This window comes from Atopobium sp. oral taxon 810 str. F0209 (genome assembly GCF_000466405.1).
Taxonomy (GTDB): domain Bacteria; phylum Actinomycetota; class Coriobacteriia; order Coriobacteriales; family Atopobiaceae; genus Olegusella.
Genome location: NZ_KE952967.1, coordinates 1 through 42,193, shown reverse-complemented (window position 1 = coordinate 42,193; position 42,193 = coordinate 1). Strand labels below are relative to the sequence as shown.

The window sequence follows — 42,193 nt, the reverse complement described above, 5'->3', positions numbered from 1 at the left end:
GTTTATTTTGCTTGTAACTCGTTGCCATTAAGAGCGATTTCAAACCCTGCCCAAAGCATTAGCATACGCCCAACCTCAGCGCATTCAGCAAGATTTAGCCCGCGATTTTCCAGCAGGTCAGCGATTTCTACTAGCGCATCTCCTACTTTTTCGCGGTCGAAGATTTCTTTTTCATTGGGTAGCTTAGATCTGATTTCCTCAGCGATTTCCGCCACCGTCTGATTTTGATTTTCGTCCATTACTGCTCCAATCTCACAAGAGCTAGCTGGTCTGATTTTACCCACACAATATCAAAGTGTAGGTCAGCCCAGCCAAACGCTGCATCTGCTTTTCGATATGCCCTATCACGTGTCTTGTAACCCATTTTCAGAGTCACCATTTCCCATGTGATGCCTTCCATCCAGTGCTGCTGTACGACTTGCTCACACTCGTATGAGTGATGCTTGGCGATTTCGTCTAGTAGATCCGTTTTGGAGCAGTGCCGTTTTGACTGGTAATCCAACGTCGCCTTATTCTGCATCTCTTACGATGGGAAAAGCTCATTCTTACCTTGATTCTGCTTTACGTCGAAAAGGCGGGATGAGCGCAACCGTGCTAGCTGATATCGCTAGTGTGTGTGGCTACCGTCTCATTCTTGAGAGTGAGGACGGGGGCGATCGCATCGAGATAGACCCGCGTGATTAGCATGGTCTGCTATAGTGAGCATCACGACCCTAGATAGACGCATTGGGCTGTTAACCAGCGTCTATCTAGGGTTTCCGCTATTTAGCGGGGATGGTAATAGTTACCCTTACCCGCCTACCATCCGCCAGGATGATTACATAGCGGAGCGTGATGCTCTGCAAGTCCACGGGCTTACCTCCTTTCTGGTTGTGGTTGATGTGGCTATTCGGTTGTCAAGGTGCCCTGTGCTTGGTATTGCCTTGCACAACCACAGTTTTGCACAATGCACAAGCACGCAGTTTTGGAGCAGTGCCGTTTTGACTGGTAATCCAACTGCCGCTGCTACAAGCTCTACTGTGAATGGGTTTTGGAGCAGTGCCGTTTTGACTGGTAATCCAACGCACGGTCGGGAATGCTCATGATTTGAGCTTTGGTAAGTGGTGTAGCATTGCCTTTTTTCGGCGCATTACCCGCGAGCTTTGCCTGTACTGCTGCAGCAACAGCAGCCTCAAACGTTTCGGCAAACGAATCAACGCGAGCCTTAGTTGTTTCTGCGTCATCAGCAACAAGCATCTGCACAAGCTCATCAGGAAGATCGATGTTCCTCTGCGAGAGCTGCTTGCGAGACTCAGAGACCATGTCAGAGATTGCGTTGCTACGCTCAAGTTCGTCCAGGTGTTTCTGGAGCTGATCGCGCTCATACTCAGCTTTCTGAGTAGCGTTCATCTCAGCAAGTTTCTGTGCTTCTGCAACTTTCTCATCTTGCTGTTTTTGCCACTTAGCAAACTTACGCTCAATGATCTTGTCTACATCAGCATCGGTGTACTTAAGGTCGCTCTTAGGCTCTTGTTTATGCTCCTGCTTGGTCTGCTCGTCCATTGTGTATCCCTTCTAATCCAGCTGTTTAAGGTCAGCCGCTAACCTCCCCGTAGCTTTTTAAGACATCAACGCTTGGTCTAAGAAAAAAGCCGCTCTCCCGAACGGCTTAGTCTTCAAACATGTCAAGAATCGCTTGTATTGCTTCCTCATTGGGAAGCCCTCTGCAACGGAATATTTCTTGTTCCCCATCATCGACGGCAATCGTTGGAAGGTAATCAACGCTTCTGCTCTGTGCTGCGCAAGGGTGCCAATCAACATCAACGAGGTTATAAGGTATAGCCTCATCATCCAGAAGCGGCACGAGTGTTTGCAGCGTCCCCTTGCACGGGCCACATCAACTAGCGTGCCAGATGGTCAGCTTCATGTGCCTTCTTTCGGCATGAAAAAAGCCACCCTGAAGAGTGGCTTAATTTACACTGAGCAAATGATTATTCATTGCTCCCATTGTTACTCCTAGAAGGTTTAGGGGTATGCTTCATAGCAATGTCGTAGGCATGTTTTGACATACCCATATAAGGCTTCTCAGGGTCAAATGTCCAATTGCGATCATCAGCACCCCAGATGATGGAATCGGGAAGCCGCATATCTGAATTTGCTAAATCTTTACTATCTTGAACCATTTTGACCCCCTATTCTTCTTATCACGCAGCCACTTATGAGCAATCATATTAGCTTCTTCTGATTGAACCGTAAGTGCCTTAGCCTTTTCCTGTAATTTATTCCATCTTTTTGTTAACCCGTCAGAACTAATAGAATAGATTGTATATACGCTACCGTCATGACCTACAACCACTGATACGCCAACGTTCTCGTTTATTACAGCCGAAAGAACATCAGCCACCGATGGATATGAGCTGCCTGGGTGGTTATGAAGAAAAGCAACAAAACCTTTATGCTGAAGATTTTTTCTTGATCTTCACTATTAAAGGTAACCTCAAACTTCCTTGGCTTATATTTCATAGTGTCTGCCACGTGTTCACCAGTGCAGATATCAATTGCCATCATACGTTCAAATGGTGTCCCGTCTGTATCATTGAGAATTTCCCCTGTCCACTTGTACAGGCTTTCCCGCACGTCTTTTGGCAAGTCAAGACTTTCGAACTGGTCATGATATGCCTTTGAGTTCACCAGCTCATAGTTAACACTGAAGGCAGTATCATCGCCCTTTTTAGCCTTAACAAGTGGTTCGTTTTCGTGTACTTGTTTTGGAGCAGTGTCGTTTTGACTGGTAATCCAACAAGGATGGTAGAGAACTCTAATAAGGTCCTTATGCCAGTAGGAATTGAGGAGGCTGCTTTGTGAGATATTATAAAGGGTGTAACGCTCCTTTATATATTCGTGAGATTTCTGGCAACCTCTTTAGATACGACTGGCTACAAAAAAGTGGCTTGAAGATCCAGATCTAGCTGATATGTGGGTAGGCGAGCGTTGGGTTGATGAAATAACCGAGCAGGAGGCTTTAGATGGCATTGCAGCAAGAGAAAATCGCGCAGCAAATAGCAACTAAAGCGCACGCTGGGCAGGTAGATAAAGCAGGTAAGCCCTATATTGAACACCCTGCTTATGTTGCTGCTCATGTGAGTGGTGATAACGCTAAGGCAGTTGCATGGTTGCATGATACACTCGAAGATACTGATATCACGTCTGATGACCTTTATGCTGCAGGCCTTTGTACAGATGTGGTAGATGCTGTTATGGTTCTTACTCATCAGAAAGGTGTGCCATATTTTGAATATATCGAACGAGTTGCTACTAACAAACTCGCAACCATGGTTAAGATCGCTGACTTAAAACACAATATGAAACTTGAGCAACTTTCCGAGATTTCGCATAAGGACCTAGAGCGAGTTGACAAGTATAAAACTGCGTTAGATTTCTTGCTATCAGGCATTTCAAATTGATTTAAGTAAGAGTGCACAGATCCTTGGAAATTCTTGGGACTCTAGAACGACTTGTGTTTTGGAATAGTGCTATTTTGACTGGTAATCCAACAGGACATCAACAGTCTTCAAACATGTCAAGAAGCCCTCGATTGTTGAGGTTCCGTCGGCGACTATCATCGTCGTGCACGGGCACGGCGATCCCAACGACGAGAACGGTGAATACAAACAATCCATGCCTCCGCTCTACGGCATTGCTTACGCGGTAAAGATATCCAAGAAAGACGACCATCGCATGGAAAGCTACTTTGACTTTGTGACGTCGCTGCTTGAGGGCTTTGATGGCAGCCCAGAGTGAACGATGCAGACTATGCTCGCAAGGGTACGTTCGAATTTCTCTCTGCCATCCGCATGTCTGATTTTGTGACCGAAGATGAGTTCGCCTAGGCGAAGGCTGAGGTAACCTGGAAGAAGAAGGGCGACTTCGAGAAGGTCGAACTTGTCCGCACCGATGAGAGAACGTACGTGCAGTGCATACACCTTGGCTTGTACGATGACGAACGCGAGATCGCGGCAAATATACACGAGTTCGCCGAGTCGCAGGGATACTCCACTTCGGCAACGAGCTTCGCCACCATGAGATCTGCCTGGGCGACCCGCTGAAGACCATTCCCAAGAAACTTAAGATCATCATTCCAGCAGGCGAAACGAGGAATGATTGCCGGCACTTGTCCTTAGTGTAAATTGGCGGGAAATGCGAAGTAACTATTTCCGGGGAATTGAATCAACCCCTGATTCGCGATTAATTCGGACAAGATGGCACGAGGTAATACAAGATGGCATGCAACGATACGCAATGCGCAAGTGCAGCTATTGAGTGGGAATAAGACCTTGAGATGCACTGCAACACATAGCGCTTCAATGCGTCTTAGTGTGCCGAGCATGGCGTACTTCTTATGGGTGAAAGTCCCTAGCACACCCGGCAGCGGGAAGTGCATAGCCAAGAGCAAGGGTGTCCACCGTGAGGTGGAATCTGAAGGAAGCAGGAGGCAAACCTTTGGCCTGACGAACAGAAATCGCATGAGGCGTATGTGGGTGGGTGAGGCTGCTACACAAGTCAAAGCCCAAAAGCTGCACGGAAACTCACAGCGTAGATGCGGCAGGTAGATGAAGGGAAAGAAGTACGTCTTACCTCGGGAGGCCTCATAGACGTAGAAGGTAATGAATTTTATCTTTACGGCGTAAAGCTTGCTATGAGGAGTCAGCAGAAGCCATAGTAGTGGGCGCCCGTGCGCACGCGAAGGACCGAACCGTAATGGAGGGAGCACTCATAGAAACCGTGGGCACGGTAAACGACAGACAACTAAACCTGTTTACAGGTGAAGGCTACCCGGAGATGGTAGGGACGGAATTCCGAGAGTATCCGGGAGCGTCGGCATGTGCACCGAACAAAGGAAAAAGCGACCTCAACGCCAGACAAGATTGTATGGAAGGGAATGTACGCCTGCTCGAATGCATATGTGACCGTGACAATATGCGACAGGCATACGTGAAAGTCGTGCGCATGTCGGCGCGGGTGGGATGCAGGTGTCAGAGCTCAACGCCTGGCCGAACGAGAACTACGACGCATTCGTCTTAAAGCTTGTGCGGGGCAAGTATAGACCCCAGCCGGTGCGGAGGGCCGAGATTCCCAAGGACAACGGGAAGGTGAGGCTTCTAGGAATTCCAACCGTGGTGGACAGGATGGTGCAACAGGTGGTGGTGCAGGTTCTCACCCCGGTGTTCGAGCCACCCTTCAGCGACTCCAGTTTCGGATTTAGGCTAGGTAGATCAGCACACGGTGCCGATCATGCGCATCAAGGAGTTAGCAGACGCGGGCAACGAGTGGGTGTGCTCAATAGACCTTGAGCGTTTCTTTGATACCGTGAACCAATCCAAGCTGGTACAGGTGCTGCCTGACGTCGTAAAAGACGGTCGCGTAGTGTCGTTAGTTCACCGTTTCCTCAAAGCGAAAGATATGGTGGAAGGAGCCGTGCAGAGAGCCGAGGAGGGAACAGCACAAGGGGGTCCACTATCACCTTTGCTTGCAAACATCTTGCTTAATAAGCTAGACCGCGAGCTTGAGCGGCGTGGTCACCACTTTGTGCGCTACACCGATAACCTCATCGTCCTTAAGAAGAGCCGAAAGGCCGCCGAGAGGGCGATGGAGTTGCTCACTAAGTTCATTGAAGGAAAGCTCTTCTTTAAGGTGAACCGTAAGAAATCCTACGTGACCCATATAAGCGCACACGACCTGGAGGTGAAATACCTCAGCTACGGGTTCTACCGCTCGAAAGATGAGCTGTACTTCCGCGTTCACCGCACGTCGAAAGCCAAGCCTGAGGCCAAAGTATGCGAGATAACGGCGTGCTCAAATGGTTGGTCGCTTACCTACAGGCGACAACGCCTCACGTGGATGGTAAACGGCTGGGTGGGCTACTTCCGCCTTGCGGACATGTCTGCACTGCTCAAGGAAATGAACGCATAGCTTCGCAAGCGTATCCGCTGTGTGTACTGGAAGGGTTGGAAGAGGGTGCGCACCAAGTTCGGGGCGCTTGTGAAGCTGAGAGTGTCGTGGCAGAAGGCCTACGAGTGAGCCAACTCCCGCAAGTCCTACTGGCGGGTAGCAGGTAGCTGGATTCTGGCAACGTCGCTTTGCAACGCTAAGTTCGCGGAGCTAGAATGGGTCACCTTTGTCGAAAGATATAATCTTGTCAGGTGTTAAGTTACAGAACCGCCGTGTACCGAACGGTAGGCACGGTGGTGTGGGAGGACGGCGTGTCGATTAACGGCGCACCTTCTACCCGATGGCACGTCACAAAGTGGGGCAATGAAAAGTATCAGTCCAACTGTACACCTCGAATCAGCAGCCTTCCCTCAAGCAGAAGCTTGTGCATGAGGTTCTTTCCGTGATCCTGGTTGTCCATCGTCTTGCCATATGCAACCAACAGGTCATTGACCTTGTTGGTGATGTCAGTCCGCCAACATTCGTTGTTCGCCTCGGCACCTTCCTTCGCACTGTAGGGATAGTAGAAGACGAGGACAGTTTTGCTCTCGTAGAGGTCAACACCATCGAATATTGACTGAAAGTATGAGTAATCCGCCTTGCCAAGCGAGTGGCCGTAAAACTTGATGACATCGGTGGCGTTTTGCAGGTTGGAACTGTTGGCAGTGTTAATTAGCTTGTCGGTGCGGGATCCGCCTATCTGCATCAGGCGGTATGTCTTGGTAAACGAGACCGCATCGGGGTTGTCCATGCAGTCTTTCCCGTCGATGCCAAAGATGATTTGACCTCCAAGCTTGCCGTGTATGTTGACAAAAGCGCCGTCCTCACCACCGTCGAAGTAACTCTTCATTTGCTCGGTGTAGTTGAAGCTGAGCACGGATGTCGAGGTCTCGTAGTCATCACCAGTCTTCTTGCCGTCTCTCTCGAGCATCTCATACAGCCGTTTGCACCTACCGACATATCCATCATTGCTGGCAATCTCCTCGGCAAGGTATTTAGCAAAAGCCTGCTCTAGCCGCAAAAGATCGACCCTTAGAAGGGTCATGAACTTGTCCCGGCTGTAACCATCCGAGGTAACCGAGCGGTCTACCGTCCAAACATAGCGGGCTAGGTTCCCTAGCATGTGGTTCTCGTCATCTTGTTCGCTCTTCAAACGCCCGTTTACGAGGGTGTATGTCCCGTCCATGAAGGGCTGAACCTTGACGTGTTCGACAGCTTTTGAAAAAGGTGAATCCTTGTCCTTGCTGGCACTTGCAGAAAGTACCCACCTCTCAACGGCCCCCTCGATGTCGCACCAGGGGGAGTCGATGTTTGCTTCGAGTATGAAGTCCCATAGCGTTAGGTCGGATTCCTCGACAAGCTTGGACCAGGTTTCGGCCTTATAGTCAGTTACTAGCTCAATCCGATCGAATCGAGGTTTGAAGAAGTCACCGAACTTGGATCGCAACCCGCATTGCAGGTCGAACCCGTTGCCGATAATGATGAGCTGCTGCCAATACGTAGTGTATCCTGCCACTTGATAGTTCAAATCAGGTATGGAGTAATCAGGTATTGAGTATTTTGCCGCAGCAAGCTTCGGTGTTATCGAGTCAATATCAAGCCCCTTGATCTTGGCGTCATCGAGGATGGAGGAAAAGCGCTTACCGATGTCTCCATAGGTGCCGCTGATTGCCTCGCTTGCGGCTTTGAGAGCTCCGGTGTTGAAAGAGCTTGCAATCCCACTCATGTTGTTTGTGGCCTTTGCAAAGGCACCAGAATTGATGGCTGCCTGCAGCCCGCTGGATATGAGGGTTTTCGGTGCACCAGAGTCCAAAGCTGACTTGACTCCACCCATATCGATAGTGCCAACAGTTTTGATTAAATTGACATCAGCATCTTTACTTTGCCCGTCAATGCGTATAGTTTTGCTGGGAACCTCGTTATTGGAAATTTCGCTACTGGGTGTTTCTGGAACCAAAAACGTCCTACCTTTCAGTATTCGTCAGAGTATTTTTGGGAGACGTTGCTCGATACTCTGCGAGCATGGCTCGTAGGATTTTAGCCTGTTTAAGTTTATTGGCGTATACATGGACAGCACGATCACTTAGATCTACAAAATCCGACTGATCAATATAAGGTTGCTCGGTCTCATCTACTCGCTTCAAGAAATCCTGCTCCCGTGTCCTAAGATAATCTTCGAACGCTCTTCTTTCATATTCATCAAGAAAGACAAGCACGCATTCCATGAAAAGGTCGTGTGCCAACGTTTCATCGCTAAGTGGTCCATCCGAGTAAAAGAATCGATGTAAAACCCATCTAAGTGAAGTCATATCGAAGTAACGATATACCAAGTCTCTATCTCGATGGGGTCTATCGTTCCAATCAAAATATGCCTTATCAGGCACAGGTGTAATGTAACGCATTCCATCCAAACCCGCTAGCTGGAAGCGTTCGATTGTTGTCCCATCATATTGCAAATCGCAATTACCCCAATTCGGTCGTGAATCCGCTTGGTTGCATAGATAGAACTCATACCCGCTGTTATTACTGTCAATTTCATACTTCAGTGAGTATTGTGGCTCGTTTTCATAGTACTTTTCGACAAGCCAATCGCCGTTGTTTGGCCGGTCTTTCCAGCCAGCAACATCGTTGAGCAACACCTGGATTCGCTTGCCTGGCTCAAGATCTAGCCTGAAATGGCGCTTCCAAACCCTAGCCGCCTCGTCAAACTTGGCAGCATCATTAATGGGTGTATTCGCATCATTGCGGCGAAGGTATATGGCATATGGACGTATATTTTGTCCGTACTTTTGCTCTAGCATATACGGCAGATGTTCTCGGTTTATCTCAATGACAACAACATCAACAGCGACACCATCAAGTGTGATATTCTCAACATACGCGTTTGGCCACATCCCTCCGTACCATTTTTTATGGGACAGGAAGTATGTAAGCGTATTTGTATCCCGCCTGTTGGCGTCCTTGCTCACATCTACGGCTATATGGTTCTGGTTCTCATCCACGCCTATTATGAGGTAGCTTGTGTCTTGCTCGATGTTATTGGCAAGACAAATAATGTCGTAAAGAAGCTCTGCTTTGTCAGAATGCCATTCACGCTTGAAGTCCCAGTAATTGCCTTCCTTATGGGTAGAACGCAATTTCTCGACAATAGGCGTTATCTCGGATACGTTTTTCATCATCTACGTCAATCCTATCTGTGTATGCCCTAGGCGAGTAATCCAAGTGCAGGCGACCATTGCAGGATAGAACGTCTATCGCTCCGACCGGCATGCCTTACACCAGGACTGCTCCCGCACAGAGCCACCGGGCTTCATGGCACGCAAGCCAAACTCAGAAAGAGGCTTCCTCTTCCCACAGTGCGGGCAAGTCCGGTAAAGCGTCCCTTTCTCGTAGCCGTCGTGTTTGATTGACGCTTTCTTGCTACCGAACATCTCATCCTCCTGACAATAGGGTATGGTCCAGTGCCATTGTCGCAGATACCGCCACGTGACACGTAAATGCCCGCCAGATGACAGAACTTCGCCAGATCGTGCCGAATCGTGCCGAATTGGTTTTGTTGCTGATTATCAGCGCAAAGTTGCCGCAAAATCCCATGCGCAACTGGTAGAATTGAGACTCATGATTTTTCGCGAGAACAGGTAGTACATGCGCACGACCGAAATCCCCTCACCTCTCATCAAGTGGGCAGGCGGCAAGCGCCAGCTCCTTGACCGCATTGATGACCGCCTCCCAGACAAGTATGGTCACTACTATGAGCCGTTCCTCGGTGGCGGGGCCCTCTTCTTTCACCTGCAGCCAAGAGAGGCCACCATCAACGACCTCAACCGCGCCCTGATCAACCTCTACGAGCGGGTACGCGACGAGCACGACGTCTATGTGAAGGTGCTCTCCGACATCGATGGGTCGATGCCTTCGGACAAGTCGGAGGCAAAGGCATACTATTACGCCATGCGCGACCGCTACAACGTGCTGCTGACCTCCAGCTCCTACACAACCGAGACTGCTGCGCTCATGGTGTTTATCAACAAGCACTGCTTCAATGGCCTCTATCGTGTGAATGCCAAAGGTGCCTTCAACGTGCCGTACAACAACTCCGTTCGAGCCTCCTTCGACCCGGTTAACACAAAGGCGGTGTCAGAAGCGTTGGGCTATGCAAATCTGACATGTGGGGACTTTGAGGCTGCCGTGTCAGGCGCGAAAGCTGGCGACTTCGTGTTCCTCGACTCTCCCTACGTTCTCCTCAACGAAACGACCTTCGAGGCGTACACCAAGGAAGGCTTCCTAGAGGAAGACCACCGCAGGCTCGCTGCGCTCTATCGCGACCTCGACTCGAGGGGCTGCCTGGTTATGCTCACCAACCATGATACGCCGCTCATTCGGGAGCTGTACGAGGGTTACCGCATTGATGTTGTGGACGTCGCCCGTGCCATCAACTCCAAGGCCTCGAAGCGCCATGGCACCGAGGTCATCGTCACGAACTATCTGGATTAGCCATGCAGGCATACTACGAAGACGAAAGCTCCAAGCTCGTTCTGGGCGACGTGTTTGACGTTCTGGCGGAAATTCCCGACAGCTCGTTTGACATGGTGTTTGCCGACCCACCCTACTTCCTTTCGAACGACGGCATCTCCTGCTCGGGTGGCAAGCAGGTCAGCGTGAACAAAGGTGAGTGGGATCGCGGCATGGGCGTCAATGGCAAGCACGAGTTTAACCGACGCTGGATACGCGAGTGCTACCGCGTCCTCACACTCGACGGCACCATCTGGATAAGTGGGAACTTCCACAACATCTACTCCTGTGGCATGGCATTGGAGCAGGAGGGCTTCCGCATTCTCAATAACATCACCTGGCGAAAGCTCAACCCGCCTCCAAACCTCGCCTGCCGCAGCTTCACGCACTCCACAGAGACCGTGCTCTGGGCAAGGAAGGACGACAAGAGGGCCAAACACTACTTCGATTACACGCTCATGAAGGAGATTAACGGTGGCAAGCAGATGAAGGACGTCTGGGAGGGAACGCTCACGCCTAGGTCCGAGAAGGCGTGTGGCAAGCACCCTACTCAGAAGCCGCTCTACCTGCTCGAACGAATTATTCAGGCTTCGACACGGGAAGGTGCGACGGTGCTCGATCCCTTCGTGGGGAGTGGCACAACCTGCGTCGCCGCAAAACGGCTCGCACGCAAATCCACAGGTATAGATGCATTGGAAGAGTATCTACAAATTGCCGCAGAGCGGCTGAGAAGGGAAGAGGTGCCACTATGACTCGCAACACCAGAGACTTCGACACTTGGCTAGGCCAGTTCAAACCCGTCATTGCCAGCTACGACTACTATGTTGACTTCGACAAGGCCATCGCGAACACAGAGAAGTGGCGCTCTGAGCTTCACCTAATGAACTCGCTTCTAGGTTCCAAAAGCATCGAGTCCGACTTCCTTGCGCTTGTGAAAAAGTATCCGGATGTGCTCAACGTGGTGCCCACGCTCATCGCGGTGCGGGCGACTGAGGTCCCCATCTACGAGGTCGGCATGCTCACAAAGTTCCAGTTTGGAGGCAAGAAGAAATCCAACAGGCCGCAGGATTATGCCGACTTCATGCGCTCTACTGGCCTATTCGAGCTGATGGAGAGCCACTACATTACCAATCTTCTTGACTATGTGATGGGCGTTGAGGTCGGTCTCGACTCTAACGGGCGCAAGAACCGTGGTGGGCACCTCATGGAGAACTTGGTGGAGGGCTACCTTCGCACGGCAGGACTGGCCTGTCGCAACAGTGAGGGAAGAAAGATAATCGACGGTAACCCGCAAGAGGTCGGCGTCTACTACAAGGAACTATATACCAGCACCATGCAAAGCTTCTGGGGCATCGACCTATCGGAAATCACCAACAGTGGCACCGTAGAGAAGAGGTTCGACTTCGTTGTGCGCACGGCCAAGGGATTGTTTGGCATCGAGACCAACTTCTACTCTGGTGGCGGCTCTAAGCTCAACGAGACGTCCCGCTCCTACAAGGAGATGGCCCAGGAGTCCGAGCGTATTCCCGGCTTCCAGTTTGTCTGGGTGACGGACGGCGGTGGCTGGAAGAGTGCACGTAACAACCTCCGCGAGACATTCGAAATCATGGATACAATTTACAACCTCAACGAACTTGAGGAAGGCACGTTCAAGAGGCTTTTTGTCCAATAATGACTTCAAACCCGCCCATCGGGGCAAAGGGTATCGATGGGTGGTGGGCAATAACATCCAAATCATCGTATTGTGGATGCAGTTGTGCATACATATCCAATAGCTGAAAGGTAGAGCTTGGCAAAATCAAAGTACGTAGACTCAAATAAGATTGAAAAAAACCGCTGTTCTGGCGGTAATGAGCTTGATTCGGCCATGTGAGACCATAGACTACAAATGGACTGGACGCGGTGCTTGCACTCCCGAATCTAAATATTAGTCAGCAGCTGGAATAGCTATCAAAGGAGGGATTGTCTTGAAGTCAGATTATGACAAGCTGCTGAAAACCATGGTGAGCAAAATCAAGGAAATGGGCATTGGGTCACAAACTTCGACAGCATGTCTCGCGCGGAGGTGCGGCTGCAACTGTGAATCAGTTGACATGTTCGCGTTGCATGACTCTCTATGTAGAGAGTGTGCGTGGCATGGCCTTAGACTTGACCAGTCGGTGCATACAAACATGGATGTAGGTCTCCCGTATTACTTTTTTACTATCAAATCGCTTCACGACACTAGTAGTTCAGCGGTTCCCTTGTATGGGCGGAGTATTCAGGAGCTTAAGCTAGAATGGCGCTGCATGGTTGGGACAATGGTCCGTTCCTATTGTTTCCAAAAACGCGATGACGGCGACTACGATGTTACGGTCAATCTTGTCATGGAGCCATTTTGTGCTACAGGTACTCTAAGTAGGAATGATGCCAAGTCTTTTGATATTTCTATCCAGAGAATTGGTGTTTTGGGTTGGCGCCGGCCACAATACCAGTTTGAACGTGACTACCTCATCACAGATTTAGAAGATTGGAATCTCACAGTAACGCGCGAAGGCTATTACCGCCGCTTTTTTCTTGATGGCTACGGGCAATATCCCGAGAACTTCGAAAAGCTCAGGAGTCTTGTAGAGAGAGTCGGAGAGAAAATCGGAGTGCCAAGGGCATACACGATATGAAGTTAAGGGACGCAATATAGTTGATTGAGCCCTAGCGTTTGTAGACCTCTCTTCTGTGTGCTATCTCGAACGTATAAACAATAAGTTCATTGTCGTGTATCTCGCAGAGTGCTCTATAGGTTCCAATATGATAACGCCATGCTCCAGCGTAGTTCCCAACTAATGCCTTGCCATGTAAACGTAGGTTTTCGCAACCTTCAATTTTTTTCTAGCCATGCAAGAATAATCTGAACATCACGTTTATTATCTAGTTTTGAAAGCTGCTTTAGGGCTTTGCGTGAGATTTTCAATTCATAGCTATTCATAGGCCAAGCATATCCCTTGCCTCATCAATGCTCTAACTCACAGGATGAGCCTCATACTCTAGTTTTGCTGCTTTAAATGTATCTATGTCTATTTGATCTTCAATCATCTCAAGTGTGGCCTTGCGCATAAGTTGGCTGGCGGTGGTACCAAAAACACGCGTATATGAGTTAATTAAAGCTTTTTCATCGCTGTTCAAGCGTACTGTCATTGTAGCATCCATGAAATTACCTCCTTATCTGCTATGTTACGTTGTAGCACAGCAGGCGCACATAAGAGTAGAGGTAAATTGCTAGCGTCGGTTGGCTTCCAAGCTTCTGAAACCGTCATTTACCTTTTCCTATTCCATATAAGTGTGACTGCTATTGTCGTTACAAAGACGGTCATAAAAAGGATGCTTCCGTACGCATTTAGTCCTTCATAAGATTATGGTGGGGGAGTCAGGAACTCCTTATTCAAGGAACGAAATAAAATAGCGTAGAGCAATTTGCGAATAGCGCAACGGTGGGCACAAATAGTTGGGCCAAATGTGGTCTCAGATGCCCACGCAGATTGGACAAGAGGGTACTAGAACCTCAACCTCTCACGCATGCCCTCTGGTGGGAACGAGACGAAGTGACGGGGGCAGCGCACTTCGGCTCGTAATCCCGCTGTCCGCTCTCTGCCGGAGTGTCCGGAGTCCTGCGGTACGTCGCCATGGGCATCGACGGTAGCCTAAGCATGTCGGATACGACCATATGGGCGGTCGGAGGACGGCGTGCTCAGTACTGACGCAGGACCTCATCGAGAGTGGCACCGTCGATGTTGCCGCCGGAGATGACGAGTGCCACGCGAGATCCTCCCACCTGCTCGCGGTGGTCGCGCACGGCGGCCACCGTCATGCAGGATGCGACCTCTGCCACCAGCTTCTCCTCACGCGCCATGAACGCGCACGCGGACGCCGCCTCATCCTCTGTCACGACGATCAGCTCGTCCATCACGTCGCGCAAGCGCATGTAGGCGAGAGCACCCACGCCGCCTACGGTCGCGTCGCAGCGGGTGGGACCGATGGGGTACTCGTCATAGAACCTCCCATCGCGCCAGCTGGCCCACATGGCCGGACAGGCCTCGGTCTGCACGCCCACGATGCAGATATTCGGGCGCTGTGTCTTGGCCCACACGGCGATTCCCGTGGAGAGCCCGCCACCGCCAACGGGCACTACGATGCAGTCTGCCGCCGGCAGTTGGGCGAGGAGTTCCACGGCGACTGTACCCTGGCCAGCGTAGATGAGCGGGTCGTCGTAGTAGGCGTCCACGTAGGTGAGACCATACTCCTCAATGTGGCGCATGCCCAGCTTGTGGGCTTCATCGTAATCCTTACCCATCGGCAGACAGGTGCCGCCGAAGTAACGAATCTTGTCCTGCTTGGATTGGGGACATGTCTCAGGCACGATCACGGTGGCGGATATGCCCAGCATCGAGCCTGCGTAGGCGACCGAGCTGCCGTGGTTGCCGCTGCTTACAGTGCCCACGCCTCGAGCCCTCTCTTCGTCCGTCAGCGTGAGCATCTTGTTGAGCGCCCCGCGGATCTTGAAGCTCTTTGCGCGCTGCATGCTCTCCAGCTTGAAGAAGTACTCGCGGCCGTCGTCAATTCCCGAGAGCGGCCCTCCCAAGTAATAGCTCTGAACCACGGGTGTGGGCGCGAGATGATCTTTCAGGCGTGTGTAGGCTGCGTCCACGTCGGCGGCGGAAAAGTCGGGCACCTCTACGGTCTCTCTGGTCATGGCTTCGTTCCTTTCTGCTGCGGTTGTTCTTTTTGTCTCTTGGATACTAGATGCTGGCAGTGACGCCCAGATTGCAGCTGTGAGCCAACTCGAGCGCCTTCTTTGCACAGGCGATGTCGAGCAGAGCCATCCCTGTCGCGTCGAACACGGTAATCTGCTCGTCGTTCGTGCGACCTTCCTTGGATCCACACAGAAGCTGGCCGATCTCGCCTGCGATGTGGTCGGCGGTGAAGACTCCCTGCTCGATGCCGACTTCTATCTCCCCAGCCTCGATACAGTGCGCGGTGTCGTCCACAAAAAGCAGGGCGTCGGCAACAATGAGCGGGTCGACCTCCACCTTGCCCTCCATGTCCGCGCCGATGCAAGAGAGGTGCGTGCCAGGGCAAACCCACTCGCGCCTGATCATGGGCTTGCGGGACATGGTGGCCGTGATGATGATGTCTGCCTTGGCGCAGGCATCCTTAAGTTCCCCTTCGCTGGTGATGGCGACAAGTCCCACTCCCGAGGCGTTCACGCCGAGGGCAGCGAGCTCGTCGCCCAGCGCCCCCACCTTGGCGCGGGTGGTGGCTGGTCTGTGCGGGTTGGCGACGAACACGCGCTCTATCTGCGGCATCAGCGTGAGTGTTGCGGCGATTTGGTACGCGCATTGATTGCCTGTCCCGACCATGAGGAGGGCGCGCGAGTCAGGGCGTGCGAGCGCCTGCGCTCCTATGGCGCCAGCAGCACCTGTCCGGATGCCCGTGATGTAGGTGCCGTCCACGACGCCCAGCGGGGCACCCGTCACGTCGTCGTACACGCAGATGAGTCCCACCAGCGCTGGCAGCCCCTTGGCGGGGTTATCCCCGTACCAGCCAACGGTTTTGTGGCCGAAGGCATGGCTGCCCTTGAGCCAGCCGCTCTTGATGTCGAGGTCTGCCTTTCCCTCTTCGAACACGTTGAAGATGGTTGGCCAGGTTTCGGTCTGTGCGAGCGCGCGCTGACGGTACACCTCCTTGTTGGAGGCTATGACGCTGTCCATGTCAAGCAGGCTGGCGACGTCATCTCTGCTCAAGATCCTGAAGTCGAACATTGCACTCTCCAATCCTTCCCGGAAAACGAAAAGGGCACCGAAGCCGCGTCTCTCAGCCGCATGCGCGACTGCCCTAACAAGACGTTGGCTTCGGTGCCCTTGCTCGGAGTACCGGGGTCTCCGAGGACACAACTATTCGGTTGGCCGTACTATAGCACATCGCTTCGGAATCTTCGTCTCTCCTTGACATTTTTGCTCGGTGAGCAGGGTTCGCCATCGAAGTCGGCTTGGGAACGGGGATACCCGACGTGCGATGCCGGGGGACAAAGCGCGCATCGGTCACTGCTCATCGTCTTTGAGATTGCACATCTAGTGGCATTGTCACCGACAAGAACAGCGAGTCTTAAACTTTACCGCAATCTATATGAGTCAATTGCATGTGCTGTGGTAATACTGTTGCGTTATGTGAATAGATTTGCTTTACGTATTATATAAACCTTGTTATGCACCTTTGAATGGAGTCACGATTCTATTCTAGATCGGATTCGTCTTTTCCCTATTAATAAGGAAGGAACGGAAGGAACGACCAAACGATGGGCATGCCGGAAACAAAAAGTGAGGTCCTTTGGTACATTGAAAAGGCCACACGTAATCTAAATCCTGAAAGTACCGATGTCTTTACGACAAATAGGATTGCCGGACAATGCCACATTAGTCGCAATCTTGCGAGTCAGTATCTCAACGAGCTTGTACGTGATCGACTGGTAGTTAAAATTAACTCTCGTCCCGTTTTATATTTACATCGACGTGGTCTTGAACGTTATCTTCAGGCATCTATCAAATATATGGAATATAGTTCAATGCAAGAGTTGCTAGAAGAGTCTGGTGTTCCTGAGCGTCATGACTTTGAGAAGGCGATTGGTCGAGATCTTTCACTTAGCGTATGCATTGAACAGCTTCGAAGTGCCATCAGCTATCCTCCTAGTGGTCTTCCTGCTTTGCTTGTGGGAGCTCATGGCACTGGCAAGGCGTTTTTAGCACGTCTTACCTATGAGTATGGAATTAATAGTGGAATTCTTCCGCGTAGTGCGCGTTTTGTGGTAGTGGATTGTTCACGGTATGACGATAATGACTCCACAATAATGGCTGATATTTTTGGTACGTCGGAACGAATGGGAGCCGTACAACAAGCCGCGGGTGGCGTGGTGTACATTGAGCGCGTAGACCACCTTTCGCAAGCGGTAAACGAGCAACTACTTGGTTATATGACAGAGGATCGTATAGTTGTTCAGTCTAAGGTTGGCAGTGTGCCTCCCACACGTTTCATTTTGGGAAGCTCGCGTTCGCTAAGCAATAAAATTCTTTCAGCAATTTCACATCTCGTACCTGTCATCGTGTCGCTTCCTTCTTATGCAGAGCGAGGAGAATGCGAACGTATGGCTCTTGTTATGCATTATTTGCGTATCGAAGGCCAACGAATTGCGGCGGATATTGCTATTAGTAGGGGTGCTCTTCGTGCGCTCACGGCTGCAAACTTTGACGAGAATATTAATGGCTTGAGAACAACTGTAACCAGTTGTTGTGCAGAGGCATATCTCAACCGTGATGCAGACAATCTGGTGATACACGTATATAATTTGCCAACCAATATCTTGACCGCCAATACGTCTCTTCCAGATGATGACCAGTTGGTTTCTGACAACAACCTTGCATCACTTGATCCTGCCGAACAATCGATGCAGTTCTTTCAACAAATGGTTGATTCCTATGACGATTTTAAAGCGGGCACCATTACGTTTGATGAATTGACGATTGCTTGTATTGAGGAGCTTCATGCTAGCCAAGATCTTCGTAACTTTGATGACGTAATCGTGAACCCTCGAATAGCCTCTTACGAACGTATTCTTACCCCAGTTATCGAGCAGGTCAATGAGGAGTATGGAATTGAATTGAGTCGCAAGGTTACACGATTGCTTTCGCAGGCTCTGGTAATGCAGTTGTGGGGTGGGGACCTGTTGACGCTGTGGCGCCGAAAATATCATGATGAGTTGTGTGATTTAGCATCCATATTTACACGTGACTCTCAGATTGCGACTGTTGTCATAGCTCAAATTTCAGCCCGGGTACGAACTATTTTGGGGACTGAACTTGACGAACTTACCAAAGTAATGCTTGAAATTGAGGTCATCGAAGCAATTGGCACCAATCCAACAAAGAGGGATTCTTTAGGTGTAGTTATTTGTCATGGGTATGCTACGGCGACAAGTATTGCCGATGCAGCAAACAGGATTCTGCATAAACGGGTCTTTGAAGCTATTGATATGACGTATGACCAAGAAATCAAAGACATTATTACACCTCTTTCACGTCTTTTAGAACGCTTTTCTTTTTGCGACCGCGTGGTGATTTTGGTGGATATGGGGTCTCTCGAGCAGGTAAGTGCTGCTATAACGCGTGACTTTAGGGGCAGCATGTACGTATTTAACAACGTCTCGACTAGCTTGGCACTTGGAGTTGGTAATGCGTTGTCATCAGATAGGGACTTTCAAGAGTTCTTAGATCAAAGTCTTGAGCTTTGTTGGCCAACATATCATGTAATCTGCTCATCCGAAAAGGATGATGTGATTGCATTTTGTTCTGAAGCTGGCAGCCGTGCTGCCGATAATATTAGGAAACTTGTCCAAGATAGTCTCCCTGAAGAGCTACCTGTAAATTTGATTACGTGCGACTATGATGAGCTTGTACGTAGCGGAGACCAAGCAGCAGTATTTAACGCTCATCGTGTGCATGCGCTAGTCGGCACTATGAATCCAGGGATTTTACAAGTACCCTTTATCCCCTTAGAAGACATTCTGTATTCTGGGTCATCTGAAGATTTAGATCGTGTTTTATCTAAAGTATTGAGTTCTAAAGAAATGGACGATTTTCACTCTCGTCTATTGCGAAATCTTACATTACGAAGTGCTGCAGAATCAATTACGATACTTAATCCAGAGATGCTCTACCTTGAAGCTGACCATGCGATGAGAGAGCTCTCAAGATTGTCAGGTATCATGATTGATGACCGCAGAAGAATTGCGGTATATGTGCATCTGTGTGGCCTTATCGAACGTTTAGTTACTAAGAGTTTTGTGAACACCTATCCTGACGAGAAAAGCTTTGAGCAAAAAAATCACGAGTTTATCGATTGGTTCTATACCGCTTTCCACGATATGTGTCGTCGCTATAAAGTGGAGATCCCTGTATCTGAGATTGCTTATGTACACCACATGCTTACGCTAGACACTCTTGAGCATGGCGATGTGACTTGTGAGTTGGAAGTTACTCTCGAAGATGAGTAGATATACATAAAATAGAAAAAGCGACAAATCTGTTAGCGTTTTCATAGTGTCGAACTCCTGTGTCGATTTTAGCAAGTAATTCTTTCATAAGTTCATTTCCAAGTGTCGACAGAACGTTGCTTGTGGCGCAATCACTTTTTGTGAAGCTTCCGCAGGTAACAGATCTGTACCCTGGTCTTAAATTTGAACGGCACCTTACGTGCACGGCGCCAGCGAATGAGGTCTGTCCAAGCTGTATAGATAGGTCGACAGAAAGGAGTCGAGACATGAGCATTGTGGCTGGAAGAATCGATTATCGCCTTTTGCATGGCATTGTCCAAGGTTTTTGGTGTCCCACTTATGCCACGCAGAGAACCATGATTATCGATGACGCAACTGCAAACGATCCGGTGCGTAAGACCGCTATGAAGATGTCCAAGCCTTCTGGTCAGGCTCTCTCAATCATTACACACGAGGTGGCGTACAACAATTTCAAAAATGGAAAGTATGACGATCATACGGTTTTTGTAATTGCGCGTGACCCTCAGACCTTTCTGGATTTAGTTGAACAAGGTCAAAAGATTCCTGTTCTCACGCTTGGTTTAACTGAACTTCCTCCCGAAGGGACGCCTGGCTATAAGGCAGGTAGAAGAGCATTTATCCGTGAGGAGGAAGTCCCAATTTATAAAAAAATTGTCGAGGCAGGTGTCAAAGTTGAAGTTCGTTATATGACAACCGACAAGTCAGTACCTATCTCTGAATATATTTCGATATAAGGAAGGGCGGTAATCATGGAAGTAAATGTTTTTCAATTTATCCTGATTGTGTTCTTAGCTGGCTTCCGTGCTATGGACCAGTACTCCACACAGCTGTTCCCATTCCAACATGCTCTTATGTGCTGGCTGGTGGGTATTGTCCTCGGAGATCCCAATACTGGACTCATTGTAGGAGGTACTATCCAGCTGATGTCAATGGGCGCAGCAGGTCTTGGTGGATCTTCTGCTCCTGATTACGGCATGGCTGGCATGGTAGCAACTGTGCTCGCCTGTATTACAGGAAGTAGTGACGTATCAGTAGGTCTTGCTGTGGGCGTTGCCGTAGCGATGCTATATGTTCAGCTTGATGTTATTTTTAAGATTTACAATTCTTGGGTGTTCTCCGTCATCCGTAAACATGCGATTGCGGGTGAATACAACAAGATGCTCCGCTCTTTCTTCCTTTCTCACATTTATCTATTCTTGCAAGGTGCTCTGCCTATGGCAATTGTGCTTGCCTTTGGTCAAGCCGCTATTGATTCTGTGCTTGCAATTATGCCAGCTTGGTTTACAGGTGGCCTTACTATCGCCGCGGGTATTTTGCCTGTTACCGGTTTCGCGATGCTCCTTACCTTTATGCCCGTCAATAAGTTCTATGCATTTCTAATCGCTGGCTATGTTTTGGCCGCCTATCTAAATCTCGGTGTACTTCCCATTGCTCTGCTCGGTGCTGTCGTAGCTATTGAGTATTTCCGCCTTAAGTCCGATAAGAGCTTTATTGCTGCTGATGTCGTTCAGAATGGGGGTGAGCTCGAAGATGAGTAATTTCTTCAAGCCCGCAGATTTTAAAGATTTCGATGAAGCTCCAGTCCCACAGCCGCTTCCCGACGGATCATATGAGCCTGTTTTGACTAAAGACGATCTAAAGATTTGCAGTCGCCGCATGTGGCTTATGGATACTGTATCTTACGCATATGCCACACAGAATGCACCTTGTGCTGCGTTTGCTGCATATTATGCGCTTCGCAAGATTTATGGTGGTGACAAAGAGGCATTTCATACTGCCATGCTCAATCAACTTGACTGTGTCTTTAACGCCACTCCTCCTGTGTCAGGTCTTTTGCTTGGCGCTGGGCTAGCTATAGAGGACAAAGGGCACTTAGCTGGTATGGAAGCCGAGAACGACTTAAAAGTCGGATTAATGGGTCCGCTCTCCGGTATAGGTGACGTATTTATCTGGATTCTTCCAATGACAATCTTGGGTTCCATTGCGGGTTATATGGCTATGGAGGGCAACCCTGTTGGCATCTTATTGTGGATGGCTCTTTGGATGGCAATTCTTGCTTGGCGTTGGCAAAATTACGCGCAGGGCTATGCTGCGGGCGCTCAGCTCATTACTGGTCTTGCTGATAGGATCTCCATACTTACCGATGCGGCGTCCATTCTTGGTCTCACAGTTGTAGGCTCACTGATTTTCTCCGCAGTAAAAATTTCAACACCACTTGCATTTCATTTCGGTGAAATTTCGCTAGGCGTGCAGGAAGGTGTATTAGACGCGATTTTCCCCAATCTCCTAGGCGTTATCACTGCGTTTGTTGTTTACCGCCTTATCAAAAAGGGTGTTAAGCTCAACTGGATTATTCTCGGTATCATTGTTGTAAGTTGTATTTGCTCTGCGTTTGGCATCTTAGCTTAGTTGCCCCTTTTTATATGCGGCTGGCTGAAGTGCTGCTGGCCGCATATGTTTGTTTACGGAAGGAAAAACATGAGACAAATCGTGTTGGCTTCGCATCACGGTTTTGCTCAGGGGCTTGCCGATACGCTTGAGTTCTTGGGCAACAAAAATATTCCGCATGTCATTTGTGCTTATATGGACGACATGCCACTTACCGATACAGTTGAAAATCTTTTTGCTAGTTTCAACCCCTCAGATGAAGTTTTAATCCTTACGGACATTATGCAGGGAAGTGTTAACCAGGCATTTGTTCCTTATGTAGGAGAACATGTTTTTCTAGTTGCCGGGGTTAATGTTGCGCTAGCGCTTGAGCTGTGTCTTACCGATGAACCCCTAAGTAATGAGTTGATTCAACAGGAGATTAATACTTGTTTGCAGTCAATACAGCTGATAAACACTCTGATTGTTGAGGAAGGGGAAGATGACGAGTGATTATTTCAGACGTTATTGATCACGTTAAAGCATTCTGTGGTGGACTCAATTATGAGACTGGTGAAAAAATTAATGATGCCACCACCCGTGATAAGGTCTTATATGGTGGCACAAATCAGGAATGTACTGGTATCGTAACGTGCATTTGGCCTACTGCTGATGTTATTCGGAATGCGCAAAATCTTGGTGCTAATCTCATCATTTCGCATGAGGCATTGTTTTGGAATCATGGTGATCATCAAGATATTATTGCTGGAAATACGACTTACCTTAGCAAGAAAAATCTACTTGATAAATGGGGTGGTGTAGTGTGGCGCTGTCACGACTATATCCACTCGAAAGTTCCTATTGATAGTAACGATAGCTTGGTTGATGGAATTTTTTATGGCTTTGCCGCCAAACTTGGATGGCTCGAGTATCGCATAGGTGATACATCAATGCCTATGGAGTTTGAGATTCCAGAGATGAGTGGGCGTGAGCTTGCTACGTTGCTAGTACAGAAGCTTGGACTTAATGGTACACGCATCACAGGTGATGCTGATGCGTGCATAAGGCGTGTTCATATACCAATGCACATTTTTGGCACACCTAATGATACAAACGAAATTAACTATGTAGATGCACACAGCATTGATGCACTGATAACAATGGAATTTGTTGATTTTACGACCTGTGAGTATATTCGTGATGCGGGAATGCTTGGACAGGGTAAGTGTGCCATTACTGTGGGTCATTTTAACCTTGAGGAACCTGGCATGGAATATATGGTTACTTGGTTACCCACGGCGCTTGGGACTAGCGATATACCAGTGACCTTTGTGGGCATGACAGATACTTATGAATATGTTACAAGGGAGGGCATCCATGCTTGATATGACGCCTCGCCCCATTAAAAGCGAACTAAAGAGCCGTGTCCTTTTTCCCGAGGACGAAAAACCATCACGTTGGTCTTTCCTTAAGGTATTGCGTGAGTTCAGCTCGCTTAGAGAATTTTATCCTGAGATAAATCCCTATTCTGAAGCATACCAATTTCGTGATAATTGTTGGGCTATCTATTCAGATGGCAATGGATTTGGTGAGATGTGGAATTATTTAATTGTGGGACCTGAGCGTGCGATGCTTATTGATACAAATGATGGCATTGGAAATGTACGTGCATTAGCTGAATATTTAGCTAAAGGCAAAGAAATAATATGTGTAAATACACATCATCACATTGATCATATTGGTGGAAATTACTATTTTGATCAGGTATTCATTCACGAGAATGACGCTCAGATACTTAAGAAAAATATGACACCCACCTTTTTTACTGACTGGGCGCTTGATGATGCAGGTAAACCTAAATACACTTGGTTCGATGTGGCAGATTTACCTCCATTCCATGAGTACGAGATTTGCACGTTTAAAAATGCTGATACATTCGACTTGGGGCAAGGCTATATAGTCGAGGCTGTGCATTTGCCAGGTCATACGGCTGGACAGAGTGGGTTTTTCGACCATCAAACTGGTTGTATTTTTATTGGTGATGTAACTAGCGCATTTGGTCCAACTGCAGATCCAGATCATGGTGAGTATTGCACTGTCAACGCGTTTCGTGATGCGCTTATGATTCTGCAGCCTCGGTTTGATAAAATATCGGGAGTGTTTCCTGGGCATGGTACTTGGGATTTACATGCTGCAACGTTGCAATATTTGCTGGATACCTGCGAGCTAATCATCGCACATCCAGATTGGTATGACAGTAAGAAGGATTTCTTTGGCACTCTTGTTTATACACATAATGTGTATCAATTGGGTAGTGACATGAAGTATACGATGGATGCTGTTGTGAGCGAGTAAGTTCAGTGTGCGCACATTTAAATTAGGTTTCACGAGGAGTCATGGACTTGATGTCTATGACTCTTTTTCATGTATTGGTATAAGAATTGTGTAATCGACTTTTCCAAGCGTAATGGAATAGTTGCTGAGCTTGAGTATTTGAGGTTGATCTGTAAGGCGTGAGAACAGTCCCTGCCTTTAGAATGTTAACGTCTAATTTGCCTATCGTTTGTTTTAAGAGCTTGATACTTCAAGCCGCCCATTACAGGTAAGGCGCAGTTCTAGAGTGGCTGTTTGGTGTGCCGCAAGTACAGTCCGTACATTGGAGCCATCGCTCTGTTCGTACCATAATTCAGCTTCGGTCTGTGAGAGACCACCTTGAATCTTTCTGTTTATGAGGCGATTCCGAAGTATTTCTTCGTTTGCTGAGAGCATGATGCTCTCGTCGCAGAGCTGTGTTAGTTTGCTCCATGGTCCACTAGGAAGCAGTAGGTAGTTTCCTTCCAGTAATAGTAGATTGCCAATAATTCCTCTATCACCTTCAATAACATCATGCTTTATTCGTGAGTAACGTGGCCAAGGGTCTGTTGTTTTCAGACTGCGAGCTTGCATAAGTAGACGAATGAGTTTTTCAATATCGTAAGTAAAAGGAGCGCCTTTACGCGAGAAAAGTGTGCGCTCTTGACCGTTTTCGACGAACGTGTGGGTGGTGAGGTAAGCATTAGGCAGATGAAAACCATCGATCCCCTGCACTTCAATGCATAAATTTTTAAATGTGTCACAAGGAAGTCCGATTGATTGTGGGCTGCGTGCAATTTGTGCAAGTGTAAGCGCAAGTGTTGTTTTACCTGCTCCAGGAGGTGCTGCGAGAAAGACAATCTTTCTTGTAGTGCTGTTTGCTGCTAGCGATGCCCAATGTCGCAAAAGTGGCACCAAGATATTCCATACATCTTGATTGTCAAAAACTGCTTTAATTGGAAACCCCTCATTGTTAACAGTAAAATTCATTACATTCCCTCCTATTGCAGATCACTTAATAGTAAAGGGGATGTATTAGAATCGTCGCGTGTGGTTATTGGAATTCGACACAGCTGTGTTTATTACGACACACATAAGTTGAAAAAACTGAGCTTTTATGACTTTTCTTGAAAACATGTGAATTTATTTTTAATTAAGACTAGATAGGGACGTCCTTCAGACTAATTAATTGATGATATCCACTGCGGTTTCCTAGTGTTCGATATTTTTTGTCGCAATTAAATTTAGATGCGACGGATTTCTTGTTGTATAAGTTATGCAAGTCAATAGCCGTAAGGCTGGCAAAAGCATCTCGATAAGATCCAGCAGACGCTAGGCATGCTGTGTCACATGTTCCTTCATGTTTGCAAGTGCCATCTCGTCAGTACGGGTTTGGTAGGACACACCACCTGTGTATACCGTGCCAGCATATTCCATCCCAGTAAGCTTGCACGTTGCCATGATGGGGTAGCAAAGTTCCTCAATTGTGTGTCCTATGTTGCTCTCATGGGAATACATCGTCTCAGGTGCACCAGTGGTAAGCGAGATGATGAGTGTTCCTTGTGCTTTGTATTCTCCACTTATTAGGCTTTCCCACAGCTACACCTCACGAGTTCCAGCCCTATCTCCATCTGGCTGGAACATCTTGATACCAATGCAAGTCATGCCGATGCCCAACATAGTAAAGCCGCTTTTTACATCTAACTGGCCAAGCAGCTTGAGGACAACAACGGCAACACCCATCGCGAGGGGAACGGCAGAGAGTATCAAGCCAATAGTCTCCTTAACCTTGCTCGGAGATGTGGAATTCAAGTTTTGCTCTTTGCACTGCATGAGTTCTTCGACTGTGACGCCGAGCACTTCTGCGAGTTTGGGGATCGAATTGACATCTGGGAAGGACAGATCGCGTTCCCATTTGGATACGGCTTTGTCGGTGACACCCATCTTGTCTGCCAATTCAAGTTGGGTCATTCCTGCAGCTTTACGCTTTGATGCAATTATCGTTCCCATTGTTTGCTTTTCCATGGTATTGCTCCTTTCAGCCGATAATTGCATCGTATGAATTATTATTTGTCCACTCAACCGACCGTTGGTTTAGATTGGTACACCTGTAGTTTAACTGCAGTAGAGTGCCAGTAGATGAGTTAAAAGCCTTGCAGGTGTCAGGCTATACAGAGCAAGACCAGTATCAAATACACCGTAAGTAGACCGCGCAATTTCAGAGATCTTATTCTAGGGGAGTGCCAATACCTCAAAGAAAGGCAAAATAGATTCAATGGCTTAACCCTGACGCAGCATCTCATGGTTTGACAACTTACCCTTTTTGCATAGAAAAACAGAGCATGGCTGCTCTTGAGTTATAGCACCAACAGTGTGGGTAGATTCGAATTATCCAATCGATAGTGTTTTAGCACGGATGTGATAGTTATTTGACTAGTTGCTTCTGTGCATCCTCTGCCATTAGTGTCGTTGTTGTATAGCAATTTTTCTTTATGCTGACTAAAACAATGAAAGAGAATAAGCCAATTTAATGTAGAGCTTACAACGGTCTAGATTGGTAAGAATGGATAGATGGCTACCGTTACTTCTGTCGTAGAAAAATATAGTTAGCATCTACTGATAACTTTGAATTTGTAGTTTCAGTTGGTGAGCAATGTAAACCAATCAACTTGAGAAATATCCTTTACTAATAGAGAGGTAATAGCAGCCATGAAGACAAGTGATGCCCGAATCGCTCTTCGCAACAGAATAACACTAGGTCTTAAATCTCTTTCTACACCGACTTTAGCTCAGATGTATGAGTATGCGGTTGATTTAGTGGGGTCCTATTCTCCTGAATCAAATTCGGCAGAATTTGATTTAATGAGAATTAGCCATTGTGTACGCGAACTGATGAATCGGCTTCCAGATTATCTTGATAAAGGAGATTCTTTTTGCTCAAACAAATTAGGTTCAGAACTCGAAAAACGTCAAGAGTTGAACAATGTTCTTCTTACAGAGTGTGATGAATCAACATTCTTTGTCAAAAAGGGCTCAGTTGTGGCAGTTATCCCTGCAAATGTAGCGAAAACAGTTGAACAGTATAGAAAAGCGGTAAAAGCGGGAAATGCTAATAGTAATAACAAAATTTTTCTGGCAACTATTGGCAGGATTGAAGACAATCCAGTATATATTCCTTGGAAGGAAGCTCATAATTTTTTCATGGGCTATGTTCATTTAAGTAAAACGATAACTAAACTTCCCAGTCAGGATAAGGTTTCTACTGAGTTTTTGTGTTTTGAAAATTCTTTGTCGAGTAGACTTGGATACTTTTTTGACTCAAAAAAGATGTTAAAAGGTATTCTCGAGACCACAAATACACAAGCGGATGATGGGCAATATCTCATCCCTTCAGATGAGAATCTGAAAACCGCCCTATCACTAGTGGGGAATTCAGGATTGCGTTTTATCTTTTTTTCAGAATTGTCTAATCCTATGTGGCTTCAAGCATTGCTACGAAACAAAGTATTTACCCCTAAAAATATTACTCTAAATGATATGAATTATTATCCTGACTGGCCTGAAGCAATCTACTTAAAAAGAATTGTGGATCTGGACTCCAATGGAGTAACAGATGCGATCATAGAAGCCAGTCACTCAAGAAGCCCTGTGATTCGCTGTGAGGCGATAAAAATCTCTGTTAAATTGCCAATAGATTGTGTTGTAAAGTTTGCAGATTATGTTGTCGATTGGGCTGAATCAGGATTTTGTGCGGATGGGTATTTCTGGATAGCTTCCGAAGTAGAGAATCTTATTTGTCGTTTAATGACTTCAGATATGAAAAAAGCAAGATCTGTGGGGAAGAGACTTTTTGTTGCATGTTTTAGCCCTAGAGCTGATGGAACAAACTTCTATAGAATACATTCTCTCATTCCTGAATATAAGTATTCAAAGTGCATGGAACAGCTCACTAATGTCATCGAGTTAATGACACCTAGGCTCAGAAGGGAGCTGTTCTGCTCGTTTTCAGAAGGTATTCTCTATCAAACTGCTAATGGAGAAAAAAGTTCATATCGAATTACGTCTGTTGAAGATTCTTGTAAGAATCATTCTCAATCGGTACCAGATGAAGTGATTTATCAAATGGTGCACTCTTTACGTGTATGTTTTGATGATGATCCAGACGAGGCAATATGCTGGGTTCGAAAAAAGAGTAGTAATCCATTAATAGTTCGCTGTGCAATGTTTGTAGAGCATGCGATATTACAAAAACGTGTTGAAAGTCATAGTGTGGACACCAGCGTTGTAAAACACGTTCGTGAGTTACTGCTGTCTGATCTTATTACTGAGAGTGAGTTCGACTCAGAGTTCTATCCACTTTTTCTGCTCGCACAAAATCTTAATGTAGTCAACCCGGGGGAAATTGATGAGTGTGTTCTTCAGGGCAGTTTGCAGAAATTGGCACAATATCAAACGAATTGTTCAGAACTTGCTGAGGCTGATCTCAAAATACGTGTGCGGCACTGGCAACATCGTGCCCTATGTCTTATTGGACGAGATTCACTTGGTGTTAAGGGGAAAGAGACTTTAGATGAACTGTCAAAAGAATTTTCAGAGACTAATTATTCGGTGAGACATATTTTTTCTACTGAGACAATCACTGTTCCAAATAGTCCGATAGATTCGTCTTTAATGCTCGAAATGGGGACGGAAAGATTAATCAATCATCTAGTGGAGTGGCATCCATCTGAAACTGATAAGCGGGAGTTAGTGACGTATCAGGGCCAAGCTGAACAGTTGTCACAAGCACTAGAGCGCTGTCCTGATCTCTTTTCAGGGTATGGAAAAAAGCTTGGTATGCTTCATATAGCATATCAACGTGAAATTATGAACGGTATGAGTATTGCTGCCTCTAAAGGTAAAGCTATTCCAATTGATGATTCACTCGAAATGATAGTAAATGCATCTCAGAAGTCGGAAGCAGTATCATGGGAGAATAAAGGGGATTTTCTTGGGGATGATTGTAACTACCTTAACCTTAGAAGAGAAGCTGCGCAATTTGCAAACAGACTCATCGAAGGCTATGGAGAACAGCTAACAAATAACCAAGCAAATCTACTGCTAAATGCTTTGCTCAAGTTTGCAGATTCTGATGAGCCAAACGCGCAGTATGAAGAGAAATATGGCGGGGATAATATGGATCCCGTTACGCTTGCGTTGAATACTATTCGACCTATTGCGCTCGTGGGCATAGCAAAATGGCTTGGGACTTTTCAAGATGGCAATCGGAAAGCAAGCGCTTTATCAGTCATAGAGCGTTATCTTCCTAGCAGGTCAGAAAGTGTTGCGGATGCCGCAGCTATTGGAAAATCGATCCCTTATATTATGAATGTCGAGCCGAGCTGGATTCAAAAAAATTACGTTGATCTGTTCGGGAAATCCGGAGCAAATAAATATCAACAAATCGTTCTGACGACTGTACTTGCGATCTATTATCCCACCTTTCAACTTTTTAAAATTTTATCGCCGGCAATGATTTCTTCTTTAGAAAATGGGCCAGAGTATTATGTTCTAGGTTTCCGGGGACTGCATGAAGATTGCCTATCTTTGATAGGACATTGGCTTTATGTTGGATATGTTTCTGGCTTTCTTGATGATGAGAATCTGGTATTAGATACTTGGAGAAAGATCGCGGATGCGAATCATATGGGATATGTTCTAGGTAAATTATGTGGCATGGTTAGCAGTGATGGGAGCCTTTCTAAGGATGTAATTAATAGGGTTGGATTGTTATGGGATTATCATTCAAAATTTCTTGTGAATCATAGCAGTGGATCTGCACTTAAAGGGATTGAAAGCCTTATCATCTCTGGCTTCTATCCTGTTAATTGGTGGGGTTCACGAGTTTTGAGAGAGCTTAAAGCTAACCCTCATGAAATTTCAATTTATGTAATAGGTGAAAAACTCATAGAACTATCGACTTATGATCCAGAACTTGCTGTCAATGTTCTATGCGAAATTGCAAAAAATGATGCTCATCCATTTTCGCCAGAATATGAAGACATAGGAATTCAACTAATCAGTAAAGCTAAGATGGCTAATGGCGGACATCTATCTATGGATGCAATACACTGCATGGATATGCTCGGGCAGATTGGATGTATCCATCTAGATGAACAGTTGAAATAATTTTTTTCATTGGTGTTTACTTAGAATGTTTGATCGTCTAATTGCCTACGCAATATGGCATATTTTCGCTCATTAAGGAGAGTGTCAGATGAACAGAAATGCTTGGTTGGCAAAAGCAGCATTTTTTGTCTACCTGCTACTGCTTGTTTGGATAGTCATCTTCAAGACGAACTTTTCCTTGGAAGATATCCATATGGTCAGGGAAGTAAACCTTATTCCGTTCCATTATGAAAATGTTTTCGAAGGCGATTTTCCTCTTTTTGAGGCGCTCTTGAATATTTTGGTATTCGTTCCCTTTGGTTTTCTTCTTCATAAAGCTTTTCATGGACATGTATTAAGAGAAGCACTTCTTGTCGTATCCTTAAGTTTGTCCTTTGAAATTACGCAGTATGTGCTATCAATCGGGGCAAGCGATATAACTGATTTAATTACAAATACCTTAGGCGGCGTAGTTGGTATTGCGTTAGCTGTGCTTATTGCAAAGCGTAGTGCATTATAACTATGGATAAGATAAGACTCGTTCCCGTCCACTTTGAGGTCATAGAACACCATAGGCACGTCTACAGCTGCAAAAGCTGCTCTCAGACAAATGCAAAGGACGGCACCTTACCTGTAAGCATCATGCGCGCCCCCATGCCCACACCACCCATACCAGGTTCTTTCGTACATCCATCGCTTATTGTCTATGTGCTACATGGTAAGTTTGTAAACGCTATGCCGCTTTATCGTATAGAGCAGGACATGGCTACAGCTGGCCTTGAAATTTCGCGGCAGGACATGTCCAACTGGGTGCTTAACATCTGGAGGTGCTGGCTTACAAAGATACATGCGAGGATGAAGACACACCTCCTTTCATACGACTACATCCACGCCGATGAGACAGTTGTACAGGTGCTAAAAGAACCAGGAAAGGCACCTCAAAGTCAGTCAAGAATGTGGCTGTTCTGCGCACCAGCGCGTGTGGCACCCAACTACATATTCGAATACCGCCCAACTCGCTCGGGACAGGTCGTCCGCAACTTCCTTGGCAGCTGGAGCGGATACCTCACCACAGACGGCCACCAGCCTTACTTCAGGCTGGGACCTCAAGTGACCAACACTGCATGCCTCGTGCACCTACGCCGCAAGTTTGATGAGGTAGTAAAGTCAGCTGGCTCCGACTCGCTAGCGAGAAAGGCATGCTCGATAGCCCTCAAGGGACGCCAGCTGATAGACGCAATCTTCAAGGCCGATGAGGCCTTTAACGGCATGACCTCAGGTGATGTGCAAAAGCCGAACGCGACCAAGTCTTAAGACCCCTCATGGAAGGCTTTGGCTCATGGGCCAAAGAGCAGCTGCCTCGCGCCCTGCCCAAATCCAAGCTCGATGAGACGCTGCTCACTGAACTTCCTAATGCAGGCGAGCTTACTGATGAGGTGCTGGATGGCTTTCTGCCTTGGTCAGCATCGATACCTGAGGACTGCAGACTCAAGAGGCAGAACAAGAAATAGACAACTCCAAGAGTTTTCCACCTTCATGCTGGATTACTCACGGAGTTGTCTACAGACATGCTCTGCTTTTGACGCTTACGATAAACCTCTATTTAACCCAATTTAATTTAGAGACAGGCTTCAAGGATCGCTTTTACATCTTCCTCATTGAGAGGTACGAAGGCAGAGGCAAGGCGATTGCCCTTATTGGCTTTGGCAGCCATCTCATCAAAGTGTGCACGATCAATATTCAATTCGGTAAGAGTCATAGGAATGCCCACTTCGCCAAAGAACTGCTCTAGGCGGTCAATGCCGGCCTTTGCGAGAGCCATCTCATCATCACCCTCCAACCCCCACACGTTGCGAGCAAAGCGTACGAAGCGGGGGAGTGCAACAGTAGAGTCTTTAACCAAGATATGGCGCATCCAACGTGGGGTAAGGATGGCCAAACCAACACCATGCGTAATGTCATAGTAGGCAGATAACTGATGCTCCATGGCGTGGCAAGGCCATGCGGTGCTCTGCTTGCCATATTCGGGAATGCCAGAGCAGGCAACGGAAGAGTTGGCCATGAGATTGGCACGGGCAGTGTAGTCATCTGGGGTGGCCAGCGCAATAGGGAGATTCTTGATGACAGATTTAAGGATGGTCTCAGCAATACCGTCGGATAAATCACTGTCGGATGTCTTTGAGAAATAGCCTTCAAAGATGTGGCTCATGATATCAGCAGAACCGGCAGCTGTTTGATAAGCAGGTACAGTAAAGGTGAGTTCTGGATCGCAGAAAGACACTGCAGGATAAGTAAACGATGCGCCCATCTTGTCGTTAAGGGTGAGGTTGGAGATAACACCACCACCGTCAAATTCGGAACCCGTAGCAGCAATAGTCAGTACATCTACGAGCGGCAACGCCTTACGCCCAGGTTTGCTATTGGTGACCATTTCCCACAAATCACCTTCGTAGAAGGTGCCAACAGCAACAGCCTTGGAGCAGTCAATGGTAGAGCCTCCGCCTATAGCAAGAATAACCTCAACATCGTTTGCGCGACAGATTTCAACGCCACGCTGCACGCTTTCAATACGGGGATTGGGCTCGATGCCATCCAGTTCAAAGACGGTGAAATTGCCCTTATCAAGCATTACTCTAATTTTGTCATACAGACCAGTGCGCTTGATGGAACCTCCACCATAGGCGAGTAGCACTTTTGTGCCAAAGCGACTGAGTTCTTCGGTGAGATGCTCCAGTTGACCTTTACCGAAATAGAGCTTTGTAGGAATGTCGTGTTTGAAGTTGAGCATGATATCCCCCATATCGTGAATTTAAACTCTAAAGAGAAATTCTCATTAATTGGATTCTTAGATCAGGTATCTTTTATTTCATAAAGTCCTCACGTGAAATGGTGTCATTAGTCAGGTGGCTGCTACATATTGCCAGCAATGGTATCTTTTACGATGCCAAGACACTCGCGCAACAGGTTATTTGGCAAGTACCATGGCAGTGAGTAAGCAGAAATCCCAACAGCAGCTTTAAGACCCTGCTTATGTGCTATAGCTGTGGCGCGGAACGTATGAAAGTCATTTGTCACAATGCCAATAGGAACATGGTGCGGGTTAGCTCCATGCTCTTTAAGTACTTGAGCTGAGAACAAAATATTCTCAACGGTATTGCGAGACTTTGCCTCTTGCACGATGCGTTCCTGTGCAATTCCATGACTTAGTAGATAATTTGCCATGCACTCAGCTTCAGAAGTAGGTTCGTTAAGACCTTGTCCACCTGAAACGATAGCCTGGCAGTTGGGATGTGTATCAAGATAGGCGATTGCCGAATCAAGCCGATAGCGTAGCACCGTACTAGGGCTGCCATCTCCTCGCACCTGCGCACCTAAAACGATAATCCACTCTAAGTTGTCGGGGGCTTTATTGGGCGTGGAAGTTCTGGATTTGTGCATCACATAGCTTGAAAGGCTTATCACAACAAGCAGCCCTATAATAGTGGCTGCACCTAGCGCTTTGCGAAGTAGAGAAGGGAGATGCTGCCACAGTCCTCGACGCATCATGATACCTATACCTGTGGCGATCATTGCTAACGCAAGCCATACCAAAAAGAAGATCGTGCCTGACCACACCAGCATGATGCTGAGACCATAAGCAGCAAGAAGTGCGCCCATAATTAAAAGAATATTTGCAAGCACAGTGCCTCCTTTCACGTGAAATTTGTTGATTTCCGCATGGCGTACGTGCTGGGTTCTTAGTTCGACTACGCACTCTAAGACAGGCTGGCAGCAAAGGTGCGAATGCGCTTGCCCCATGGAAGAGGAAGACACCTCAGTGGTAGCGGCTGCAAACACACTGCAATCCTTTGCACCGAAATACCCTTGAATGAATTCATGATAGATCTTTTCCGCTACGTCGTATGTGCTGTGAGATCCCTAGCCATGGATATCCATATCTGCAACGTTCAATGTACGCGCAAAGTACTGGATTCTATAAGCGCTCGTTGCAAAACGTAACAACGCGCTATAACTGCTGCATTAAGCAAGTAGAACGACAAATGTTGCAGCTGAGAATGCAGCTAGATTATTACCCTATCAGTGAATCATCTTGAAGTGCGAGCAAACACACACGATGTTGAGTGAGGTGTTAATAAAATTGCATGATATACTTACGTTTAAATTTAGAATTGAATATGAATGCCCAATATATGAGTAATTTCTCAAAAAGAGGTAAGGAATATGGGTTATTTAGGTTCATTTTGTACGTGTAGGGATACTGCTTGTCCGATGCATCCTTCAAATCATGATAAAGGCTGCGTCCCATGTATTGCAAAGAATCTAAAAGAAAAAGAAATTCCTAGCTGCTTTTTTAATCTTGTTGGAGATGCGGCAGAAGAGAGTAGTTTTTTCTTTGAGGACTTTGCTCGCTTGGTTTTGAAGAAAGATGCCGCCTCAGCAGAACATGAATGCAACCAGCCATAAAGCAGTATATCTAGGACATTAACGTAGTGGCGGAAAGAACCCACTCGTACCACACTATAGATTTTGAAATAATAGACATGCGAGGTCTATCAAAACTGTTTTACAAGAGAAGATTTTTTATCAGGTTTCGTTAAAAGGTTTTCGACGTAAAAATCACTGTAGAGTGAAGTTTCCTCGTTGACATGGTCAAGACCATCACGCTCAACAAGTGTCTGTTTTTGAGAAGCAAGATTAGTACCCAATGCCAGACGTTCTCCTTCGATTGCTATTCCTAATGAGGAAAGAATGGTAGGCATATAGTCATAGGATGTGTACTGTCGATTTGTTGTCTGAAAGTCCTTGTTGGTAAACGCAGGGTTGATAAACATGTTGAAGGTAGTACGCTCATAGCTTGGATCCCAGCCCTTGAAGAAGTTACCGTCCATAGAAAGATGGTCACCAGTAACTACGATGGTTGTGTTAGATCCAAAGGGTTGTGCCTGAATCCACCTAATCAAATCAGCTACTTGCTTTTGAGAGTGAAAGATAACATTAGCATACTGATTGCCAAATATGTCCTTGGTTTCGGGTTCTTTGAAGCCGTCAGGACAATGTGTATCAGCGTTTTCCATCATGAAGCAGAACGGTTTTCCTTCGTTATAAAGGCGCATCATCTCACTTTTTGCATATTCATATAACTTGTTGTCCTCAAATCCCCACCACACCATGTAATCGGGAGAAATAAGCCCCTTCTTTCTTGCAAAGTGGAGATCATGCCGGCTACGCTCCAGCCCGTTCCACAAACTTGATGTGGACCACCGAAGGCATAATTTGTATGGGAGAAATGTATCCCTGTCTGTGCAAGCTCCATGAGGTCAGGCATAAGATTTTTATCCATGTAGCCTCCATGAGCCTTGTCCAAATATGATGTTTCAACCGACTCAACATAAATATGCACGAGATTCCGCTTCTGCTTTGGAAAACTCAGTTTGACTGATGCTGGATCAACGTAATTATCAATGAAGTAGCCGCTCTTAGAGCTGTATTGCTTGATCATATCGTCAACGTGGAGGGTCTGATACGCATAGCTTATGCCAAAAATTGCAAGAATGAAGCATACAACTATAGTAAAAAATTGACGTTGCTTGCGAGTAAAAAAGAGCGTGTGCCTGCTTGCTGTAATGCTAATTTTTACTGGCACAACTAGCAACATACCCAGCAAGCTCATAGTGAATACAACTAAAAACACGGGACGCGAGTACATATCGAGCATCGCAGCTTTTGGGGCTCCTCCAACAGGTGAGGCAAAATTGAAAAGAATCTGTTCGGCGGTCATCTCGCCAGTATAGTCATGAAACCAGTAAGCTCCAAATAGGGCAACTGATCCTATAAACGCAAAAATAAAGGCAATTACCATCAGAATGGTACGCTTGTGCCCAACACTTTCGTGGTCTGGTTTACTCATCAAAGTTCCGCGCATACTAAGTTTTGTGAGCAGATATAGTACGCCGCAAACTACGGCAAGCTGTATATAATTTCCAACAGAAGGATGTGAGATATGAGGTGGGATCTATGATAATTTCGTAGGCCAATCCAAAGCGCAACACAAAAAGTGTTGCGAGATTTACAAGTAGTGCATCCTCAATAAATAGGCCCAGACAACTTTTCCAACTTCGTTTTTTGGCAGTTGCAATATCAGCTGCTGCAAATAGACCTCCTGTGAGGATCCAAGTGCCAATCATAGCTAGGAGTGCTGTCATAGTTCCTCCTGCCGAGAGCTTATATTTGGCTGCGACATGGGTTTTTATGTGAGCCGTTTAGATTTATACAGTAGCAGGTTCACACAATATAGATTCAATTGGAGACCGTGACACGTAATTATGTGGACATTCTTTCAGCTGTCCAGCAAGCATATCTTGATGGTTAACAGGTTTCATATGCTTTCGCCTCATTAGTGTTTAAAGTCAGAAATCGTATATAAAAACGGTACGATAATAGGGACGTACAAGTTCCGCAAAGGGGCAGGTTATGAAAATCGTAGCTTTTGAAGTTCGAGCTGATGAGCAAGCTGAGTTTGCTCGGCAGGCAAAGCTGCCCGACATTGAGCTTGAGTTGAGATCAGATGCTCTGACTGCAGATAACCTTGATGCTTGCAATGGTGCGGATGCCGTGCTCATTCTTGGACGTGTTCACTACGATGAAAACCTCTTGGCGGCTATAAAAGAGCAGGGCGTAAACTGCTTGGTTACTCGCTCTATTGGTATGGATCATATCGACCTCGATGTGGCTCAACGCCTGGGAATTGCGGTGTCGAATATCAGCTATGCGCCTGATAGCGTAGCGGATTTCACCATCATGTTGCTCCTCATCGCGCTGCGCAAATATAAGCCAGCGGTGTATCGTCAAAACGTCAATGACTATTCGTTGGCAGGACTCCAGGGGCGTACCTTATCTTCGCTCACCGTGGGCGTTGTTGGCGCGGGGCGTATTGGTCGTGCGGTATTGCAGCGTCTTTCGGGATTTGGCTGCAAGCTCCTTGCATACGATCCAGCGGGTATTCGTGACGTTCCCGCTGGTGTGCAAGCAGTCAGCTTAGAAGATCTGCTTGCCCAAAGCGATGTCTTAAGTTTTCATGTGCCTTTGACAAGCAATACGCAGGGTATGGTGGACACAGACTTTATTGCTCGCATGCGTGATGGTGTCGTGCTGGTCAATACTGCTCGCGGCGAACTCATGGATGTCCCCAGCTTGATTGAAGGCATCGAGACAGGCAAAATCGGCGCGTTGGCAATGGACGTCTTTACCAACGAAGCATCCATCTATCATCACAGCCTTGTCAACGATATTGTTGCTAATAGGGATATGGCGTATCTGCGCCAATTTCCCAATACGGTACTTACGCAGCACATGGCGTTTTATACCGAACAAGCGGTGGGAGAGATGGTGTCTCACGCGGTTGAGGCTGCACGTCGCCTGTGTGCTGAGTAGCAAAGGAGAGCTTTCCCGCTCAAGGAGAGAGAGGAAGTTGTTATGCCAAGCATTTTGATTATTGCGGTAGTTGTAACACTTATCGTACTTGTGGTGGTTCTAACGTATAACAAGCTGGTAAAACTGCGCAATCGTGTTGATAACGCTTGGTCGCAAATTGATGTGCAGTTGCAGCGTCGTCTAGATTTGATTCCAAATCTCGTAGAGACAGTCAAAGGCTATACGGCGCATGAAAAAGAAACGTTGGAAAAACTAACCATAGCGCGTGCGAATTGCATAAACGCAAACAGCGCAAGTGAGCGTGTGGAGGCAGAAAACCAGCTAACGGCAGGTTTGGGACAGCTATTTTCTGTAGTAGAAAGCTATCCTGAGCTCAAGTCAAATACCAACTTCCTTGCGCTACAGGGCGAGCTGTCGAGCACCGAGGACAAGGTAAGCTACATGCGCCAAAGTTATAACGACACGGTAATGCGCTTTAATAATGCCATTCAGAGTTTTCCTGCCGTGCTTTTTGCGGGTACCATGGGTTTTGAAGAACGTAGTCTTTTTGAGGCTGCGGAAAGCGCCAGCGCTGTTCCCAAGATTAAGTTTTAGCCATGGCTAGCTTAAACAAACGCTTTCATTTCAAACCTACGATACTCGCAGTTTTTGTCTTTGCCATGCTGTTTAGCTCACTATCTCCTGCGATAGTAGAGCTGGGTCGTCAGGCACTTGCAGGTGGTGGCATATGGCTGCATTCCTCTCACGAACATCGTTGTCTCAGCGATACCATTGATGCGACGGTGGGCTCGGATGGCAGTCTGCATGTGGTTGATGCGCGTGAGTACGAATTTGCAGGTAAATTTACGCTGACAGCAAAGAAGTTAGATCCACCCGCAGGTAGCGAGGTTGTGCTCCATGGAGTGTCGGTTATTGATTCAAATGGCAAGAAAACTGCTCTTCAACAGACTGAGTTTATGCCAACTTGGCGTTATAGTGGCGGTCCTGCGAGTGGGCATTTTGCCTACGATGAGGCTGATAACACTATCTATGCTTTTAGCACGACAAAAGATAGTACCAAGACCTTTGTGTTTGACTTTAGCTATACCAATGTAATTGATCGCTATGCGGATGAAGGAGTGCTCTACTGGCAGTTTATTCCCGCTGGTTGGGACGTTGATACGCACAATATTAAAGCGACGGTACATCTGCCGATAGCTACAGGTGAGCAGATCAAGGGTGGCAGCAATGTTCTTGCCTTTGGCCATGGGGACTTAAGTGGCAGCGTCAACTTTAACAAACAAGGGACGATTGGCTATAGCATTCCCCGAGTAAGCACTGGCAGCTTCGCTGAAATGCGTATCGCTTTTCCTCAAACTTGGGTGCCAAATGTGAGTGAGGCGCGGACACACAGCACAAAGATTCGTCCGAAAATTGAGCAAGAAGAGAGGCAATGGCAGTCCGATGCGACAAAACAACGCATTGTAAGTGCGCTGATGCTTATTGTGCCAGTGGTGGTTTCACTGGGAATGATTGTAGCCAGCGTGATACTTTTTCTGCGTTATGGCAAAGAATATACGCCAGATTTTAAGGAAGAATATTGGCGCGATGTACCCGATAAAGACTTGCACCCAGCGATTATTGCGCGTATTTGGCGTTGGAATAATGAGGATATCAACGATGTTGTGGCAAGCCTGATGCACCTCAGCAACAGGGGAATTGTGCGACTTGAACCTGCTACTTATATGCGTCGTCGCAAATTTGGCCGTTGTAGCAATGAGCAAACGTATCGTTTGGAATGGGTGGAGGGCAAAGGTACAGCCGCCTACGAGTCTCTTGATGCTATCGATAAAGCAACGCTGAGGTTTATTTTCAATGATTGTGCACAGGGCGAAAAGTCCATTAGTTTCAATGAGATTGAGGACTTTGCAGACAAACAGCCCGAAGTCTTCCTCAAGGCAGCAGAAAGGTGGCAGGAAGCCATCAATGCTCCCGTTATACGTGCTGCCTATTTTGAAAAGAAGGGAGAAAACCTTAGGGATATCATGATTATTCTTTCGGGTTTCCTCTTTTTTGCCGTGGTGATGTTTTCGGTATTTATGGGTAACTTCAGTCCATTGTTAGGAATGCTGCCAGGTGCCGTCTTTATGTTTGCGCTTGCCTTTGCGATGCCACGACGTTCGCGTGAAGCCAGCGAAATTCAAGCTCATTCCAAGGCGCTCAAGCGTTGGTTGTGCGACTTTACCGATGTGGAAGGGCGTGCAGTGACAGATGCCAAAGTGTGGGGTGAACTTTTTGTTTACGCTTATATCTTTGGTATTTCTGAACAGCTTGCTGACAAGCTCAATGAGATTGCTCCCGAGATTTGGGCTGACCCCGTCTTTGACGGTAGTCGTTATTGGTACTGCCATCCTCAGGGAAGTGTTGCTGGCGCATCGAGGCTTTCTGGTAGCGATTATTTTTCGCATGCGTTTAACAACACACTTGATAGTGCCCGTAACGCAGTAAGCGCTGCAAGTGGTGGCGGAGGCGGCAGCTTTGGCGGAGGCGGTGGCTTTTCTGGCGGTGGAGGCGGAGGCTTTGGCGGCGGTGGTGGCGGATTTAGTCGCTAATTTTGACAGAGCTTTTTACCACAACGGTGCTGACTCTTATTATTCAAGTAGGGGTTTTAGGGTCATGTTTGTGTTGTAGTGCACCGCACAATTATGCGAAAATATGCCCCCGTGTGGTACGAAGGAACACTATTGGGGGGAACTAGATGTACAACGTATTCATGCTTGCCGCTGAATCGGTGGTCTGTTTTTCACTTTTGGTAATGGTTGCAAAGTTTTTTGGCAAACCTGGTCTCTATGTATGGATGGCGGTTGCGTCGATTTTGGCAGAGATCCAGGCCTGCGTTATGTGTGACTTTGTCGGTGTCGTCTCGACTCTAGGTAACGTTTGGTTTGCTTCAAATTTCTTGGCAACTGATATTTTGAATGAGGTATATGGACATGAGGCTGCCATAAAAGCAGTTAAACTGCAGGTGGCGGCTTTGCTTACCTATATTATTGGTGCGCAGATTACCCTGCTATACCAGCTATCTTCTTTTGATATGGCAATGCCTGCACTGATGACAACGTTCTCGATGTCAATTCGTACAACGGGTGCAAGTGTAGTTTGCTTGGTTGCTGCCAACTGGCTGTCTGTTCAGATTTATAGTCGCCTGCGCGATCGCATTGGACATCGTTTGTTGTGGCTACGCGAAAATATTGCCGATACAAGTGCAAACGTAATTGAGAATTTTGCTTTTATGTTCCTTGCTTTTGGTGGTCTGTATAGCATGCCCGACCTGCTTGTTATGATTATCAGTGTCTCAGTTATCGAGACTATTATCAGCTTTATTGATACGCCCTTTTTGTATCTGGCGCGCCGTGTAATGGGCGAAGGCGAACCAGTTATTGCCTAGGATGTAAGCTTGCATAAGATGTGTTTATCAGTCGAGAAGCTTATTGCCTCTCGGCTGATTTTTTACGCGCGCCGAAAAAGCGGACATTTGCATAATTTACCGTTCTGCTTTTGCTACGCTAGAGCAGAAAGCTAAACCTCAACTTTTGATATGAGTTGCTGAAAGCGGAGATTTCCGTCACAGCAGTCGCAGAGGGGCGGCTCTGGTTTGCTTGCTCAACAAAAAGAGCTTGGGGAGGAAGTATGGACGCAACTGCTTTATTTAAGTTTAGTTCGGGTCTTTATGTAGTATCGGCAGCTACTGAAGATGATTACGGTGCCTGCATTATTAATACCGGCCTGCAGCTGACATCGCTGCCTTTGCAGGTAGAGGTTGTAGTGAACAAAGAAAACCACACTGAGAGCGTGATTGAGGAAGCAGGCCACTTTGCGTTGGTCGCTCTGACCGAGACGGCTGATATGCCCTTTATTGGTCGTTTTGGCTTCCGTACGTCAACCGATTTTGACAAGTATGATGGGGTGGAATGTCTTAAGACGCTTGATGGCGATCCGTATTGTCCTGAACATGCTGCATGTCTTGTTTGCTGCAGGGTTGTTCAGAAGCTTGATGTGGGAACGCATATGCTCTTTGTGGGTGAGCTTGTTGATGCGCAAAACCTCAATGATGAACCGCCCTTGACTTACGCCTACTATCACAGCACGCTCAAAGGCAAGACTCCCAAGAAGGCCTCTTCCTATATTGCGTGATATTAGGCAAAAAAGTGTGTCTGTTTGCATTCCTTATATAGAACAGCGCTTGCAGTGTTTCAACTGGAGTGGCTTTGCTTGCCAAAAGCCACATTCTATTTCATCCAGTGGAGCCCTGCTTGCCAAACGCCACGTTCTATTTCATCCAGTGGA

The 42,193-nt window shown here is 47.1% G+C and carries 45 protein-coding genes; 26 read left to right on the top strand and 19 right to left on the bottom strand.

Annotated features, from left to right (window positions below; translation table 11 throughout):
• Positions 1–2: 2 nt before the first annotated feature.
• The 5 genes from HMPREF9069_RS08120 to HMPREF9069_RS08095 all read right to left on the bottom strand — a co-directional run bounded on the left by HMPREF9069_RS08120 (position 3) and on the right by HMPREF9069_RS08095 (position 2,628).
• A complete protein-coding gene (locus tag HMPREF9069_RS08120; protein ID WP_021626787.1) occupies positions 3–239 on the bottom strand; it encodes a hypothetical protein in 237 nt (78 codons plus the stop codon).
• Entirely contained in the window at positions 239–379 is a 141-nt protein-coding gene (locus HMPREF9069_RS09670; RefSeq protein WP_232204066.1) for a hypothetical protein, read from the bottom strand. The genes HMPREF9069_RS08120 and HMPREF9069_RS09670 overlap by 1 nt, the downstream gene beginning before the upstream one ends.
• A gap of 635 nt (positions 380–1,014) precedes the next feature.
• A complete protein-coding gene (locus tag HMPREF9069_RS08110) occupies positions 1,015–1,542 on the bottom strand; it encodes a DUF4355 domain-containing protein (RefSeq protein WP_021626784.1) in 528 nt (175 codons plus the stop codon).
• 428 nt (positions 1,543–1,970) lie between these two features.
• Positions 1,971–2,162 carry a hypothetical protein gene (locus HMPREF9069_RS08100; RefSeq protein ID WP_021626781.1) on the bottom strand — a complete coding sequence of 64 codons (192 nt, stop codon included), beginning with the start codon at positions 2,160–2,162 and terminating at the stop codon, positions 1,971–1,973.
• Positions 2,163–2,358: 196 nt separating this feature from the next.
• Entirely contained in the window at positions 2,359–2,628 is a 270-nt protein-coding gene (locus HMPREF9069_RS08095) for a hypothetical protein (RefSeq protein WP_156894194.1), read from the bottom strand.
• 377 nt (positions 2,629–3,005) lie between these two features.
• On the opposite strand from HMPREF9069_RS08095, the gene HMPREF9069_RS08090 reads away from it, so the two are divergent.
• From HMPREF9069_RS08090 to HMPREF9069_RS09735, 4 genes are all read left to right on the top strand, one after another.
• Complete coding sequence (locus HMPREF9069_RS08090) at positions 3,006–3,443, top strand: HD domain-containing protein (RefSeq protein ID WP_021626778.1); 438 nt, start codon at positions 3,006–3,008, stop codon at positions 3,441–3,443.
• A gap of 163 nt (positions 3,444–3,606) precedes the next feature.
• Positions 3,607–3,780 (top strand): hypothetical protein, encoded by a 174-nt coding sequence (locus HMPREF9069_RS09665; protein ID WP_232204065.1) that lies wholly within the window; start codon positions 3,607–3,609, stop codon positions 3,778–3,780.
• 1,223 nt (positions 3,781–5,003) lie between these two features.
• Positions 5,004–5,330 (top strand): reverse transcriptase domain-containing protein, encoded by a 327-nt coding sequence (locus HMPREF9069_RS09810; RefSeq protein WP_021626774.1) that lies wholly within the window; start codon positions 5,004–5,006, stop codon positions 5,328–5,330.
• Entirely contained in the window at positions 5,272–5,949 is a 678-nt protein-coding gene (locus HMPREF9069_RS09735) for a reverse transcriptase domain-containing protein (RefSeq protein WP_156894193.1), read from the top strand. The genes HMPREF9069_RS09810 and HMPREF9069_RS09735 overlap by 59 nt, the downstream gene beginning before the upstream one ends.
• Before the next feature lie 352 nt (positions 5,950–6,301).
• Here the strand turns inward: HMPREF9069_RS09735 and HMPREF9069_RS08075 are convergent, their stop codons facing one another.
• Both HMPREF9069_RS08075 and HMPREF9069_RS08070 read right to left on the bottom strand, forming a co-directional pair.
• A complete protein-coding gene (locus HMPREF9069_RS08075) occupies positions 6,302–7,924 on the bottom strand; it encodes an AbiH family protein (RefSeq protein ID WP_021626772.1) in 1,623 nt (540 codons plus the stop codon).
• A 7-nt stretch (positions 7,925–7,931) separates the two neighbouring features.
• A complete protein-coding gene (locus HMPREF9069_RS08070; protein WP_021626771.1) occupies positions 7,932–9,146 on the bottom strand; it encodes an AlbA family DNA-binding domain-containing protein in 1,215 nt (404 codons plus the stop codon).
• 466 nt (positions 9,147–9,612) lie between these two features.
• On the opposite strand from HMPREF9069_RS08070, the gene HMPREF9069_RS08060 reads away from it, so the two are divergent.
• The 4 genes from HMPREF9069_RS08060 to HMPREF9069_RS09475 all read left to right on the top strand — a co-directional run bounded on the left by HMPREF9069_RS08060 (position 9,613) and on the right by HMPREF9069_RS09475 (position 13,133).
• Positions 9,613–10,458, top strand: a complete 846-nt coding sequence (locus HMPREF9069_RS08060) for a DNA adenine methylase (protein ID WP_021626769.1) — start codon at positions 9,613–9,615, stop codon at positions 10,456–10,458.
• A 2-nt stretch (positions 10,459–10,460) separates the two neighbouring features.
• On the top strand, positions 10,461–11,228 hold the full coding sequence (locus tag HMPREF9069_RS08055) for a DNA-methyltransferase (protein WP_021626768.1): 768 nt from the start codon (positions 10,461–10,463) through the stop codon (positions 11,226–11,228).
• Positions 11,225–12,148 (top strand): type II restriction endonuclease, encoded by a 924-nt coding sequence (locus HMPREF9069_RS08050; RefSeq protein ID WP_021626767.1) that lies wholly within the window; start codon positions 11,225–11,227, stop codon positions 12,146–12,148. Before HMPREF9069_RS08055 ends, HMPREF9069_RS08050 begins: the two co-directional genes overlap by 4 nt.
• Before the next feature lie 616 nt (positions 12,149–12,764).
• On the top strand, positions 12,765–13,133 hold the full coding sequence (locus HMPREF9069_RS09475) for a hypothetical protein (protein ID WP_198009747.1): 369 nt from the start codon (positions 12,765–12,767) through the stop codon (positions 13,131–13,133).
• Between the two features lie 31 nt (positions 13,134–13,164).
• Here HMPREF9069_RS09475 and HMPREF9069_RS09805 read toward each other — a convergent pair whose 3' ends face one another.
• The 4 genes from HMPREF9069_RS09805 to HMPREF9069_RS08030 form a co-directional block, all read right to left on the bottom strand.
• Positions 13,165–13,335, bottom strand: a complete 171-nt coding sequence (locus HMPREF9069_RS09805) for a type II toxin-antitoxin system RelE family toxin (RefSeq protein WP_198009752.1) — start codon at positions 13,333–13,335, stop codon at positions 13,165–13,167.
• A gap of 135 nt (positions 13,336–13,470) precedes the next feature.
• Positions 13,471–13,659, bottom strand: a complete 189-nt coding sequence (relB, locus tag HMPREF9069_RS08040) for a type II toxin-antitoxin system RelB family antitoxin (RefSeq protein ID WP_021626764.1) — start codon at positions 13,657–13,659, stop codon at positions 13,471–13,473.
• A gap of 538 nt (positions 13,660–14,197) precedes the next feature.
• Positions 14,198–15,199: a threonine ammonia-lyase gene (locus tag HMPREF9069_RS08035; protein ID WP_021626763.1), complete on the bottom strand. Its 1,002-nt coding sequence runs from the start codon at positions 15,197–15,199 to the stop codon at positions 14,198–14,200.
• A gap of 46 nt (positions 15,200–15,245) precedes the next feature.
• On the bottom strand, positions 15,246–16,268 hold the full coding sequence (locus tag HMPREF9069_RS08030; protein WP_021626762.1) for an ornithine cyclodeaminase family protein: 1,023 nt from the start codon (positions 16,266–16,268) through the stop codon (positions 15,246–15,248).
• A gap of 539 nt (positions 16,269–16,807) precedes the next feature.
• Here HMPREF9069_RS08030 and HMPREF9069_RS08025 point away from each other — a divergent pair.
• The 7 genes from HMPREF9069_RS08025 (at position 16,808) to HMPREF9069_RS07995 (ending at position 24,292) form a co-directional block, all read left to right on the top strand.
• Entirely contained in the window at positions 16,808–19,549 is a 2,742-nt protein-coding gene (locus tag HMPREF9069_RS08025) for a sigma 54-interacting transcriptional regulator (protein ID WP_232204064.1), read from the top strand.
• A gap of 266 nt (positions 19,550–19,815) precedes the next feature.
• Positions 19,816–20,304 carry a PTS sugar transporter subunit IIB gene (locus tag HMPREF9069_RS08020; protein ID WP_021626760.1) on the top strand — a complete coding sequence of 163 codons (489 nt, stop codon included), beginning with the start codon at positions 19,816–19,818 and terminating at the stop codon, positions 20,302–20,304.
• Positions 20,305–20,319: 15 nt separating this feature from the next.
• Positions 20,320–21,108: a PTS mannose/fructose/sorbose/N-acetylgalactosamine transporter subunit IIC gene (locus tag HMPREF9069_RS08015; protein WP_021626759.1), complete on the top strand. Its 789-nt coding sequence runs from the start codon at positions 20,320–20,322 to the stop codon at positions 21,106–21,108.
• Entirely contained in the window at positions 21,101–21,979 is an 879-nt protein-coding gene (locus tag HMPREF9069_RS08010) for a PTS system mannose/fructose/sorbose family transporter subunit IID (protein ID WP_021626758.1), read from the top strand. The genes HMPREF9069_RS08015 and HMPREF9069_RS08010 overlap by 8 nt, the downstream gene beginning before the upstream one ends.
• A gap of 69 nt (positions 21,980–22,048) precedes the next feature.
• Complete coding sequence (locus HMPREF9069_RS08005; protein ID WP_035438926.1) at positions 22,049–22,450, top strand: PTS sugar transporter subunit IIA; 402 nt, start codon at positions 22,049–22,051, stop codon at positions 22,448–22,450.
• Complete coding sequence (locus tag HMPREF9069_RS08000) at positions 22,447–23,322, top strand: Nif3-like dinuclear metal center hexameric protein (protein ID WP_021626756.1); 876 nt, start codon at positions 22,447–22,449, stop codon at positions 23,320–23,322. The genes HMPREF9069_RS08005 and HMPREF9069_RS08000 overlap by 4 nt, the downstream gene beginning before the upstream one ends.
• Positions 23,315–24,292 carry an MBL fold metallo-hydrolase gene (locus HMPREF9069_RS07995; protein WP_021626755.1) on the top strand — a complete coding sequence of 326 codons (978 nt, stop codon included), beginning with the start codon at positions 23,315–23,317 and terminating at the stop codon, positions 24,290–24,292. Before HMPREF9069_RS08000 ends, HMPREF9069_RS07995 begins: the two co-directional genes overlap by 8 nt.
• A 213-nt stretch (positions 24,293–24,505) precedes the next feature.
• Here the strand turns inward: HMPREF9069_RS07995 and HMPREF9069_RS07990 are convergent, their stop codons facing one another.
• The 3 genes from HMPREF9069_RS07990 to HMPREF9069_RS07980 all read right to left on the bottom strand — a co-directional run bounded on the left by HMPREF9069_RS07990 (position 24,506) and on the right by HMPREF9069_RS07980 (position 26,314).
• Entirely contained in the window at positions 24,506–25,279 is a 774-nt protein-coding gene (locus tag HMPREF9069_RS07990; RefSeq protein ID WP_021626754.1) for a nucleoside/nucleotide kinase family protein, read from the bottom strand.
• Between the two features lie 342 nt (positions 25,280–25,621).
• Positions 25,622–25,837: an NAD(P)H-dependent oxidoreductase gene (locus HMPREF9069_RS09105; protein ID WP_286127404.1), complete on the bottom strand. Its 216-nt coding sequence runs from the start codon at positions 25,835–25,837 to the stop codon at positions 25,622–25,624.
• A 51-nt stretch (positions 25,838–25,888) separates the two neighbouring features.
• Entirely contained in the window at positions 25,889–26,314 is a 426-nt protein-coding gene (locus HMPREF9069_RS07980) for a helix-turn-helix domain-containing protein (protein WP_051317831.1), read from the bottom strand.
• A 684-nt stretch (positions 26,315–26,998) separates the two neighbouring features.
• On the opposite strand from HMPREF9069_RS07980, the gene HMPREF9069_RS07975 reads away from it, so the two are divergent.
• The 4 genes from HMPREF9069_RS07975 to HMPREF9069_RS08940 all read left to right on the top strand — a co-directional run bounded on the left by HMPREF9069_RS07975 (position 26,999) and on the right by HMPREF9069_RS08940 (position 31,947).
• Positions 26,999–30,457: a hypothetical protein gene (locus HMPREF9069_RS07975; protein WP_021626751.1), complete on the top strand. Its 3,459-nt coding sequence runs from the start codon at positions 26,999–27,001 to the stop codon at positions 30,455–30,457.
• 88 nt (positions 30,458–30,545) lie between these two features.
• Positions 30,546–30,956, top strand: coding sequence for a VanZ family protein (locus tag HMPREF9069_RS07970; protein ID WP_021626750.1), 411 nt, complete (start codon positions 30,546–30,548; stop codon positions 30,954–30,956).
• Positions 30,957–30,958: 2 nt separating this feature from the next.
• Positions 30,959–31,750, top strand: coding sequence for an IS66 family transposase (tnpC, locus tag HMPREF9069_RS07965; RefSeq protein ID WP_021626749.1), 792 nt, complete (start codon positions 30,959–30,961; stop codon positions 31,748–31,750).
• Positions 31,751–31,758: 8 nt separating this feature from the next.
• On the top strand, positions 31,759–31,947 hold the full coding sequence (locus HMPREF9069_RS08940; RefSeq protein ID WP_021626748.1) for a hypothetical protein: 189 nt from the start codon (positions 31,759–31,761) through the stop codon (positions 31,945–31,947).
• A gap of 107 nt (positions 31,948–32,054) precedes the next feature.
• On the opposite strand, the gene HMPREF9069_RS07960 is transcribed toward HMPREF9069_RS08940, so the two are convergent.
• Entirely contained in the window at positions 32,055–33,224 is a 1,170-nt protein-coding gene (locus tag HMPREF9069_RS07960) for an iron-containing alcohol dehydrogenase (protein WP_035438925.1), read from the bottom strand.
• 122 nt (positions 33,225–33,346) lie between these two features.
• Complete coding sequence (locus tag HMPREF9069_RS07955) at positions 33,347–34,117, bottom strand: YdcF family protein (protein ID WP_051317830.1); 771 nt, start codon at positions 34,115–34,117, stop codon at positions 33,347–33,349.
• A 540-nt stretch (positions 34,118–34,657) separates the two neighbouring features.
• On the opposite strand from HMPREF9069_RS07955, the gene HMPREF9069_RS07950 reads away from it, so the two are divergent.
• On the top strand, positions 34,658–34,900 hold the full coding sequence (locus HMPREF9069_RS07950) for a DUF6485 family protein (protein WP_035438924.1): 243 nt from the start codon (positions 34,658–34,660) through the stop codon (positions 34,898–34,900).
• Between the two features lie 89 nt (positions 34,901–34,989).
• On the opposite strand, the gene HMPREF9069_RS07945 is transcribed toward HMPREF9069_RS07950, so the two are convergent.
• From HMPREF9069_RS07945 to HMPREF9069_RS07935, 3 genes are read right to left on the bottom strand one after another with little or no spacing between them, the layout of a single operon-like run.
• The gene (locus HMPREF9069_RS07945) at positions 34,990–35,553 is read right to left on the bottom strand and encodes a sulfatase-like hydrolase/transferase (RefSeq protein WP_021626744.1); all 564 of its coding nucleotides are present in this window, start codon (positions 35,551–35,553) and stop codon (positions 34,990–34,992) included.
• On the bottom strand, positions 35,550–36,344 hold the full coding sequence (locus HMPREF9069_RS07940) for an alkaline phosphatase family protein (RefSeq protein ID WP_156894191.1): 795 nt from the start codon (positions 36,342–36,344) through the stop codon (positions 35,550–35,552). Before HMPREF9069_RS07940 ends, HMPREF9069_RS07945 begins: the two co-directional genes overlap by 4 nt.
• A gap of 16 nt (positions 36,345–36,360) precedes the next feature.
• On the bottom strand, positions 36,361–36,639 hold the full coding sequence (locus tag HMPREF9069_RS07935) for a hypothetical protein (RefSeq protein WP_021626742.1): 279 nt from the start codon (positions 36,637–36,639) through the stop codon (positions 36,361–36,363).
• Between the two features lie 268 nt (positions 36,640–36,907).
• Between HMPREF9069_RS07935 and HMPREF9069_RS07930 the strand changes: the two genes are divergently transcribed.
• The 6 genes from HMPREF9069_RS07930 (at position 36,908) to HMPREF9069_RS07910 (ending at position 42,040) form a co-directional block, all read left to right on the top strand.
• Positions 36,908–37,867 (top strand): NAD(P)-dependent oxidoreductase, encoded by a 960-nt coding sequence (locus tag HMPREF9069_RS07930; protein WP_021626741.1) that lies wholly within the window; start codon positions 36,908–36,910, stop codon positions 37,865–37,867.
• 42 nt (positions 37,868–37,909) lie between these two features.
• The gene (locus tag HMPREF9069_RS07925; protein ID WP_021626740.1) at positions 37,910–38,461 is read left to right on the top strand and encodes a LemA family protein; all 552 of its coding nucleotides are present in this window, start codon (positions 37,910–37,912) and stop codon (positions 38,459–38,461) included.
• Positions 38,462–38,463: 2 nt separating this feature from the next.
• Positions 38,464–40,458 carry a DUF2207 domain-containing protein gene (locus tag HMPREF9069_RS09465; protein WP_021626739.1) on the top strand — a complete coding sequence of 665 codons (1,995 nt, stop codon included), beginning with the start codon at positions 38,464–38,466 and terminating at the stop codon, positions 40,456–40,458.
• Complete coding sequence (locus HMPREF9069_RS09875; RefSeq protein WP_502685288.1) at positions 40,397–40,537, top strand: DUF4256 domain-containing protein; 141 nt, start codon at positions 40,397–40,399, stop codon at positions 40,535–40,537. The genes HMPREF9069_RS09465 and HMPREF9069_RS09875 overlap by 62 nt, the downstream gene beginning before the upstream one ends.
• Before the next feature lie 67 nt (positions 40,538–40,604).
• Positions 40,605–41,294, top strand: a complete 690-nt coding sequence (locus HMPREF9069_RS07915; protein ID WP_021626738.1) for a queuosine precursor transporter — start codon at positions 40,605–40,607, stop codon at positions 41,292–41,294.
• Between the two features lie 242 nt (positions 41,295–41,536).
• On the top strand, positions 41,537–42,040 hold the full coding sequence (locus tag HMPREF9069_RS07910; RefSeq protein WP_021626737.1) for a flavin reductase family protein: 504 nt from the start codon (positions 41,537–41,539) through the stop codon (positions 42,038–42,040).
• The last annotated feature ends 153 nt before the right edge of the window (positions 42,041–42,193 follow it).

Bases quoted from the DNA above. Each gene is read 5' to 3' on its own strand.
- HMPREF9069_RS07945 (WP_021626744.1), bottom strand. From the start codon at position 35,553: ATGATGCGCCTTTATAACGAAGGAAAACCGTTCTGCTTCATGATGGAA.
- HMPREF9069_RS08060 (WP_021626769.1), top strand. From the start codon at position 9,613: ATGCGCACGACCGAAATCCCCTCACCTCTCATCAAGTGGGCAGGCGGC.
- HMPREF9069_RS08070 (WP_021626771.1), bottom strand. From the start codon at position 9,146: ATGATGAAAAACGTATCCGAGATAACGCCTATTGTCGAGAAATTGCGT.
- HMPREF9069_RS07990 (WP_021626754.1), bottom strand. From the start codon at position 25,279: ATGAATTTTACTGTTAACAATGAGGGGTTTCCAATTAAAGCAGTTTTT.
- HMPREF9069_RS09465 (WP_021626739.1), top strand. From the start codon at position 38,464: ATGGCTAGCTTAAACAAACGCTTTCATTTCAAACCTACGATACTCGCA.
- HMPREF9069_RS08090 (WP_021626778.1), top strand. From the start codon at position 3,006: ATGGCATTGCAGCAAGAGAAAATCGCGCAGCAAATAGCAACTAAAGCG.
- HMPREF9069_RS07950 (WP_035438924.1), top strand. From the start codon at position 34,658: ATGGGTTATTTAGGTTCATTTTGTACGTGTAGGGATACTGCTTGTCCG.
- HMPREF9069_RS07980 (WP_051317831.1), bottom strand. From the start codon at position 26,314: ATGGAAAAGCAAACAATGGGAACGATAATTGCATCAAAGCGTAAAGCT.
- HMPREF9069_RS08100 (WP_021626781.1), bottom strand. From the start codon at position 2,162: ATGGTTCAAGATAGTAAAGATTTAGCAAATTCAGATATGCGGCTTCCC.
- HMPREF9069_RS08055 (WP_021626768.1), top strand. From the start codon at position 10,461: ATGCAGGCATACTACGAAGACGAAAGCTCCAAGCTCGTTCTGGGCGAC.
- HMPREF9069_RS07995 (WP_021626755.1), top strand. From the start codon at position 23,315: ATGCTTGATATGACGCCTCGCCCCATTAAAAGCGAACTAAAGAGCCGT.
- HMPREF9069_RS08050 (WP_021626767.1), top strand. From the start codon at position 11,225: ATGACTCGCAACACCAGAGACTTCGACACTTGGCTAGGCCAGTTCAAA.
- HMPREF9069_RS09670 (WP_232204066.1), bottom strand. From the start codon at position 379: ATGGTGACTCTGAAAATGGGTTACAAGACACGTGATAGGGCATATCGA.
- HMPREF9069_RS07930 (WP_021626741.1), top strand. From the start codon at position 36,908: ATGAAAATCGTAGCTTTTGAAGTTCGAGCTGATGAGCAAGCTGAGTTT.
- HMPREF9069_RS07975 (WP_021626751.1), top strand. From the start codon at position 26,999: ATGAAGACAAGTGATGCCCGAATCGCTCTTCGCAACAGAATAACACTA.
- tnpC (WP_021626749.1), top strand. From the start codon at position 30,959: ATGGATAAGATAAGACTCGTTCCCGTCCACTTTGAGGTCATAGAACAC.
- HMPREF9069_RS08015 (WP_021626759.1), top strand. From the start codon at position 20,320: ATGGAAGTAAATGTTTTTCAATTTATCCTGATTGTGTTCTTAGCTGGC.
- HMPREF9069_RS08010 (WP_021626758.1), top strand. From the start codon at position 21,101: ATGAGTAATTTCTTCAAGCCCGCAGATTTTAAAGATTTCGATGAAGCT.
- HMPREF9069_RS07960 (WP_035438925.1), bottom strand. From the start codon at position 33,224: ATGCTCAACTTCAAACACGACATTCCTACAAAGCTCTATTTCGGTAAA.
- HMPREF9069_RS07915 (WP_021626738.1), top strand. From the start codon at position 40,605: ATGTACAACGTATTCATGCTTGCCGCTGAATCGGTGGTCTGTTTTTCA.
- HMPREF9069_RS09475 (WP_198009747.1), top strand. From the start codon at position 12,765: ATGGTTGGGACAATGGTCCGTTCCTATTGTTTCCAAAAACGCGATGAC.
- relB (WP_021626764.1), bottom strand. From the start codon at position 13,659: ATGGATGCTACAATGACAGTACGCTTGAACAGCGATGAAAAAGCTTTA.
- HMPREF9069_RS07910 (WP_021626737.1), top strand. From the start codon at position 41,537: ATGGACGCAACTGCTTTATTTAAGTTTAGTTCGGGTCTTTATGTAGTA.
- HMPREF9069_RS08020 (WP_021626760.1), top strand. From the start codon at position 19,816: ATGAGCATTGTGGCTGGAAGAATCGATTATCGCCTTTTGCATGGCATT.
- HMPREF9069_RS08025 (WP_232204064.1), top strand. From the start codon at position 16,808: ATGCCGGAAACAAAAAGTGAGGTCCTTTGGTACATTGAAAAGGCCACA.
- HMPREF9069_RS07970 (WP_021626750.1), top strand. From the start codon at position 30,546: ATGAACAGAAATGCTTGGTTGGCAAAAGCAGCATTTTTTGTCTACCTG.
- HMPREF9069_RS08940 (WP_021626748.1), top strand. From the start codon at position 31,759: ATGGAAGGCTTTGGCTCATGGGCCAAAGAGCAGCTGCCTCGCGCCCTG.
- HMPREF9069_RS08110 (WP_021626784.1), bottom strand. From the start codon at position 1,542: ATGGACGAGCAGACCAAGCAGGAGCATAAACAAGAGCCTAAGAGCGAC.
- HMPREF9069_RS08030 (WP_021626762.1), bottom strand. From the start codon at position 16,268: ATGTTCGACTTCAGGATCTTGAGCAGAGATGACGTCGCCAGCCTGCTT.
- HMPREF9069_RS09735 (WP_156894193.1), top strand. From the start codon at position 5,272: ATGCGCATCAAGGAGTTAGCAGACGCGGGCAACGAGTGGGTGTGCTCA.
- HMPREF9069_RS08120 (WP_021626787.1), bottom strand. From the start codon at position 239: ATGGACGAAAATCAAAATCAGACGGTGGCGGAAATCGCTGAGGAAATC.
- HMPREF9069_RS08005 (WP_035438926.1), top strand. From the start codon at position 22,049: ATGAGACAAATCGTGTTGGCTTCGCATCACGGTTTTGCTCAGGGGCTT.
- HMPREF9069_RS07935 (WP_021626742.1), bottom strand. From the start codon at position 36,639: ATGACAGCACTCCTAGCTATGATTGGCACTTGGATCCTCACAGGAGGT.
- HMPREF9069_RS07940 (WP_156894191.1), bottom strand. From the start codon at position 36,344: ATGAGTAAACCAGACCACGAAAGTGTTGGGCACAAGCGTACCATTCTG.
- HMPREF9069_RS07925 (WP_021626740.1), top strand. From the start codon at position 37,910: ATGCCAAGCATTTTGATTATTGCGGTAGTTGTAACACTTATCGTACTT.
- HMPREF9069_RS09810 (WP_021626774.1), top strand. From the start codon at position 5,004: ATGCAGGTGTCAGAGCTCAACGCCTGGCCGAACGAGAACTACGACGCA.
- HMPREF9069_RS08035 (WP_021626763.1), bottom strand. From the start codon at position 15,199: ATGACCAGAGAGACCGTAGAGGTGCCCGACTTTTCCGCCGCCGACGTG.